The 57,304-nt window shown below is 57.8% G+C and carries 52 protein-coding genes, 1 pseudogene and 1 riboswitch (2 of these 54 running past the window's edge); of the genes and pseudogenes, 24 read left to right on the forward strand and 29 right to left on the reverse strand.

The features are described from left to right. Both ACOYW0_RS05685 and ACOYW0_RS05690 read left to right on the forward strand, forming a co-directional pair. Positions 1 to 16, forward strand: the 3' end of a protein-coding gene (locus tag ACOYW0_RS05685) for a pyridoxamine 5'-phosphate oxidase family protein (RefSeq protein ID WP_482417587.1). 467 nt of this gene lie to the left of the window's left edge; only the last 16 of its 483 coding nucleotides appear in the window; its start codon lies off the left edge, out of view; it ends in the stop codon at positions 14 to 16. A 295-nt stretch (positions 17 to 311) separates the two neighbouring features. Next, positions 312 to 1,094: a hypothetical protein gene (locus ACOYW0_RS05690; RefSeq protein ID WP_482417588.1), complete on the forward strand. Its 783-nt coding sequence runs from the start codon at positions 312 to 314 to the stop codon at positions 1,092 to 1,094. A gap of 380 nt (positions 1,095 to 1,474) precedes the next feature. On the opposite strand, the gene ACOYW0_RS05695 is transcribed toward ACOYW0_RS05690, so the two are convergent. The 4 genes from ACOYW0_RS05695 to ACOYW0_RS05710 all read right to left on the reverse strand — a co-directional run bounded on the left by ACOYW0_RS05695 (position 1,475) and on the right by ACOYW0_RS05710 (position 4,617). After that, positions 1,475 to 1,978, reverse strand: a complete 504-nt coding sequence (locus ACOYW0_RS05695) for a PEP-CTERM sorting domain-containing protein (RefSeq protein ID WP_482417589.1) — start codon at positions 1,976 to 1,978, stop codon at positions 1,475 to 1,477. Positions 1,979 to 2,022: 44 nt separating this feature from the next. Continuing rightward, positions 2,023 to 2,100: riboswitch (cyclic di-GMP riboswitch) on the reverse strand. 166 nt (positions 2,101 to 2,266) lie between these two features. Then, the gene (locus tag ACOYW0_RS05700) at positions 2,267 to 3,334 is read right to left on the reverse strand and encodes a GTP pyrophosphokinase (RefSeq protein WP_180140116.1); all 1,068 of its coding nucleotides are present in this window, start codon (positions 3,332 to 3,334) and stop codon (positions 2,267 to 2,269) included. Between the two features lie 410 nt (positions 3,335 to 3,744). Further along, positions 3,745 to 3,954: a DUF1737 domain-containing protein gene (locus ACOYW0_RS05705; RefSeq protein WP_482417590.1), complete on the reverse strand. Its 210-nt coding sequence runs from the start codon at positions 3,952 to 3,954 to the stop codon at positions 3,745 to 3,747. A 342-nt stretch (positions 3,955 to 4,296) separates the two neighbouring features. Then, the gene (locus ACOYW0_RS05710) at positions 4,297 to 4,617 is read right to left on the reverse strand and encodes a hypothetical protein (RefSeq protein ID WP_482417591.1); all 321 of its coding nucleotides are present in this window, start codon (positions 4,615 to 4,617) and stop codon (positions 4,297 to 4,299) included. 861 nt (positions 4,618 to 5,478) lie between these two features. On the opposite strand from ACOYW0_RS05710, the gene ACOYW0_RS05715 reads away from it, so the two are divergent. Together ACOYW0_RS05715 and ACOYW0_RS05720 are read left to right on the forward strand one after the other, a co-directional pair. Next, on the forward strand, positions 5,479 to 6,720 hold the full coding sequence (locus ACOYW0_RS05715) for an OmpP1/FadL family transporter (protein WP_482417592.1): 1,242 nt from the start codon (positions 5,479 to 5,481) through the stop codon (positions 6,718 to 6,720). A gap of 195 nt (positions 6,721 to 6,915) precedes the next feature. Further along, positions 6,916 to 8,307 (forward strand): caspase family protein, encoded by a 1,392-nt coding sequence (locus ACOYW0_RS05720; RefSeq protein ID WP_482417593.1) that lies wholly within the window; start codon positions 6,916 to 6,918, stop codon positions 8,305 to 8,307. 137 nt (positions 8,308 to 8,444) lie between these two features. Here the strand turns inward: ACOYW0_RS05720 and ACOYW0_RS05725 are convergent, their stop codons facing one another. Then, complete coding sequence (locus tag ACOYW0_RS05725; protein ID WP_482417594.1) at positions 8,445 to 8,831, reverse strand: hypothetical protein; 387 nt, start codon at positions 8,829 to 8,831, stop codon at positions 8,445 to 8,447. A 79-nt stretch (positions 8,832 to 8,910) separates the two neighbouring features. Then, positions 8,911 to 9,351: a flavodoxin gene (locus tag ACOYW0_RS05730; protein ID WP_482417595.1), complete on the reverse strand. Its 441-nt coding sequence runs from the start codon at positions 9,349 to 9,351 to the stop codon at positions 8,911 to 8,913. 444 nt (positions 9,352 to 9,795) lie between these two features. Between ACOYW0_RS05730 and ACOYW0_RS05735 the strand changes: the two genes are divergently transcribed. After that, complete coding sequence (locus tag ACOYW0_RS05735) at positions 9,796 to 11,469, forward strand: long-chain-fatty-acid--CoA ligase (RefSeq protein ID WP_482417596.1); 1,674 nt, start codon at positions 9,796 to 9,798, stop codon at positions 11,467 to 11,469. Between the two features lie 156 nt (positions 11,470 to 11,625). Here ACOYW0_RS05735 and ACOYW0_RS05740 read toward each other — a convergent pair whose 3' ends face one another. From ACOYW0_RS05740 to ACOYW0_RS05755, 4 genes are read right to left on the reverse strand one after another with little or no spacing between them, the layout of a single operon-like run. Next, positions 11,626 to 12,408 (reverse strand): energy-coupling factor ABC transporter ATP-binding protein, encoded by a 783-nt coding sequence (locus ACOYW0_RS05740; protein WP_482417597.1) that lies wholly within the window; start codon positions 12,406 to 12,408, stop codon positions 11,626 to 11,628. After that, positions 12,405 to 13,175: an ABC transporter ATP-binding protein gene (locus ACOYW0_RS05745; protein ID WP_482417598.1), complete on the reverse strand. Its 771-nt coding sequence runs from the start codon at positions 13,173 to 13,175 to the stop codon at positions 12,405 to 12,407. Before ACOYW0_RS05745 ends, ACOYW0_RS05740 begins: the two co-directional genes overlap by 4 nt. Before the next feature lie 29 nt (positions 13,176 to 13,204). Continuing rightward, positions 13,205 to 13,948, reverse strand: a complete 744-nt coding sequence (locus ACOYW0_RS05750; RefSeq protein ID WP_482417599.1) for an energy-coupling factor transporter transmembrane component T family protein — start codon at positions 13,946 to 13,948, stop codon at positions 13,205 to 13,207. A gap of 9 nt (positions 13,949 to 13,957) precedes the next feature. Further along, positions 13,958 to 14,530 carry an ECF transporter S component gene (locus ACOYW0_RS05755; RefSeq protein ID WP_482417600.1) on the reverse strand — a complete coding sequence of 191 codons (573 nt, stop codon included), beginning with the start codon at positions 14,528 to 14,530 and terminating at the stop codon, positions 13,958 to 13,960. A gap of 503 nt (positions 14,531 to 15,033) precedes the next feature. Between ACOYW0_RS05755 and ACOYW0_RS05760 the strand changes: the two genes are divergently transcribed. The 3 genes from ACOYW0_RS05760 (at position 15,034) to ACOYW0_RS05770 (ending at position 19,461) form a co-directional block, all read left to right on the forward strand. Continuing rightward, complete coding sequence (locus tag ACOYW0_RS05760; RefSeq protein WP_482417601.1) at positions 15,034 to 15,609, forward strand: DUF3332 family protein; 576 nt, start codon at positions 15,034 to 15,036, stop codon at positions 15,607 to 15,609. A 110-nt stretch (positions 15,610 to 15,719) separates the two neighbouring features. Then, a complete protein-coding gene (gene hrpB, locus ACOYW0_RS05765) occupies positions 15,720 to 18,230 on the forward strand; it encodes an ATP-dependent helicase HrpB (protein ID WP_482417602.1) in 2,511 nt (836 codons plus the stop codon). Positions 18,231 to 19,155: 925 nt separating this feature from the next. Next, on the forward strand, positions 19,156 to 19,461 hold the full coding sequence (locus ACOYW0_RS05770) for a hypothetical protein (protein WP_482417603.1): 306 nt from the start codon (positions 19,156 to 19,158) through the stop codon (positions 19,459 to 19,461). Between the two features lie 172 nt (positions 19,462 to 19,633). Here ACOYW0_RS05770 and can read toward each other — a convergent pair whose 3' ends face one another. The 11 genes from can to ACOYW0_RS05825 all read right to left on the reverse strand — a co-directional run bounded on the left by can (position 19,634) and on the right by ACOYW0_RS05825 (position 29,163). Further along, complete coding sequence (gene can, locus ACOYW0_RS05775; RefSeq protein WP_482417604.1) at positions 19,634 to 20,302, reverse strand: carbonate dehydratase; 669 nt, start codon at positions 20,300 to 20,302, stop codon at positions 19,634 to 19,636. A gap of 158 nt (positions 20,303 to 20,460) precedes the next feature. Further along, positions 20,461 to 20,874, reverse strand: coding sequence for an ATP-binding protein (locus ACOYW0_RS05780; RefSeq protein WP_180140085.1), 414 nt, complete (start codon positions 20,872 to 20,874; stop codon positions 20,461 to 20,463). A 28-nt stretch (positions 20,875 to 20,902) separates the two neighbouring features. Next, positions 20,903 to 21,247, reverse strand: a complete 345-nt coding sequence (locus ACOYW0_RS05785; protein WP_180140083.1) for a DRTGG domain-containing protein — start codon at positions 21,245 to 21,247, stop codon at positions 20,903 to 20,905. Between the two features lie 10 nt (positions 21,248 to 21,257). Beyond that, entirely contained in the window at positions 21,258 to 21,839 is a 582-nt protein-coding gene (locus tag ACOYW0_RS05790; protein WP_482417605.1) for an ATP-binding protein, read from the reverse strand. Beyond that, positions 21,836 to 22,573, reverse strand: coding sequence for a PHP-associated domain-containing protein (locus ACOYW0_RS05795; protein ID WP_482417606.1), 738 nt, complete (start codon positions 22,571 to 22,573; stop codon positions 21,836 to 21,838). The genes ACOYW0_RS05790 and ACOYW0_RS05795 overlap by 4 nt, the downstream gene beginning before the upstream one ends. Further along, a complete protein-coding gene (locus tag ACOYW0_RS05800; RefSeq protein ID WP_482417607.1) occupies positions 22,554 to 22,907 on the reverse strand; it encodes a hypothetical protein in 354 nt (117 codons plus the stop codon). Before ACOYW0_RS05800 ends, ACOYW0_RS05795 begins: the two co-directional genes overlap by 20 nt. Continuing rightward, positions 22,904 to 24,283 (reverse strand): [Fe-Fe] hydrogenase large subunit C-terminal domain-containing protein, encoded by a 1,380-nt coding sequence (locus ACOYW0_RS05805; RefSeq protein ID WP_482417608.1) that lies wholly within the window; start codon positions 24,281 to 24,283, stop codon positions 22,904 to 22,906. The genes ACOYW0_RS05800 and ACOYW0_RS05805 overlap by 4 nt, the downstream gene beginning before the upstream one ends. A gap of 243 nt (positions 24,284 to 24,526) precedes the next feature. Beyond that, positions 24,527 to 25,015, reverse strand: coding sequence for an NADH-quinone oxidoreductase subunit NuoE (nuoE, locus tag ACOYW0_RS05810; protein ID WP_180140073.1), 489 nt, complete (start codon positions 25,013 to 25,015; stop codon positions 24,527 to 24,529). Positions 25,016 to 25,094: 79 nt separating this feature from the next. Beyond that, positions 25,095 to 26,864, reverse strand: a complete 1,770-nt coding sequence (locus tag ACOYW0_RS05815; RefSeq protein ID WP_482417609.1) for an NADH-dependent [FeFe] hydrogenase, group A6 — start codon at positions 26,862 to 26,864, stop codon at positions 25,095 to 25,097. A 12-nt stretch (positions 26,865 to 26,876) separates the two neighbouring features. Next, positions 26,877 to 28,670, reverse strand: coding sequence for an NADH-ubiquinone oxidoreductase-F iron-sulfur binding region domain-containing protein (locus ACOYW0_RS05820; RefSeq protein WP_482417610.1), 1,794 nt, complete (start codon positions 28,668 to 28,670; stop codon positions 26,877 to 26,879). A 94-nt stretch (positions 28,671 to 28,764) separates the two neighbouring features. Continuing rightward, the gene (locus tag ACOYW0_RS05825) at positions 28,765 to 29,163 is read right to left on the reverse strand and encodes a (2Fe-2S) ferredoxin domain-containing protein (RefSeq protein WP_482417611.1); all 399 of its coding nucleotides are present in this window, start codon (positions 29,161 to 29,163) and stop codon (positions 28,765 to 28,767) included. Between the two features lie 1,010 nt (positions 29,164 to 30,173). On the opposite strand from ACOYW0_RS05825, the gene rbsD reads away from it, so the two are divergent. From rbsD to ACOYW0_RS05855, 6 genes and pseudogenes are all read left to right on the forward strand, one after another. Continuing rightward, entirely contained in the window at positions 30,174 to 30,593 is a 420-nt protein-coding gene (gene rbsD, locus ACOYW0_RS05830; protein ID WP_482417612.1) for a D-ribose pyranase, read from the forward strand. A 253-nt stretch (positions 30,594 to 30,846) separates the two neighbouring features. Then, positions 30,847 to 32,352, forward strand: a complete 1,506-nt coding sequence (gene rbsA / locus ACOYW0_RS05835) for a ribose ABC transporter ATP-binding protein RbsA (protein WP_482417613.1) — start codon at positions 30,847 to 30,849, stop codon at positions 32,350 to 32,352. Beyond that, complete coding sequence (gene rbsC / locus ACOYW0_RS05840; protein WP_482417614.1) at positions 32,349 to 33,326, forward strand: ribose ABC transporter permease; 978 nt, start codon at positions 32,349 to 32,351, stop codon at positions 33,324 to 33,326. The genes rbsA and rbsC overlap by 4 nt, the downstream gene beginning before the upstream one ends. A gap of 250 nt (positions 33,327 to 33,576) precedes the next feature. Then, complete coding sequence (gene rbsB, locus ACOYW0_RS05845; RefSeq protein ID WP_482417615.1) at positions 33,577 to 34,458, forward strand: ribose ABC transporter substrate-binding protein RbsB; 882 nt, start codon at positions 33,577 to 33,579, stop codon at positions 34,456 to 34,458. A gap of 278 nt (positions 34,459 to 34,736) precedes the next feature. Further along, positions 34,737 to 35,663 (forward strand): ribokinase, encoded by a 927-nt coding sequence (gene rbsK / locus ACOYW0_RS05850; protein ID WP_482417616.1) that lies wholly within the window; start codon positions 34,737 to 34,739, stop codon positions 35,661 to 35,663. A gap of 512 nt (positions 35,664 to 36,175) precedes the next feature. Beyond that, positions 36,176 to 37,142 (forward strand): annotated as a pseudogene (locus ACOYW0_RS05855) (IS110 family RNA-guided transposase). 12 nt (positions 37,143 to 37,154) lie between these two features. On the opposite strand, the gene ACOYW0_RS05860 reads toward ACOYW0_RS05855, so the two are convergent. Then, positions 37,155 to 37,709 carry an REP-associated tyrosine transposase gene (locus ACOYW0_RS05860; RefSeq protein ID WP_482417617.1) on the reverse strand — a complete coding sequence of 185 codons (555 nt, stop codon included), beginning with the start codon at positions 37,707 to 37,709 and terminating at the stop codon, positions 37,155 to 37,157. Positions 37,710 to 37,947: 238 nt separating this feature from the next. Between ACOYW0_RS05860 and ACOYW0_RS05865 the strand changes: the two genes are divergently transcribed. From ACOYW0_RS05865 to ACOYW0_RS05875, 3 genes are all read left to right on the forward strand, one after another. After that, a complete protein-coding gene (locus tag ACOYW0_RS05865) occupies positions 37,948 to 38,337 on the forward strand; it encodes a hypothetical protein (RefSeq protein ID WP_482417618.1) in 390 nt (129 codons plus the stop codon). Between the two features lie 135 nt (positions 38,338 to 38,472). Further along, complete coding sequence (locus tag ACOYW0_RS05870) at positions 38,473 to 39,102, forward strand: hypothetical protein (RefSeq protein WP_482417619.1); 630 nt, start codon at positions 38,473 to 38,475, stop codon at positions 39,100 to 39,102. Between the two features lie 486 nt (positions 39,103 to 39,588). After that, a complete protein-coding gene (locus ACOYW0_RS05875) occupies positions 39,589 to 41,220 on the forward strand; it encodes a methyl-accepting chemotaxis protein (protein WP_482417620.1) in 1,632 nt (543 codons plus the stop codon). Positions 41,221 to 41,490: 270 nt separating this feature from the next. Here the strand turns inward: ACOYW0_RS05875 and ACOYW0_RS05880 are convergent, their stop codons facing one another. From ACOYW0_RS05880 to ACOYW0_RS05900, 5 genes are all read right to left on the reverse strand, one after another. Then, a complete protein-coding gene (locus tag ACOYW0_RS05880; RefSeq protein WP_482417621.1) occupies positions 41,491 to 43,080 on the reverse strand; it encodes an ABC transporter substrate-binding protein in 1,590 nt (529 codons plus the stop codon). A 449-nt stretch (positions 43,081 to 43,529) separates the two neighbouring features. Next, positions 43,530 to 45,161, reverse strand: coding sequence for an ABC transporter ATP-binding protein (locus ACOYW0_RS05885; protein WP_482417622.1), 1,632 nt, complete (start codon positions 45,159 to 45,161; stop codon positions 43,530 to 43,532). Between the two features lie 12 nt (positions 45,162 to 45,173). Then, positions 45,174 to 46,001, reverse strand: a complete 828-nt coding sequence (locus tag ACOYW0_RS05890) for an ABC transporter permease (RefSeq protein ID WP_482417623.1) — start codon at positions 45,999 to 46,001, stop codon at positions 45,174 to 45,176. A gap of 9 nt (positions 46,002 to 46,010) precedes the next feature. Further along, the gene (locus ACOYW0_RS05895; protein ID WP_482417624.1) at positions 46,011 to 46,982 is read right to left on the reverse strand and encodes an ABC transporter permease; all 972 of its coding nucleotides are present in this window, start codon (positions 46,980 to 46,982) and stop codon (positions 46,011 to 46,013) included. 433 nt (positions 46,983 to 47,415) lie between these two features. Beyond that, positions 47,416 to 48,780, reverse strand: coding sequence for an MFS transporter (locus ACOYW0_RS05900; RefSeq protein ID WP_482417625.1), 1,365 nt, complete (start codon positions 48,778 to 48,780; stop codon positions 47,416 to 47,418). A gap of 546 nt (positions 48,781 to 49,326) precedes the next feature. Here ACOYW0_RS05900 and ACOYW0_RS05905 point away from each other — a divergent pair. The 3 genes from ACOYW0_RS05905 to ACOYW0_RS05915 all read left to right on the forward strand — a co-directional run bounded on the left by ACOYW0_RS05905 (position 49,327) and on the right by ACOYW0_RS05915 (position 52,624). Continuing rightward, a complete protein-coding gene (locus ACOYW0_RS05905; RefSeq protein ID WP_482417626.1) occupies positions 49,327 to 51,057 on the forward strand; it encodes an aldehyde ferredoxin oxidoreductase family protein in 1,731 nt (576 codons plus the stop codon). Between the two features lie 101 nt (positions 51,058 to 51,158). Continuing rightward, positions 51,159 to 51,392 carry a MoaD/ThiS family protein gene (locus tag ACOYW0_RS05910; protein WP_482417627.1) on the forward strand — a complete coding sequence of 78 codons (234 nt, stop codon included), beginning with the start codon at positions 51,159 to 51,161 and terminating at the stop codon, positions 51,390 to 51,392. A gap of 239 nt (positions 51,393 to 51,631) precedes the next feature. Beyond that, positions 51,632 to 52,624 carry a sensor domain-containing diguanylate cyclase gene (locus ACOYW0_RS05915; RefSeq protein ID WP_482417628.1) on the forward strand — a complete coding sequence of 331 codons (993 nt, stop codon included), beginning with the start codon at positions 51,632 to 51,634 and terminating at the stop codon, positions 52,622 to 52,624. A 373-nt stretch (positions 52,625 to 52,997) separates the two neighbouring features. Here ACOYW0_RS05915 and ACOYW0_RS05920 read toward each other — a convergent pair whose 3' ends face one another. Beyond that, a complete protein-coding gene (locus ACOYW0_RS05920; RefSeq protein ID WP_482417629.1) occupies positions 52,998 to 53,795 on the reverse strand; it encodes a methyltransferase domain-containing protein in 798 nt (265 codons plus the stop codon). 452 nt (positions 53,796 to 54,247) lie between these two features. Between ACOYW0_RS05920 and ACOYW0_RS05925 the strand changes: the two genes are divergently transcribed. Then, positions 54,248 to 54,646 (forward strand): (deoxy)nucleoside triphosphate pyrophosphohydrolase, encoded by a 399-nt coding sequence (locus tag ACOYW0_RS05925; RefSeq protein ID WP_482417630.1) that lies wholly within the window; start codon positions 54,248 to 54,250, stop codon positions 54,644 to 54,646. Next, positions 54,643 to 55,230: a hypothetical protein gene (locus ACOYW0_RS05930; protein ID WP_482417631.1), complete on the forward strand. Its 588-nt coding sequence runs from the start codon at positions 54,643 to 54,645 to the stop codon at positions 55,228 to 55,230. Before ACOYW0_RS05925 ends, ACOYW0_RS05930 begins: the two co-directional genes overlap by 4 nt. Positions 55,231 to 55,338: 108 nt before the next feature. Here the strand turns inward: ACOYW0_RS05930 and ACOYW0_RS05935 are convergent, their stop codons facing one another. Further along, on the reverse strand, positions 55,339 to 55,818 hold the full coding sequence (locus ACOYW0_RS05935) for a hypothetical protein (RefSeq protein ID WP_482417632.1): 480 nt from the start codon (positions 55,816 to 55,818) through the stop codon (positions 55,339 to 55,341). 609 nt (positions 55,819 to 56,427) lie between these two features. Between ACOYW0_RS05935 and ACOYW0_RS05940 the strand changes: the two genes are divergently transcribed. Further along, positions 56,428 to 57,177, forward strand: coding sequence for an enoyl-CoA hydratase/isomerase family protein (locus ACOYW0_RS05940; RefSeq protein WP_482417633.1), 750 nt, complete (start codon positions 56,428 to 56,430; stop codon positions 57,175 to 57,177). An 18-nt stretch (positions 57,178 to 57,195) separates the two neighbouring features. After that, positions 57,196 to 57,304: the start of an enoyl-CoA hydratase-related protein gene (locus ACOYW0_RS05945; RefSeq protein ID WP_482417634.1), read on the forward strand. It continues 608 nt past the right edge of the window; the window shows 109 of its 717 coding nt (coding positions 1-109); its start codon is at positions 57,196 to 57,198; the stop codon falls past the right edge of the window.

The following is a 57,304-nucleotide window of genomic DNA, read 5'->3' on the forward strand; positions in this document are numbered from 1 at the left end:
CGGTGGTCGGGAATAAGCAGGCATTGGCGCTGCACAGTTGCTAAGCGCGTGCAAATTCCGTATACTTTGAGTCGATTACATTCACAGCCGCCGCCCGCCCCCACCCTTCTGCCACGCGGGAGAAGGGCGGCGCCCCCACCTTTTCCGCCCATCCCATCCTGAGACGCATCCAAGCAGGGCAGATATCCCGGCAGGAATCGCCCTGCCCAGCCTCTTCCATGCCATGTCAGCCTGCCCCAGGCATGCACAGGTTCTGTTGTTCCCCAAAGTTATTGTTGCGGATTCCCTAACCTTCAACAAAGGAAAGCGCCATGATGTCACTCAAAAAACGTTGTGTATGGGCCCTCCTGGTCCTGGTTGGTTTTCTGCTGTCAAGCACCTGCTCGACCCTCGCAGCCGAAAGCAAGCTGCTTCCCCTGGAAACCTTCGACCTCACCGCCGAGCAGATGGATCTCATAGGGGATACCATTGAAGAGTACATTGGCAAAGAAAACGAGATCATGACGGAGATCGAGTCCAAATTCTCCGAGCTCACCACCATACTTCGTCAGGAGGATCAGGTCACAACGAGCCGTGAGGAGAGAAAAACAGCCAGGAATGTCAACCGGCTGGTCACGGACATCAGCAAACTCTACGGAAAAATGATCCGGACCAAGGTGGAGTACATCCTCAAAATCAAAAACGTCCTGACCCAGGAACAGCGCTTCCGCCTCGTCCACAGCCTGGAATTCGAGGATGAATATGCGGAAAGGGCCCTTCCAACCTATGTTCACTTAGACGACCTCATCGACCTCTTGGGGCTCAGCGACAAACAGGTCAAAGAGATCATCAGCAACAGAACCCAGATGATGATCAATGAACTGAAAATCAAGCGAGATATCAAGTTCAAGGTCATCGACCTTGAAAACGAGCTGATCAACGAGGAAGTCGACAGCGACAAGGTGGACAAGCTCCTCCTGGCCATCACCGACCTGGGAACCAAGCTCATCGACAACAAGGTAAAATACAAGCTCAAGTCCAAGGATGTCCTCACCACGCCCCAGAAAAGAAAACTCCTGCACATGATCCTGCTGACACGCCCGTCATCACGATGAGGCTGACCAGGCCCCGAAAACCTGACCTAACCCGGATATTTCATGAGAAAACGACCCATCGGCAATAATAGAAAATTATTGCCGGTGGGTTATTATGAAGAAATTAGACATTTCAAAAGTACAAAATGTAATTCACGGTTTTCTCACCCTTCGGGCGAGCCGAGTGCCCCCGTCTTCTGCGTTATCAGAGCCTTTATAAAACCACGGCATCTGCAGCTCTGATGTATAGAATATGGGCGCACTCGACTCGTGAAATATCCGCTCTAAAAAAAGGGCGTTGACGCATGAGACTGCGTCAGCGCCCTTTTTTGCACTCTGCTGAAGACCAAACAGACAGGCAGCGATCGTGCTGCCTGCCCTTCGTACTCATGGGAATAAGATTAGCTGGCCATCTTCTTGCGCCTCAAGCCTGCAAACCCAAGCAACCCTGCCCCAAGCAGAAAAAACGTTGCGGGCTCGGGAACGGGCGCTGCAGCATCCACAGGAGAGAATTCTGCATAGGCGCCGCCTGAGGTAAAACCGTCAGCCAGTGCCGTCACGAAGAAGGTCAGGGTATGGGTACCGGCCGTGAGGAACAGGTCGTTGTACAGACCATGAAAATATCCGCTTCCGTCCACATAGGTTTCATCCCAGGCCATTTCGGCACCGTCCACGTAAAAGGCAAACTCGTCACCCACCGCAAAATCGTCCCAGGCCGTGGCAATCTCCATGACGGAATCTTCCCCAACGGTGATTTCCCACTCGTTCTGAGTCGAATCATTATTGATGCTGTCGATCTGGCCCAACCCATCGAACCATGAAAAGTACCCGGTCCAGCCATCGGTGGGGTCGATGGTTGTCGCCCCCAGAGGACCGGCCAAAGCAAACACCAAAAAGCATAACATACATAAAATCTTTCTCATTTTCTGCAGTCCTTTGCTTTTGCGGCAAGAGCAACCCGGCCATCTCCCCATGAGACCCGTGGGCTTTCCGTCCCCGACTCACATCGGGTTTGGCTTTTTCTTGTGTAGACCGCCAAAATCAGCAAAAAACATACCACCAACATGTAGTGAATCAAGCAAAACGCGAACACCACATATGGAACATCACGGGTAGATTTAGGGAATTCAGGTTATAGCATGGCAGGAATGATGTAATGAATTACATCATTTGGTGGGCAGGCCCTTTGCTCTTTATGGATTCGCGTCAAGCCATTCGTCAAAGGATTTCCTGGCAGCGTTTGCAAGGACCCTTCGAAAGGTTGTTCTGTTCCCCAGGTACAGGCAATGCCGAATGACTGAATAGGGGTTAAACCCCTCAGTCTGATTCTTTTTTATAGAATAATCATTGTAGGCCTTTACTTTGGTAATATTCTTATTTATCAGCTTATGAAATTTCGCCCGCGTTATGCCCGGGCACAGCTCATGGACATTTTGCACAAACCCATCCACTTTATGGGTTTCAAACTCGTAGTTACTGAAAAAATGCCCACCGATCCTAAGAAAGTTGAACGCATTGAGTTCATAGACATTTTTATTCTTTTTCGTTTTCTGTTCGGGTTCAGCATCAGATGTGGGGGAAGGGATGTCTTCCTTGCTGGCCTTTTCAATCTCGGCAAGGGTGGCGTCCCGTATCTCTCTAAATTCGCTATCTGCCAATTCGAACAGCGCAGAGAGAACATTGATTCTTCTTTTTAGATGCTGGGGAATTGATTTTTTGTATTTGATTTTGTGGTCAAGGGCACTCCAGGAATCCTGGATAATGGTTCGTATTTGAATTTCAAAATTAAATTCACTATACGGTTTGTATTCAGGAAGGTTTCTCCTGTCTTCATTTAATCGGAGATCCACGTGAAGCCCTTTGTAACCAAAGGAGTCTTCCGTACTCTCCAATTCAGAGATTTTATCTGTCACGTCAATCACATCGAAGTGTTCATTGAGCATGTCTGATAATTTTTCTATATCGTCCTGATACAGGCACACCACCCTTAACCCTATCAAATCCGTGATGTATTCTTTTATTTCATAGTGTGTCTCTGTTTCTTCAAGCTTCGAGCGATATTTACGCGAAAATTTCTTAATGCACTCTTCTTTCTGTTTCACACGCCCGTAGACAGTGGAACCCGTAAGGGAAGAATCGTTTGTTATCAGTGCCTTTACCAACGTGACAAAGGATTTTCTTGCCTCATCGAGTATCTGAAAATTCTGATCGTAATATGCTCTGAAAGTTTTTTTTTCTTTTTCAAAATCGAGTGAAGGCATTGAACAGTCCTTGTGCTTATACAGCCCGGATGTTTCATAAAAAAACCACCCGAAAGGAAAATGATATCATTTCGGAAGGCTACAATAAAATGTCAGCTATTTTGAAAATGTAAATCAGCGTTTGCTGTTTGATTATCTCACCCATCGAGTGAGCCGGGTTAGACACGGCAAACTGAGTAGCCAGAGATCCCTTTGGATCCACCGCCCCTCTCAAACTAAATGCCGATCCAATTGTGATCCCACAGAGTCCTATCAAACCATAAAATGCGAAACAAGAATAGCCGGTATTTTATAGGGAACACGTCGGCCCACATCTACCCGGCCACGCGGACATGTGGGCACCATGGCAGCAGAGCCCTGGTAACGGGATGCAGCATGTAAAAAAGAAAGGAGGGAGACACACGCCCATGTCAGGACGAAGCCCTCTCACGACGTATTTCCGGCAAAACAACCGCTTGAGCAACAATGACAACTTTGCCGTTGTATGTGGCTGACGGAGAGCCATACAGCATGTATCCCTCGTCAATGAGAGCTGAAATCCTCTTACAGAAACCGGCATCATCCTTTCCGGTAATCAGGCGGTAACTTAACTTCTTGTCCGTTGGAGAAATACCTCCCACTCGCTGATGAGACGAGATTAATCGTGCCTCGCCCGGTTGTACTGATCATATGTAGGGATCTCTTGCCCGGGTGAAGGCGCATGACACCGGTCCGTTTCCTGTATTTGCCTGGAGCTTTCGTACATACCGCGCATCACATTATCACCGGTATTCTCGCTTGTCGCACAGGCACACACAAACCCCATAAGGCCCACCACAACAAAACATCGCAATGCAAGTTTCAAGGTCCTCTCCTCACAGTCCAAATTGTCAGAAAATAACGACAGCATCAAATATCAATGACTAAGGGGAACACGCTGTTGAGACGTGCGTCGGATTTTTGAAATCCTGGTTCGTCGAGGGTCAGGTCGTGTCCCCTGCGTCCTCCTCCGTGGTCTGGATGTACGTTCCGTTAACCAGATCGCTTGTGTGACTCTTCAATTCCATGCCCTTATACAGGGTCAAGGCAATGATGGCGGCACCGAACAGGGCGAAGAAAGTCCCTGGGGCTGCTTTCTTTACAACCAGTTTGGTATCCCCAAATTCCGTTTCAAGCTCGCCCGCGTTTCCCCAAATATTGGCCATAAACAGGCGAAACCCCAGAAGGGCGAAGAGGCTTCCCACCGAAAGAGAAGCCAGTTTGTAGAGAGTAACAGAAAGAATAATAAGTGAATTTGAACTCATACCTGCTCCATGGTTTTCACATAGACCCCGCGACCTGTGAATGCAAAAGGCGGCACCACCTTTTCTCGAACGATCAAAAGCAACATCGAAAAATCGACTCGAAAGCTGGCAATTACAATTTACGCTTTTGAACCACCTGATTTTCATCAGTAATCTGATGTAATAAAGGTCTTATTGATTTGTCCCGGTCGTTTTATCCCGAAATATCCAGTTCAAACGGATGTGTCAGCTATACGAGAGATACCACCCGATGATCAAGGAAGAAATAGCAATATTTACTGACCAACAACACAAGTCATCCCCACGATTGAAGAGCAGGTGCAGGACCGGGGATGATCCCGGACGTTTCTCGCACCTGCTTTCAAGGGCCTCTCCCTGCCGTCCCCTTGCCTTGAAACCGAAGAGCCCCAGGCATCTGCAACAACTGCTTTCCCGTTACCGTTTTTCCGAAAGCACACCCTAACCCACCGCATTTTTGGTCCTCCTTTCGCCTGCTCTGGGAAACAAGATTCGTCCTTGCCCGGGAACAGTTGAAAATTCATTGCTTCCGGCAAGCAGGCAAGATATGAACTATTCGCCCTGCATAGAGAGTTCTTTATTCCTACAGGCATTGATAACTGATTTTATCGCGTGGGCGTATCAAGAGAATAAAAGCGGAAAGCACCAGCCACCGCTGATTTCGCATTTTAATTTTGAGGGATTTATGTGTGAGTATTTCTTAAGAAATAACTCAATTGGTGTTTTGAGATCCCATAGAAAAACACTGATCATAGCTCTCAACATCACCACAGAACGGGTAGCCGGGTTCGCAGACGAGTGGTCTGTACCCCGGGCCTTTTTTGACTGTCAGAAGGGGAAAAAGTGAAGCGTCAGTTCCTGAGTTTTTTTGTGTCGTGTCTTTTGGTAATGGCGGCTGCGAGCTCCGCATCCGCCGCCGGTTTTGCACTGTATGAATGGAGCGCACGGGGCAACGCCCTGGGCGGTACCCTGGTTGGACGTGCCGACGATCCGTCTGCGGTGGCCTTCAACCCTGCGGGTCTGACCCAGCTTGAGGGCACCCAGGTCTCCATGGGAGCCACCTTCGCTCACCCCATCTGCGAAGTGGAAACAGAAGATTCGGGTGTCGTCACCACCTCCAAAAGCGACAACAGCGTCTTTGTCATCCCCCATTTTTACCTGACCCACCGCATCAACGACAGATGGGCCGCAGGCATCGGCGAATTCTCCCGGTTCGGCCTGGGTTTCGAATATCACAACGACTGGCCCGGAGCCTTTAACGTCTTTGAGGCCACCATCAAGAGCGCCTCCCTGAACCCGAACATCGCTTACAAAGTGACGGACCGACTCTCCGTGGCCGTGGGTGTGGAGTATGTCTATGTTGATCTGGACATCAAAAAAAGGGTTGATATGCGCGATGGTAATAGCCCTGCAGCCTCTCCCATCTCCGCCCTAACCGCCGACGGAGACGGCACCGCCCTCACCGCCGGGATCCACTACAAACTGGACAACTGGCGCTTCGGGTTCGGCTACCACAGCCAGGCCAAGATCGATGCCAGCGGGGATACAACCATTTCTGGCATGACTGGCCTTGCGGCCGCACGAAACGGTGCGCATAACACAACCGGTTCCGTGACCCTTCCGGACATGCTCAACTTCGGCATCGCCTGGTACCCCGCCAAAAACCTGAGCGTGGAGGTGGGCGCCATTCAAACCCGCTGGTCCACCTACACCGACCTGGACCTGGACATCGATGGCCAAGGCCATATACCCCAGCCCAAAAACTATGACGACGTCTGGCGCTACAATATCGGCGTGGAGTACGGCATCACCGACAACTGGGACCTTCGGGCCAGCTACTGCTTTGATGAAGCCCCTGAAGACGCCCAGTACGTGGATTACATGATCCCTGCCGATGACCGCCACCTCATCGGGGTGGGCACGGGCTGCACCTTCGGCAACTGGACCCTGGACCTGGCCTATACCTACATCAAAGCGGAAAAGGTCACGTACAAGGAAGCAAACAACGTCGACGGCATCCTTGACGGCTCCTCCAAAAACGGGGTGACCCACCTGGGTGCCGTCACCTTGGGGTATAAATTTTAATATAACGCAATAAGACAATAAAACGGCTCAAGGTATCCTTGAGCCGTTTTGTTGTTCTCCATCGAGTACATAAAAAAGCAGTTCTTCTGCTTCTTTTCCCCTTGCAAAACCTTGCCCGCCCCCTCGTTTTGACTCATCCGAATGGCCATGTTATACATACATTTTTATCAAAATACCGGGTTCAAGGACATATCAATGACCAAGACAAAATCAGTCAGCTGTTTATTATTCATTTCAATAATATTCCTATTATCGGGCTGCATGAAAGTAAACCTTGCATCCCTTCCCCCCATTCCGCCCGAGTCCAGCCTGCCCACAAGGAGTGATTTTTCCCTTTACGTTGATTCTGTTAAAGTCAACAGTGCCGATCCTGTAGACCAGGACAAAATCGAGACCAATTTTAAACACTACCTGAACCAAGCCCGCTATTTTTCCGATGTCCTTGACTACACTGAGGTGGACACATCCCGTGGGGAAAAGTCACTCATCATCAGGACGGTCATCACCCCCAAAGAGTCCCACCACTTCAACTGGTGGTTATCCTGGCCCGCAATCTACCCGATGCCATTATACTGGCCTTTTCAACCGAAAAAGGGGGAGGCCTATGTCTCAATATCCAGCCATGTGTATGATCACACAGGTAAACACGTAGCGCAGTTTGACGCGGATGACAGTCAGCCGTTTTCAGTTACTTTTTATGGCTTTTTCCGCAACGGAAAGGCCGTTTCAGCTCTGAGGAGTTGCTATAAATCCGCCTTCGAAAAGATCACGAACCAGCTCACAACGGACAAGCGGATCATTGCCTTGACCCAAGCTCCCCAACAGCCCCTCGCCCCCCTTAAGCCTGAGGCCAATGAACCGACCGTCGTCCCGGCCATCAACTTCGGGACCTACCACGCACTTGTCATTGGCATCGACAACTACCCGAACCTCACCCATCTGAAAACCGCAATCAATGACGCCCGGGTTGTCTCCGACATTCTCCGTCAAAAATATGGGTTTGATGTCACATTTCTTAAAAATCCGGGTCGGTCCGACATTATCACCGCCCTCGGGAACCTGAGAAATAAACTCACCAGCCAGGACAACCTCCTCATTTATTATGCCGGACACGGCTGGCTGGACAACAAAGCAGACGAGGGGTACTGGCTCCCCGCGGACGCAACCCTTAACGACGAGTCCAACTGGATCTCAAACTCAACCATCACCGCCTCCATACGTGCCAATGAAGCGAAGCATGTGCTTGTCGTCGCCGACAGCTGTTACTCGGGAAAACTTACCCGCGCAATCCATATCAACCGCAAAATACCGGACTATCTAAACCGGCTGTGCAAACAGAAAGCCCGTATTGCCATGGCATCGGGAGGCCTTGAGCCCGTAGAAGACAACGGCAGCAACGGCCACTCTGTCTTTGCGGCTGCCTTCATCAACGCGTTGAAGGCCAACAACACCGTCATCGAAGGCACGGAAGTATTCTCTCAACTCAGACGGACGGTGATTCTGAACGCGGACCAAACCCCGGAATACGGTGACATCCGAAAGGCAGGCCACGACGGCGGTGATTTCCTCTTTATATCACAGAACTAACCCGTATATTTCACAAGTCGAATCCGGCCAAAAGGAAGAAGCAGCCCCTTGAGGGGCTGCCTGTGTCAGGGGACAGCATCGTCACTGTCGGGGAACAATCGGGAAGGAAGGAGGTAAGGGAAGGGTACAGAATAAGGCTACGCTGCGTTGCGCTTCTCTTTACAGCATGAGCCGCCACAACATGAGCTGCCTCCGCCGCAGGAGCCATCGCCGCAACAGGAGTGAGACTCCTCTTCCGGGATGATTGAGCTGGGATCGGGGGATTCCGAAAGGACCGGCTCCTCGGCGTGAATGATACCGGTGCCGCTGCACAGGGGGCACAGCCCACCGGAGTGAAGGATACGGGTTACGCCACCGCCCAGGGGCACCAGCTTAAAGGGAACCCGGGATTCGGCAAGGAAGCCCACCAGCCACTTGACGAAGAGGTCGTTTTTCAAATCCACGGAGTCGAATTTTCCCTGGGCCAATTTTGTCATCATCTTAATCTGAAACGAACGCATGACCTTGGATTCTCTCTTCGTCATCGTACAGCTCCTCCGGCATATCGCCTTATCCATAAGTGGTAAAAATCACCCGGGGCCCCAAGGCCCCGGGCCGTGAACGTTATGCTGCGGCCACCTGCTCGGCCCAGGCGTCGATTTCTGCCTCGTAATCGTCGGGCTCCCCGTCGATTTTGAGGCCCTCGGCAACCAGCTTTCCACCGATCTGCCGGACTTTCTCTTCAATGGCGTCCACCGCACCGCAAAAATAGGTGTAGGCGCTGTCTCCACAACCGAAGACCCCCACCTTCTTGCCGCTCAAGGCCGCCTTGTCCATGGCTTCGTAATAATCGATGAAGTCGTCCTGAAGCTCAATCTCATCCTCGCCCCAGGTGGAACATCCGTAGAGGACCAGATCATAGTCGGCCTCGTTGCCCAAGGTGACGTCGCTCACATTTTCAACGGTTACCTCAAGACCTTTGGCGCTGAGGATTCCGCCGATGCGTTCTGCCGTGTTTTCCGTGTTTCCTGTGGTGGACCCAAAAATAATCAGTGCGCGTGCCATATGCCCTCCGCATGGTTGTATAATAGCTGTCATCGATACAGGGCATGTCCTTTCCCCCCGTGGGGCGAGAACATCACTCTCGAACCTGGGCTATACATAATCCCAAATATTTTTTGGGTCAACTAAAATTTTAGGCGCGCCTAATTCTTTTATCGTTCCAAAACACACCTCAATCCCCACCGGACCTTACCGGGCCCTCTTTCCACCGCCCCCCTGCCCTTCCCTTTCCCCCTTGTGTACCGCGCCCTGGGATCAAGCATACGGTAGCGATGAGCCCTTTCTGACCACACGGCCCCCGCACCCATTGCGGGAACAACCATCCATAATACTTCATTTATTCCGAGGTGTTATTGACAGATTTCTCAAGATCAACTATCCGTATCTTAAAACCGTCGTCATCGGGATGAACAGTGGTTAAACCTTTTATCTCCTGCGGAGAAAGACATGATCACCCTCACCTGCTCAGACAAGCCCTGGCTGGCTCACTATGACAAAGGCGTCCCCCCCGTCATCGATTATCGCCGCCTCACACTGCCTCAGATGTTCCAGACCACGGTGGGACGATACCCCCAGCACACGGCCCTCATCTATCAGGGACACCATATCTCCTACGCCGAACTCCAGGTCCTGGTAAGGACCTTCTCCATCACCCTCACCACCCTGGGCATCCGCAAAGGCGACGTGGTGGGGATCTGGCTTCCCAACACCGTGGCCACGGTGGTCTCCTACTATGCGGCCCTTACCATCGGTGCCATCGTGGTGATGGCCAACCCCCTGGCCAGCGACCGGGAGCTCACCCACCAGATGAATGATGCAGCTGCCAAGCTTCTCATCACCCTGGACGTTCTTGCCCAACGAGCCATTGCCCTTCGCGACAACACCCAGGTCGACGTCGTGATTTACGCATCCCTGGGCGACTTTCTTCCCACACACCTCAAATGGGTGTTTTCTTTCAAGTCCGGAAAACAGGGGCTTTCCGCTAAAGTGCCCTCAACAGAACGCGTCTACAGCTGGAAAGAGGCCATGGCCTTGCGGGGAACCCCCATCCCGGAGCCAGCCATCCACCCCGACGAGGTGGCGGTCTACCAATACACCGGGGGCACCACCGGACGCCCCAAGGCGGCCATGCTGACCCACACCAACCTCACCTGCATGACCCAGATGTATGAGGCATGGTTCCAGCTTGACAAGGCCGATGAACGGGTGTTGGCCGCGCCCCCCTTCTTCCATGTGCTGGGCATGTCCACGGCCATGAACCTCCCCGTCCACATGGGGTGGTCCGTGGTGCTGGAGCCCAGGCCCAAACCGGGCAAACTCCTTGATGCCATCCGCAAGTTCAAGCCCACCCTGGCCCCCATGGTTCCCACCATGCTCTCAGGCCTCCTGGAAGAAAAGGCCCTTGCCGGAACGGACATGACCTCCTTCAAGCTCATCACGTCCGGCGCATCCTCCCTTTCCGAAGAGATTTTCCACCGATTCAAGGAGCGCACCGGCATCACCATCAATGAAGGCTATGGCATGACCGAAACCTCCCCCCAGACCCACCTCAACCCCCTGAAAGGCAGAAACAAACCCGGAAGCATCGGCATCCCTTTCCCCGGAACCGAGGTGCGCATCATGGATCTGGAGACCGGTACCCGGGAACTCGCAATCGGCGAGGCAGGAGAAATGTGGTTCAAGGGCCCCCAGGTCACCTGTGGCTACCTGGGCCAGTACGGGGAAAACGAAACGGCATTCCAAAACGGATGGCTCATGTCCGGGGATATCGCCTGGATGGATGAAGACGGGTATTTTTACATCGTGGACCGTAAAAATGACGTCATTATCTCAAGCGGCTACAGCATCTACCCACGAGAGGTGGAGGAGGTGCTCCAGGCCCATGGAGACGTCCTCAAGGCCGCCGTCATCGGTGTTGCCGACACCCGGCGCGGAGAAAACGTCAAGGCCTTTGTCACCCCAAAGCCGGGCAGGACCCCGTCGGTGGAGTCCCTCATGGCCCACTGCCGCAAAGAGCTGGCCAAGTACAAATGGCCCGATGAAATCCACATCATCGACGCCATGCCCGAAACCTCCGTGGGCAAGGTCCTCAAAACCGACCTGAAGCGCATGTCGGCCTGAACCGGCAATAAAAGCCTCCGGCGGCCCTGCCGGGGGCTAAACTTTTAAAAAGTTTAACAAACAGGTTTAACAAAAACGGTTTGAATGAGTGCGATTTTAACGGACATGGCTTGTCCCGAGTGGACGAAGGGCAACATGCTTTTAAGGTGACTCACCTCAAACCGGTCTGAGGGCCTGAAGGAGCTCCCCCTCTGTCAGGCAGGTATCTTGAAAGCCAAGCTTGCGCCCCAGGGCCAGGGCATCGGGGAGGGGAAGATCAAGGGAAGGGTCGGTAAAAAGAGTGCGGGGGTCTCCCACGGCACAACCGCCGCCTGGCCCGAGGAGCAGCATGGAATCAAAGAACGCGGCAAGGTTCATGTCGTGGGTCACGGCCACCACCGAGCTGCCCCGGGCCCTTAAGGCATCCGTCACCTGCATCATCACCCGCCGCCCTGCCGCATCCTGGCCGGAAAGGGGCTCGTCCAGGAGCACCAGGGGGGTCTCCATCATGTAAACCGACGCCAGGCAAACCCTCTTGCGACGGGCCCGGGAAAGATCATGGGGGTTTCGATCAAGGTCTTCCCGGATGCCGCACAGCGCAGCCGCACGGTCCATGCGTTCGTCGATAACATGGGGCGGCACGCCCGCCTGCAACGGTGCAAACCGCAGCTCATCCCGTACACAGGTCGCAAATATCTGATCATCCGGATTCTGGAAAAGAATGGCCACATGGCGCGCCCGACGGGAAGGACGCAGGGTATCGATGGGAGAGCCTCCAATGAAAACGCTCCCCCGGCGGGGAGAGAGCAAGCCCGCAATAAGGCGCAGCAGGGTGCTCTTACCCGAACCGTTGGGCCCAACCATCGCAAGGGATGCCCCGGCCGCCAGGTCAAAGGAGACCCCGTCCACCACCGAAGGTCCGTCACCGTATCCATAGGTAAGGTTCTCAGAACGGATCACAGTCGCCACCCCCCTTCTGCGGCATCAATGTCCAGGGGCAAGGGGCCTGCGAAGAGCCCACGCGTCCGTGCAACCCGGGCAACACGGGTTACAAGGGGCAGGGTCAGCCCCCACCCTTCGGGGTCTCCGTCTTCGGTCAACGCCGCAAGAGGCCCATCATACACCAGCCCTCCCGCCTCAAGGACCACGGCCCGGTCCGCAAGGCCAGCCACGTCGCCCAGATCGCTGCCCGAAACCACCAGGGTTGCCCCTTGGGCCTTAAGGTCACGAAGCAGCTTTTTCACCTCATCACGGGACGTGGGATCCAGCTGGCCAAAGGGCTCGTCAAGCAACAGGAGGTCGGGAGCACCGGCCAGGAGCACGGCAAGGGCCACGCGCCTGGCTTCCCCGCCAGAGAGGGTAAAGGGGTTGCGATCCACAAGGTGGGCTGCTCTCACACGCGTCAGAAGCCGGTGGACTGCTTCCCCGCGCCTTCCCATGCCACCGTTCCCAAGGGCCAGAGCCACCTCCTCAAACACGGTGAAGGCCACCCCCGAGAACTGGGCGGTGGGGTCTTCCAGAGAGAGCCCCGTGCTTTTGGGACGCTGACCCACACAGCAGCCCCCATGCACGAGGCACTCTCCGGTAAGGCGCCCGGGATAGAACCGGACCATGAGCCCTGCAAGAAGGGACAACAGGGTCGTGCGCCCCGATCCGTCAGCCCCCAGCACCGCAAGGCACTCCCCTTCTTTCAGGGAAAAACTCACGTCCCCCAGGCTGGGGCTCAAGGCCCCCGCATATGTAAAGGAACACGATTTTAACCGAACAACATCCATACCCGATACCCCATCGCACCACCCACCATGGCGATTGAACCCAGTCGAAGGCCCCATTCACCCGACTGTTCACGAACATCCTCCACCGGATACCGCCTCAGCCCGCCACGAAGCTCCAGGGCCATGGCCCGCTTCTCCACATCGGCAAGGGCCCCCAGAATCAGCGGCCCCACCAGGGGCACCAGCCGCCGTGCCCGGACCAGAACGTGTCCATCAACATCAAGGCCCCGGGCCCTCTGGGCATCCAACACACAGGACGCGCGATGCCTGAGCAGGGGCACCAGGTTCAAGGTGGTAGCAAGCACATACACAAGAAACGGGGAGGCGCCGCGTCCACGCAAGTCGGTCAGGAGCTCAGCCCCTGTGGTGGAGACCGAAAAAAGGCACAAAGAGGAGAGCATCACCCCCACCCGGGAAAAAACGGATAAAGCCAGAAAAACATTTTCCCGGCCCACCTCAAAGGGGCCGCAGGCCCAGAGGACATCCCCGGAACGGGGCATGGCCACAAGGTACGTCAAGGCAAGGAGCACGGCAAAAGGCACCAGAAGGGCCAGGGTCCGAACCGCCCATTTTGCCGCGACACCGCTTGTGGCCCCCAGGGGCAGGACCACGGCCAGGGGCAACAGGCTCAAGGGCGGCTCAAAAAGCAGAAAGGTCACCGGCACCATGCCCGCCAGCAGGCAAAGGCGGGTCCAGGGAGCCCATGAGAAAAGAAGAGACGGCATAGGCAAAAGCTACGCTGAAAACCGGGGCAAACGGGCCAGCATCCGATCCGGCAGGGACCGAATCAGGGCAAAGGCCACCAGGGCCGTGGGAACCTTGTCCAGGGGCTCCACCATCAGGTTCTTGTAAAACGCGGCCGAGGTCACCTTGATGCCGGATTTCACCAGCACAGCGGTAATAAGGGACGCGCCGCTGCCCTCCACCCCGCCGTAGACAAAGACCACAATGGGCGTCGCCACAAAGGGGGTTGTCACGGCAACCACCACGCCGGACAGAGTAGCTTTCCACCAGGTATCGGCCAGGCCCCACCGGGCGCAAAAACCGGCGGCAAAACCGATCCAGGCCGCCACGGGAAAAAAGGGCAGCGCCGACGGAGAGAAAAGGCCCCAGGCCAGATTGGAAAGCCCCCCGGTCAGCGCCCCGGCAAAGGGTCCGCAGGCAAACCCCACCAGGAGGGTGCCGATGCAGTCCAGGTAGACCGGAAGTTTCAGCAGGGCCACGAGCTGGCCCACCGCGATATTGACAGCCATGGCCACGGGAATCAGGGCCACCGTAAAGGTCGTGAATTCGTCTTGGATCTTCATTGTTCCCCCTTCATATGCAACGCATCATCCATGCGGCCCAACGGGCCCCGCCTCAGGTTCCGCGATTCGTACCACCCGGAATCACAGGGGGTCAAAACGATAATTTCAATATTCTCCTCAAAGATCATTGATCACCCAAATATCCCATACCGGATCCAGACGCCTCCACGGCCAGGGCATTTTATCTTCGCCCCCGGGCCCCAGACTGCCAAGGGCCCCTATTGAAAAAGCACTTACAATAGTGATATATTTCATTAACTATTCCAGGCATCTCGCCACCGAATCCCAATCCACAACATCTGAAAATTACCCATCCCGAACGACACACACCTCAATGCGGTCACATCGGCAGAGAAAGCCTGCAAAAGCCTGAGGAACCGACACTCGTATTTTCCGTTATTTCGCATCACCCGCTAAAACCCGGTCACAAGGCCACACCCCGCATGATGCGCCCCGTCGGGAATGGGGGTGCATACACCCACCATCAACCAGGGAGAGATCACATGAAAAAGGCTACAGGACTTCTGATTGGTTTTCTGATCACCATGTACGGCATGGGCTGCATGGGACAGATGGGCCTGACCCAGAAAGCCATTGGCGTCAACCTCAAACTCGTTGACAACCGATACGGACGAGCCGGTATCTACATCCTCGGGACACCCGTCTATGCGGTCACCTCCGTCATCGACCTCTTCATCATCAACAGTATCGAGTTCTGGACAGGCACAAACCCCATCACCAAAAAAAAGCCGGCCATTGTCGATACCCCCGTGGATGCCTGGATGAAGGTCGACGATAATCTGGATCCTGCGGCAACGGAAGCCCCCCTCTCCTTTCTGGGGATGCCGGTGGAATCCATCGACATCACCACACCGGACAATGATTCCATAAAAATGGACCTCCGGTTTGAGGACGGCACGATGCAATCCGTTGTGGGGCTCCGGTCGCCTGAAGGGTACGTCAACATTTTCGTGGATGACCGCCTTGTTGCCTATGCAACCCATGAAGCCCTTGAAACGTATGTTGCGGAGATTCGCCGCACTCAACCGGTACCCATTGCGGCACAAAGCTATAGATAAGCCTGTGGCTTCAGGGAGCAGGCGGAAGATTTTTCGAAAAGCGACCCGCCGGAGCATAGCCCGGCAGATACGTTTTGCATTTACCGGGGCTCGTAGTATACAACCCACCCATGAGCCCGACACTACCCATACATGATGTTCTGGACGACATTCGCGATGCCCTTGAAGCAGGGCCTTCGGCCGTAATACAAGCCCCGCCCGGCGCGGGAAAGACCACCGGGGTCCCCCTGGCCCTGTTGGAGGCTCCGTTCCTGGCCGGACAAAAAATCGTAATGCTGGAGCCCAGGCGCCTTGCGGCCCGAGCCTCAGCAACACGCATGGCAGAGATGCTCGGCGAACAGGTCGGAAAAACCGTGGGGTATCGCATCCGCATGGAGAGAAAAACCTCGGAGGCCACACGTATCGAGGTGGTCACCGAAGGGATCCTCACGCGGATGATCCAGTCGGACCCGGAACTCTCGGGCATCGGCCTGGTGATCTTCGACGAATTCCATGAGCGGAACCTGAACAGCGACCTGGGTCTGGCACTCACCCTGGAGTGCCAGGGGGTCCTGCGGGACGATCTGCGCATCCTCATCATGAGCGCCACCCTGGACGCTGCTCCTGCGGCCGCGCTTCTTGGAGACGCCCCCGTCATCACCTCCGAAGGTCGGGCCTTTCCCGTTACCACCTGTCACCTGCCCTTAAAAGAGCCCACCCCCACACGCCGGGACATTGAAGCGGCCTGCGCCCGAGCCGTGGCCAGGGGCCTTGCCGAAGAAGAGGGCGACATGCTCGTCTTCCTGCCCGGGGCAGGGGAGATCCGGCGGGTGGAAGAGCGGCTTCGAAAAATAGACCTTCCGCCCCATACGGACCTCTATCCCCTGTTCGGTGCCCTCACCAAGGCCGACCAGGACAAAGCCATCAAGCCGTCCCCCGCCGGACGCCGCAAGGTGGTGCTTGCAACGGCCATTGCCGAGACCTCCCTCACCATCGACGGCGTCACCCTGGTGGTGGATGCCGGGCTCATGCGGGTCTCCCGGTTTTCACCGGGATCGGGCATGGACCGCCTGGTGACCCTGCCCGTCTCCAAGGCCTCGGCAGACCAGCGGCGGGGACGTGCCGGGCGAACCGCCCCGGGCACCTGCTACCGCCTCTGGAGCGAGGCCCGCACAAACACCCTCACGCCCTTTACCGCACCGGAAATCCTTAGCGCTGACCTGGCCCCCCTGGTGCTGGAGCTTGCCCTCTGGGGAGTCACCGACCCTGCAGAACTCACCTGGCTCGACGTGCCCCCCCAGGGGTCCTGTGCTCAGGCCCGGGACGTGCTCCAAAAGCTGGGCGCCCTTGATGAGGAAGGCCGCATCACGGCCCACGGCAAGGCCATGACGCGCCTCGGCGTCCACCCCAGGCTGGCCCACATGATCCTTATGGCAAAGGAGAAAAACGCGGGCCCCGAGGCCTGCCTCCTGGCCGCCCTGCTCACGGAACGGGATCCCCTCACCGGGGGCCGAAACGAAACAGACATCCGCCTGCGCATGGAAGCCATGATGCAAAAAGGGTCTCGGGCTCAAACGCTCAACCCCGGGGCTGCTGCCCGCATCCGGGAAACGGCCCGCCAGCTCGGCGCGCGCCTGGGCGTCAAAGGGGCTCCAAAGGATCCCGCCCTTGCCGGGCGCCTTGTTTCCCTTGCTTTTCCAGACCGCATCGCCATGGCACGGTCGGGACGGCCCGGTCACTTCCAGATGGTCTCAGGGGGCGGCGCTGTCATCCATGAGTCCGACCCCCTTGCCTTTGAGCCCTTTGTGGCCGTGGCAGACCTGGACGGCAACCGTCAGAACGCCCGCGTTTACCTGGCCGCGCCCCTGGCCATGGAAGCCCTTGAGGCAGACCACGGCCATCGCATCACCGAAGAAGAGGCGGTGTTCTGGAACGAGAAAAAAGGGCGGGTGGAGGCGGTGACACGCCGCAGCCTGGGCGCCGTGGTCCTGTCTGAAAAACCATTGAAAAAGCCGGATGCCGGTGCCGTCACCGACGCGCTGATCCAGGGTATCCAGTCCCGGGGCCTGTCGGTTCTCCCCTGGAACAAAACAACCCGAAGCCTCCAGGCCCGGGTTCTTTTTCTTCGCAACCAAGCAGGGTTTGAGGAGCTACCCGACCTTTCGGACGCCGCCTTGGAAACCTCCGCCCAAACGTGGCTGGCACCCTTTCTCATCGGTATCACCAGCATGGGGGCCTTAAGCAAAATGGACCTGGCCGGTGCCCTCACCGCCCTCATCCCCTTTACCTGGCACCGAAAAATAGATCGCCTCGCCCCCACCCACATGGCCATCCCCAGCGGCACCCGCATCCCCCTGGACTACGGCACCGGTGAGCCCCCGGTCCTTGCCGCCCGCATCCAGCAGCTCTTCGGCCTCACCGAAACGCCAAAGGTGGCAGACGGCAGGGTCCCCGTGACCTGTCACCTCCTCTCTCCTGCCTCACGTCCCATGCAGGTCACCCGGGATCTTTCCAGCTTCTGGGCCAACACCTACCCCGAGGTGAAAAAAGAGCTCAAAGCCCGCTACCCCAAACACCCCTGGCCCGACGATCCCCTCACCGCCGTGGCCACCAACTGGGCCAAGCCCAAAGGCAGGGGATAAATCCCCTGGTTCTCGAGTGCTCCAACCCTCGCTTGTCGCGCCGTAGCCCAACGACATGGTGCACGTGGTGGTACACAGACAAGGGCGTAGGCGGATGCCTCGGGTTGTCACATTCGCTGACGGGCTTCGCCCGTGGTCAACGGCCGGAGCGTACCATTCGTTCCCAGGCTCCGCCTGGGAATGCTGCCCGGAGGCTCTGCCCCACGGCTGATAACCCACAGCCATCCCATATTTACCTTTACCATGGAGTGCGACCAGGCAAGGCGGAGCCTTGCACCCCTCACTTCCAGGCAGAGCCTGGGAGCGATGTGAAAACGCACCTTGATGCATAGTTCACGTCCCCTGCCCCCCTCAACGGCCATACCCAGGGGCAGGAACGTTTCAAGCTCAAACCGCTCCTTTCGTTCCCAGGCTCCGCCTGGGTATGCTGTCTGGAGGCTCTGCCTCCACGGCTGCTAACCCACAGCCATCCCATGTTTGCCTCCACCATGGAGTGCGACCAGGCAAGGCGGAGCCTTGCACCCCTCACTCCCAGGCAGAGCCTGGGAGCGAAGTAAAAACGAACCCTGGTGCATAAAATGCACCCTACGGCAATCACCTTCCACCCACTCCCTTTCCTTCCTATCAACCTTCTCTCCCCCCATTCACTATTCACTATTCACCATCCCCCCCGCCCAACTCACGATGACCTGCACCCCATGACCTACCCCCTATCCCCTATCACCTTTCACGGCCCTCCCCTTCCCCCTTGAAACAAACCCGAAACCCCTGTATTTTAATACAAGTCCATACCACCGCAGCCGCCCCTCCTTGTGCCGTCGCCCACCCCTCGCCTCAGCGCCTTTCTTCCGAGCCCGGGCCATTGATCCGTCGCCGCACGGCTGCCGACACGCACCACCCACCCGTCAACCCAAGGAGGGCCATCATGAAGATGCTCATGCATGTCACGTTTCCCCACGAGCCGTTTAACACCCTGGTGAAAAAAGGGACCGCCGTCATCCTGCTGGATGAAATCCTTGAAGAGATAAAGCCGTTTTCCGTCTGGTTCACCGAGGAGAACGGCATGCGGGCCGCCGTCCTGATCATCAACGCCACCAACGCCTCGGGCCTGCCTTTCTACTCGGAGCCCTTTCACCTGAACTTTGACGCAGATGTCCATTTCCGCATTGTCATGTCCCCTGAGGACCTGTCCAATGCAGGCTTGGAAGAGTTGGGAAAAAAATGGAGCTGATGCCGGAACCGGCGGATAAAAAAAGAGGAAGAAAAAAATCGTGCGGAAGAGAAGATGGGATGAACGCCGACGTCATGACACCAGATCGCCGAACGTCCATCACAGTTAGCCCTTGGCCCTGAGCCTTTAGCCTTTCGCCTTTAAGCCCTTAGCCTTTAACCTTTAGCCCCTTTTACGCCCTGATCCTCTCAGTGCGCCCATACACCTTCTTCAGGGCCGCCTCGGTGACGGGCCGAATGCTATCGGCACTGCTCACCGACACATCCAGGTCCTGGAGAAGCCCGTTGCCGATGTTGTAGATCCAGCCGTGGACGGTGAGGGGTTTGCCCTCCTGCCAGGCCTGCTCGGCGGTGGTGGTGCGGCAGACGTTCCTCACCTGCTCGATGATGTTGAGCTCGCAGAGGCGGTCGCTGCGCTCTTTGGGGTCGGTGATGGCGTCCAGAAAGTCACCGTGGGTGAACTGGATGTCCCGGAGATGACGGAGCCAGTTGTTGACCAGGCCGCTGGAAGAGTTTGCAAGGGCCTCTTTGACCCCGCCGCAGTCGTAATGGCCGCACACAATGATGTCCTTGATGTTCAGCACCTCCACGGCATACTGGATCACGGACAGGCCGTTGAAATCGGTGTGGATGACCATGTTGGCCACGTTGCGGTGCACAAAGACCTCGCCGGGCATGAGGCCCACCAGTTCGTTGGCGGGCACCCGGCTGTCCGAACAGCCAATCCAGAGGTAGTCCGGGCTCTGCTGGTCGGCAAGTTTTTTAAAAAAATCGGGCTGCTCGCAAGTCACCTGAGCAGACCACTGTCTGTTGTTTTGAAACAGCTTTTTCAACTCTCCCATAACGTCGTCCCTGATCCTGATCTATACGTAACGTTTCAGCCTGCACGGACCGCTTCCCGAACGTTTCCCCACGTTCGCGCGTTTCGGAAGAGGCCCGAGGGCCCGATTCACTCTATTAAGCATACCCATAATTGAACCAACACACCAGCTCTACCGGATTAGATGTAGTTGGTGATAACCACACGGGTCCCCTCGCCCACCCCGCTGGTGATCTCCAGCTTGTCGGCGTTTTTCCGCATGTTCGGAAGGCCCATGCCCGCACCAAAACCCATGGAGATCACCTCGGGCGATGCCGTGGAAAACCCCTCGGTCATGGCCTGGGGGATGTCCGCGATGCCGGGGCCCTGGTCCACCACCTCCACCACGATCCTCTCCAGGTTGATGTCCGCCGTGAGCGTACCGCCCCCCACGGCGTGGGCCACCACATTGACCTCGGCTTCATAAATGGCCACGGTGGTCTTCTTGATGATCTTGGTGTCCACGTTGAGCTGCTTGAGGATGTGCTTCACCTGGCTGGAGGCGGTTCCCGCCTTTGCAAAATCCCCGTCTTCAATCTCAAATTCAAACTTCATAACACCCCTTCATGTTGGGAGGCCCTGGTTAAAAAACGGGTTCGAGACCGGCATCAAACAGCATTGCGCTTGCCCTGAACACCGAGCATTCCACCTCGATGAGGATCAGGCCGGTGCGTTCTGCCAGGTCCTTCATGGCCGGGCTCACCTTCTTGCCCCGGGCGATAACCACACACTCGATCTCGGCCATCTCCGCGGTGCGGATGGTCTGGAGCGTACACAGCCCGGTGATGAGGAGAACGCCCTCCACCTCCAGGGTCAGGACGTCGCTCAAAAGGTCGGCGGCAAACCCATAGGAGACGCGGGTTTCAACCCTCTCCTTGCCGGTGACAATGTTCCCCCCCAAAAGGGTCGCAATATTGGTTATTTTCATTGGTTTCATTTTATATCATGTCATTATGGAGCACGGTGCGCTCATCCAGCCCGGCGCCGATCTCATCCAGATTTTCCCGAATCATTTCCTGAACGGCCCGCATGATGGATGGGTTGGTCAAGGACACCCCGTTCAGGGCCTCTTCCACCTCCACCGTGCTGAACCGGTAGGTTCCCTTGTCCGTGGTGTGGGTGTACAAGAAGACAATATCAGGGGCCGAAGCCGCCGTCATGACGACGCTTCCCGCAATATCCCCGGCCACAGGCCGGTCCAGGTGCGCGTACTCGAACGCCACGGTCACCGTGGTGCCCACGCCGGGGGTGGAATCCACCACAAGGTCCCCGCCGCACTGCTGGGCGCCCTGCTTCAAAAGGGGCAGGCCCATGCCGATACGGCGCTCCTTGCGGGTGGTCATCCAGGGGCTGAAGACCTCTTCCAAAAGCTCCGGACTCATCCCTTTGCCGTCGTCTTCAAACACCATCCTGTAGATATTTTCCCTGGGACTCTCGGTGATGGTCAGCCTCACCACGCGGGCACCGGCCCGCACCGAGTTACCTAAAATATCAAGCACATAATGAGAAATCTCGTTCACACCATCACCTTCCGCCCCCCGCACCCTGAGAAGGCCAGGCGGATCTCACTCAAACCGGGTGTTTCCAATGTAAATTCCGTGGTCACCTTCCCGATGTCTTCGGCGTAATGGGCGTCGGACCCGCACACAAAAGGAAGGGTCGACACCTCGGGAAACCGCGTGCACACCTGTGCCCTGTGGTCCCTTCGGGCCACCTCCAGGGCGTCCGGGCAGAAGCCTTTGGGCATGATTCCCAGCTGGCTGAAGAGGCTGTTCTTCCCCTTGGCCACGTGGGCGCAGACCACCAGGCCTCCCCCCGCCCTTACGGCCTCGGCGGTCTCGTGGATGTCGGTGGTGAGAGACGCGATAAGGAGACGCTCCTCCTGGTAGACCACCTGCTCGTCACGGTCCACCACCACCTGGTAACCAAAGAGCTCCGGCCGGTTTCGGATCACCGTCAGGTGGTCGTCAATCCACCCCTGGAACGCCTCGGCCTCGTCCAGGCTGCCGAAATAGGCCAGAAGGTGCACCTCTTCCCGGGTGGTGAGTTCCACGCCGGGGAGGACAAAAAGCCCCTGTTCCTCGGCCAGCTCCGTAACGATGCGGCACTGCCGGGTGGAGTTGTGGTCCGTGATCCCCAGAAGGGTAATCCCCTGGGCCGCGCAGGAAGAGACAATGCCCGCAGGGCTCATGGAGACGTCCCCGCAGGGCGAGAGCACGGTGTGGAGGTGAAGATCAGCCCGGAAAGTCTGCATCGCCCGCCAGCATCCGGTGGAGGCGTCCCGCCACCTCGAAGGTCTCGGCCGTGGCCCCCAGAAGGGGCATGCCCTCGCGGTTGCTGTCCTCAATGGTGTCGGCATCCGGGGTGAACCCCTTGACCACAATAACACCGGCCAGGTCCTTGAGGGCGGCGATGCCCACCACGTTGCGGTGGGACTGAAGGGTCACCCAGAGGTCTCCCTCGTCGGAACACCCCATGACGTCCGAAAGAAGATCGGACACATAGCCCCCACGGATCTCACGATCCAGGCCAGCTTCCCCGCCGAACACGGTGAGGTTCATTTTTTCAACAAGCTCTTTAACCTTCATTCTTCCTCCAGATCGACGGACGCGCCGTCGAGTCTATTGTCACCCCACACATCGGCCAGGATATTCCCGGCGTCGGTGAGGGTCATCTGTCCCCTCTCCACCTGCTTTTTCTGCAGGAACACACACTGCCTTAACACCGCGTCTCCGTTAACCACATCTTCGGCCAGGGCCTGGCAGTTGGGAGACCCGCAGAGCCCGCAATCCACACCGGGCAAAAACGCGAGAATCTTGCGGAGCCGCTCCATCTTCACCATGGCCCGGCCCATGTCCTCATCGAGCTTCATGGCCGGCCTGGGGTTGATCTTGCCCAGCATGATGTGGTCCACCAGGTACTCCGTGTCGTCGTCGATGTCGTCCCACCGATCCGGGTCTTTCAAAGGGGCGGCCTTTCGCGATCGCTCCGCCCGGTTCCGTAAACGCTCCACGGTGAGAAACCGGTTGCAGCTGGTAAGCACGCCCCCGGCACAGCTCTGGTCGCAGGACCGGAGCTCCAGAAAATCGATATCCGAGATCTCCTCGTTTTCCATGTTCTCCAGAAACTCGAAAACATTGGCAATGCCGTCGATGGCAAGGCTTCGCCCGCGGGCGTATTCGGACTCCCCTGCCGTAAGGAACCAGAGCACCCCCTTCTCGCACAGGGTCTCGGCAAGGGGCTCCGGCGGCATGGCCTTCTCTTCGCCACGGATGCGTTTCCACACCCGGTTGTAGATGTAGTCCATGTTGATGACCCCGTTCAAAATCTTGCGTTCATGGGGATTGGGGGTCTTCACCGCCGAGATCTTGGCGGCGCACGGGGTCACGTAAAAGGTGCCGATTTCGTCGTCGGGCACGCCCTGGGCCAGAAGCTGGCGTCTGTAGAACAGGGCAGCAATGTCCACGGGGGCCTTCATGGGAATCACGTGGTCGAGAAGGGAGGGAAAACGCGTCTGGATCAGGCGCAGGACCGCCGGGCAAAAGGAGGAGATAAAGGGTTTTTTGACCTGGTTGTTCTTGATGTACCGGGCCGTGGCCAGGTGGAATACCCGCCACATCATCCCCACCTCGAACACGTCGGTAAAGCCCATCTCCAGAAGCTCGGCATAGATCCGCTGCTTGGGAATGGTCTCGGGAAACTGCCCCTTGAGGATGGAGGGCAACAGGGCCACCCGACGCGTGTACTTGTAGATCTCGTTGAAGTCGTCCTGCTCCACCCGGATGGCGGACTCCGGGCAGGCCCGGTAGCACTTACCGCAGTCGATGCACCGGTTCTGGAAGATCAGCGGCTTGCCGTTGCGGATCCGGATGGCATCGGTGGGGCACACCGACATGCATCGGCAGCACCCCCTGCACTTCTCCTCATCCACCCGCAGTGCATGATGTATGGCATTGTTGCTCATGGCATCTTCCACGCTATTTCAGTTTTTTTTATGCCCTGCCGTTCGGCATCGCCCGGAACCCGAAACCAACGGCATCGCATACGCAGAACGGGTCGCTAAAAACAAACCCGCCGTCCTGCCTACCTGTCAGGGACCGGCACCGCCCCATCATGGGATGCGGCGGTGCCGGTCTATGTTGAACCGTTCCCCGATGCGGCTCATGCCATGGCACCGGGGAACAAGGGGTGGGACTAGCCGCGCCCCTTATTTGTCTTTGTAGTCGTCCAGGATGTTGATGACATCATCCGGGGTCACCCTGCCGTAGATCTTGTCCCCGACCATGACCACAGGGGCCAGGCCGCAGGCGCCGATACAGCGCAGGCTGTCCATGGAGAACTTCCCGTCCGGGGTGGTCTCCCCCAGGTCGATGCCCAGAAGGAGCTTGAATTCATCCATCACGTCCATGGCACCCTTAACAAAACAGGCCGTTCCTGTACAGATGGAGATGTGATGCTTGCCCCTGGGCTCCATGACGAACAGGGAGTAGAAGGTCACCACACCGTAGACGGTGGAGACCGGAATGTCGAGCTCTTCGGCGATCACCTCCTGCACGTCCGGCGGAAGGTAGCCGCAGAAGTCCTGGGCCTTATGAAGGATATTGATGAGTTCGCCCTTGTCGTTGCCGTAGCTTTGACAGATGGACTGAATCTCTTTTACCGCGTTGCGGGACAACTTGCCTTGTACTAAAGTCATGGCGATTCATTCCTGTATCATGAGATCGTTAGGATGGGCGCCGAAACCTTGCCCGGCGCTTTTTCCGTTCAATCGAATCCTACTTGGTTTTCCTGCCGCTTCTGTCCACGTAATGGGTGTGGAGCAGTTTGTGGGGCTTTTCTCCCAGGGGCTCGCCCAGGTACTCTTCGTAGAGCTTCTTGATATGGGGGTTCTCATGGGATTTTCGGATCACCTTGGCCTCGTCTTCGGTGTACAGGGCCTGCTGACGGGCGCGGAGTACCGACTCGTCACCCTGGTGAAAGGGCTGGCCGCCGCCGCCGATGCATCCCCCGGGACAGGCCATCACCTCGATGGCGTGGTACGGGGAGGTCCCTTTGCGGATTTCCTCCATAAGGACGCGGGCGTTGGCCAGGCCGTGGGCGATGCCGATCTTGATATCGATACCGGCAAAATCCACGGTGGCAGACCGGATGCCGTCAACCCCTCGCAGGGCAGTGAAATCCACGTTTTCCAGGGTCTCCCCGGTGTGGAACTCGTAGGCGGTACGGGCCGCAGCTTCGATGACCCCGCCGGTGGTGCCGAAGATCACGGCCGCGCCGGTGGACTCGCCCAGGGGAGAGTCGAAGTCGTCGTCTTCCAGGCGATGGAAATCGATGTTGGCCCGCTTGATCAGGGAGGCCAGCTCACGGGTGGTGAGGGTGATGTCCACATCACGGTTGCCGTCCACGGCAAACTCTTCCCGGGCGCACTCGGCCTTCTTAGCCACACAGGGCATCACCGAGACCACCACCATGTCCTGGCGCTTCACGCCGATCTTCTCAGCCAGGTAGCTCTTGGCAATGGAGCCGAACATCTGCATGGGGGACCGGGCCGTGGAGGGGTAGTCCAGAAGGTCCGGGAACCGTTTTTCCAGATGGTTTACCCAGGCCGGACAGCAGGAGGTGACAATGGGAAGCTTCACCGAAGTGTCCCCTGCCAGGTGGCGGGTGAGGCGGTCCAGAAGCTCGGAGGCCTCTTCCATGATGGTGAGGTCGGCGGCAAAATCGGTGTCAAAGACGTAGTCGAACTCCAGGCGTCTCAGGGCCGCTGCCATCTTGCCCGTCACCAGGGTGCCCGGGGCCATGCCGAACTCTTCCCCCAGGGCGGTGCGCACCGCAGGGGCCACCTGGACCACCACGGTCTTGTCCGGGTCGGCAATGGCGCGAAGCACGGAAGCGGTCTCGTCCTTTTCGGAGAGGGCGCCCGTGGGGCACACGGCCACGCACTGGCCGCAGTAGGTGCACTTGGTGACGTCCAGGTTCTGATCAAAGGCCGTAACAACAACGGACTCAAAGCCTCGGTTAACGGCCGTTAAAACGCCCACGCCCTGGACCTCGCGGCAGACGTTTTCACACCTGCGGCACATGACGCACTTGTCCGGGTCCCGCACGATGGCAGGGGACGAAGTGTCCTTCACGTGGTGGGACATCTCCCCTTCGTAGGAGATCTCGCGGATGCCGAAGGTCTGGGCCAGGTCCTGGAGCTCACAGCAGCCCGCTTTGGAGCAGCTCAGGCAGTCTTTGGGGTGGTCGGAGAGGATCAGCTCCAGGTTGATGCGGCGGGCGTTCAAGACCCTCTGGGTACGGGTCTTCACCACCATGCCGGGGGCAGCCAGGGTGGTGCAGGCGGGAGCCAGGTTGCGGCGCCCCTCCACCTCCACCACGCAGAGCCTGCAGGAGGCGTTGCTGCTGTGAAAACCAATGCCGGAAAGATCCATATGGCACAGGGCCGGTACGGTGATGCCCTGCTCCCTGGCCGCCTCGAGGACGGTGGTCCCTTCGGGCACCTCAACGGGTTGATCGTCTATGGTCAGTTTGATGGATTCCATGGTTTTTCGTCCTTAGCTTTTGGTGATGGCACCGAATTTACAGTTTTCGTAGCAGACCCCGCACTTGATGCAGTGGAAGCTGTCGATGGTATGGGGCTGCTTGCGCACCCCTTCCACGGCATTCACCGGGCACTTCCGTGCACACAGGGTACAGCCCACGCACTTGTCGTGGTCGATGGCGTAGGTCACCAGGGCCTTACACTGCCCGGCCGGGCAGGTGTGGTCGGTGACGTGGGCCAGGTACTCATCGTAAAAGTTGTCCAGGGTGGAGAGGACCGGGTTGGGCGAGGTCTGGCCCAGGCCGCAGAGGGCCGTGTCCTTGATGGCTTCCCCCAGCTCCCGGAGCTTCACCAGGTCGTCCAGGGTGCCCTTGCCCTCGGTGATCTTCTCCAGGGTCTCGTAGAGGCGCTTGTTGCCGATTCGGCAGGGGGTGCACTTGCCGCAGGACTCCTCCACGGTAAAGTCGAGATAGAACTTGGCGATGGAGACCATGCAGTCGTCCTCGTCCATGATGATCATCCCGCCCGAGCCCATCATGGATCCGTTGGCCACGAGGTTGTCGTAGTCGATGGGCACGTCCAGGTGCTCTTCGGTGAGGCAGCCGCCGGAAGGCCCGCCGGTCTGCACCGCCTTGAACTTCTTGCCGCTGGAAATGCCGCCGCCGATGTCGTAGATCACCTCCCGCAGGGTGGTGCCCATGGGTACCTCGATGAGGCCCACGTTGCGGATCTTACCTGCCAGGGCAAACACCTTGGTGCCCTTGGAGTTCTCCGTGCCGATGGAGGAGAACCAGTCGGCCCCGCGGGTGATGATCACCGGGATGTTGGCCAGGGTCTCCACGTTGTTCACGTTGGTGGGCTTGCCGTAGTAGCCGGACTCCGCAGGGAAGGGAGGCTTCACCGTGGGCTCGCCGCGGTGGCCCTCCATGGAGTGGATCAGGGCGGTCTCCTCGCCGCAGACAAAGGCGCCTGCACCGTACTTCAGCTCAATGTCGAAGTTGAACCCGCTGCCCATGATGTCCCTGCCCAGAAGGCCCAGCTCGCGCGCCTGCTCAATGGCGATGAGGAGCCGCTGGATGGCCAGGGGATACTCGGCGCGAATGTAGATCAGGCCGGTCTCGGCGCCCATGGCATAGCCGCAGATGGCCATGGCCTCCAGCACCGAGTGGGGGTCGCCCTCCAGGATGGAGCGGTCCATGAACGCCCCTGGGTCCCCTTCGTCGGCGTTGCAGACCACAAACTTTTCGTCCCCTTCGGCGGCCCGGGCGTACTGCCACTTCAGCCCCGTGGGGAAACCGCCGCCGCCCCTGCCGCGCAGGCCCGAAGATTTCACCTCTTCAATGACCTTGTCCGGGCTCATCTCCAAAAGGGCCTTTCCCAGGGCCTGGTAGCCGTCCCGGGCGATGTACTCGTCAATGTTTTCGGGGTCGATGAACCCGCTGTTGCGCAGGGCAATACGGATCTGCTTGCGGTAAAAGCCCATGTGCTTGGAATCGGAAATACGATCCCCGCTCTTGGGGTCGGTGTAGAGAAGCCGCTCCACCCGGCGCCCCTTGACCACGTGCTCCTCGATGAGGATGTCGGCGTCTGAGGGGCTGACCTCCACATAGAACGTGTTGTCCGGCATGAATTTGACGATGGGGCCCTTCTCGCAGAAGCCGAAGCACCCAGTCTTCACCACCTGGACATCACGCTGGAGATTGCGTTTCTTGATGCCCTGGTCGAGTTTTTGAAAAATCAGATCGCTTTCCGAAGCCCGGCAACCGGTACCGGCGCAGACCAGAATGTGCGTTTTGTATCGTCCCATCTCGTGTGTGCTCCTTCATGTATTTCAAGGACCGGGAAAACCGGCTCGCGCCGATCCGGCGCCATGCGGGCAATCCCTTTGGTGGCCCCGGGCGTTAGTCTTTGTCCACCACTTCGTAATTCACAGGGATGATGCCCGGCAGGAGTTCGCCGTTGGCCACATAGCGGTCCACGATCTCGGCGGCTTTCTCCGTGGTTACTTCGCCGAAGACAACGGGATCGCTTCCAGGAAGCGTCACCTCGATGGTGGGCTCGGCGTAACAGTACCCCATGCACCCGGTCTGGGTGACCACCGCTTCGATGTTGCGGCGATCCAACTGGTCCAACAGGGCCCCGTAGACCTCCTTGCCTCCCGCTGCGATCCCGCAGGTTGCCATGGCAACCCGAATCTGGACCAACTGGTCGCAGCGCTCTCCGTTCTCCCTTAAATGGACACTGGACTGGAGCTTCTCTTTCATTTTCCGTAAATCATCCAGGGACTTGATCTTTGTCATGACTACCCTCCGGTCATTGCGTCTGGCCGAACAGCCGGTGCAAATCAAACTAACGTTTTTGGATAATGGGAATGCAAACAAGCCGAAACTACAGGGTGACGGGGCGAACTGAGCGAAAGGGGGCGCATGGGCGCCCGTGGGAAGGGCGTACGTCGACAAAGCGGGAGAAACCGGGAGGTCCCCCCGGCACGGGGCAAGCCTGTGGAACATGCTGCGGGATGAGAGTGTGCCTGACAAAAACCCGAAACGACGTTTTCCTTTTTTTACTCACTTCACCCAACAGCAAAAGCAAATGCGATTACTTACTGAAAAGCGATGTGTTATCACCACCATAGATTCCGACGAAGAACCATCAATGTAAAAATCAGGCCATTAGTCAAGGGCAAACCCGATAAATTCCGCTGATGCCATAGATAAATGAAAAACACTTTACATTGCCTTAATTTTCGAATATGAACATCCACCCCACAAAAACGCCGATACAATTTTCCCTTCTGATCACCGATGGTTGACAAGAAACCCCGCACCGCTCACAAAGAGGAACCAAACCTTTTCGGTTTGCAACATTCCGGCCCCAAAAAGCCCCGCCATATGATGCTCTGCGAAACCAATCCGGGCCGTGAAAATTGTTTACGAACGCATCGGACACCCCACCGGGTGACAGCACAGGGATCAATGGAAAAATGTCATGGCTCCAGCCGGTATCCCCCTTTGTTGAAAAGGAGATCTCAAATCGTGTGTAAGGAAAATCCAAGCAAGAAAACGCAAGGCATCCCATCGCCCTCCAGAAGCAGGTACACAGGGAACCGTTTGCGCAAAAGGTTCCCTGTCTGATACATTGAACTAAAATCAGTGATCAGGGCGTTGTTGCAATCAACGTTCGGGCCGTGCGGACACCCCGCGCGCCCTCGCCCGCCATGGCAAAATCGCCCGGTGCCTTTTTTGAGGCTCAAAAGCCCCGACAAAGGCACAGACGCAGACATAAAACGGAATAGACTGGGATTTTTTTCATGAAAAAAGGCACACTCATCAACTCGGAACTCAGCCACGCCGTGGCACGACTCGGACACCTGGACGGACTCTGTGTCTGCGACGCAGGGCTGCCCATCCCCGCCGAGACCCGGCGCATCGACCTGGCCTTAAGCCGCGGCATCCCCTCGTTCATCGACACCGTCAAGGCCGTACTCTCGGAAATGACCCTGGACTCGGTGGAGATGGCCGAAGAGTTCCCCGAAAAAAGCCCGGAGCTCCACGACGCCTTCATGGCCCTCCTCAAAGAGGAAGAAGAGGCCCAGGGCAGGGAAATCCCCATCCTTGCCGTTCGCCACGAGGCCTTCAAGCTTGCCACCAAACGGTGCCGGGCCGTGGTGCGCACCGGGGAGTTTACCCCATACGCCAACGTGATCCTCAAGGCCGGGGTCCGATTTTAAAATCAACGGAACACGCCACAGTCCTTGACGCAAGCCCCGGTGACCTTGTCTCGGATCCGCAGCAGCGGACGGTACCCGGGGCTTGCGTTCCTTTAAAACAAGCCGAAATGTGGTATGCTCGAATCATACTGTAATTGACGCCTGACCTGATACGCATCCCCCCCCTTGCTCCCATACCCTGATCCCGGTGTTCCCACACGAAGGCCAGGTGTATCCCATGTGTTCAACCCGATGACATGTTTGGAGCGATCCCATGCCCCAACCCATCCTGCACCTTTCGGGTATCGAAAAGAGCTTTCCCGGCGTCAAGGCCCTGGACGGCGTGAACCTCTCCGTCACCCCCGGCCGCGTCATGGCCCTGGTGGGGGAAAACGGCGCGGGAAAATCAACCCTCATGAAGGTGCTCACCGGCATCTACCGGGCCGAGGCCGGGACGATCACCTACGACGGCAAAGAGGTCTGCTTCCCCGGCCCCAGGCACTCCCAGGAAGCGGGCATCGGCATCATCCACCAGGAACTCAACCTCCTGCCGGAACTCACCATCGCGGAAAACATCTTTCTGGGAAGGGAAAAAACATCCCGCTTCGGCCGGATTCTCTGGCGCGAGATGTTCGCCGAGGCAGACCGCCTACTGGCAAAACTCGGGGTGCCCCACAACGCCAAAACCCGCCTGGGTAACCTGGGCATCGGGGCCCAGCAGATGGTGGAGATCGCCAAGGCCCTCTCCTTTGAGTCCAGGGTCATCATTATGGACGAACCCACCGACGCCCTCACCGACACGGAGACCGAGGCCCTCTTTGCAGTCATCGAAGAACTCAAGGCCGGAGGCCGGTGCATCGTCTACATCTCCCACCGCCTGGCCGAGATTTTCGCAATCTGCGACGACGTCACCGTGCTCCGGGACGGAAAATTCATCGCAGAGCGCCCCGTGTCGGACATCGACGAAGAGACCCTCATCGAGATGATGGTGGGCCGCCGCCTGGACGAGCAGTACCCCAGGGTCCAAACAACCCCGGAGGAAACAAGCCTTACGGTCACCGACCTTGCAGCCCATGGTGTCAACGGGGCCTCTTTTTCCGTAAAACGCGGCGAAATCCTGGGGGTGGCAGGGCTCATGGGCTCGGGCCGCACCGAGCTCATGCGGGCCGTCATCGGTGCCAACCCCGTCACCCGGGGCACCATCCGCCTCTTTGGTGCACCCCTTAAAATCAAAAGCCCCAAGGATGCCATCGACGCGGGCATCGCCTACATCAGCGAAGACCGGAAAGCCGACGGCCTGGTGGCCATGCTCAGCGTCAAAGAGAACATGACCCTGGCCGCCCTCCAGACCTTCAGCACCCCCATGGGAAACCTCGACCACGACGAAGAGCGCCGGGCCGTGGACGACTTCATCCATAGCTTTGCCGTCAAAACCCCGAGCCGGAACCAGGCCGTGGGCAACCTCTCCGGCGGCAACCAGCAGAAGGTGGCCATCGCCAAAGGCCTCATGACGCGCCCCAAGGTGCTCATCCTGGACGAGCCCACCCGGGGCGTGGACGTGGGCGCAAAAAAAGAGATCTACCAGCTCATCAACACCTTTAAAGAGAAGGGAATGAGCATCCTCCTCATCTCCTCGGAGATGCCCGAAATCCTCGGCATGAGTGATCGCATCATCGTGATGCACCAGGGCCGCGTCACCGGCGAGTTCAGCGCGGAAGACGCCACCCAGGAACACATCATGGCCTGCGCCGTGGGCCGCATGGAGACCGATGCCCCATGACCACCAACGAATCAAAGGCCCCCACAGGCGGGCGAGCGACCCTGAAGGACCGGATCATCGAACAGAAGTCCCTCATCGCCCTGCTGGTGATGATCGTCATCGTCTCCTTTTTAAGCCCCAACTTCTTTACCGCGGCAAACCTCCTCAACATCCTGCGCCAGACCGCCGTCAACGCCATCATGGCCGTGGGCATGACCCTGGTGATCCTCACCGCCGGCATCGACCTGTCCGTGGGCTCCATCCTGGCCCTGTCAGGGGCCGTAGGAGCAAGTCTCATCGCCATGGAACTTCCCGTGGCACTCTGCGTGGCAGCCGCCCTTGCCACAGGAACCGCCGTGGGAGCCGTGAGCGGCATCATCATCGCAAAAGGCCGGGTCCAGGCCTTCATCGCCACCCTCGTGGCCATGACCCTGGTCCGGGGCCTCACCCTCGTCTACACCGACGGGCGCCCCATCTCCACCGGCTTCACAGACACGGCCGACGCCTTTGCCGTCATCGGCACCGGCTACCTAATAGGCATCCCGGTTCCCGTCTGGATCATGGCCGCCACCTTCGGCCTGGCCTGGTACCTCCTCAACCACACACGCCTGGGCCGCTACATCTACGCCCTGGGCGGAAACGAAGAAGCCACGCGCCTCTCCGGCATCAACACCGACCGCGTCAAGATCACGGTCTACGCCATCTGCGGCTTCCTCGCCGCCCTGGCAGGGCTCATCATCACCTCCCGCCTCTCCTCGGCACAACCCACCGCAGGAGCAGGCTACGAACTGGACGCCATCGCCGCCGTTGTCCTGGGCGGCACCAGCCTCATGGGAGGCAAAGGCACCATCATGGGAACCCTCATCGGTGCTCTTATCATCGGATTTTTAAACAACGCCCTCAACCTGCTGGATGTCTCCTCCTACTACCAGATGATCGCCAAAGCCGTGGTGATCCTCCTAGCCGTGCTGGTGGATACCCGCAGCAAGACATAGAAAAGACGCCTCCGGAGGCGAGGTGAGCCACCTCGAAAGCTGATTGCCCTTGCGCTTTGTCCCTCGTTCCTCGGGCCAAAGCGCAAGGGCCTTCGACGCGGGCATCGCCCGACATAAATGCTGATGGTTTGTGCGGGATGGCTCACAAGCTTCGATGTAACAGGATACGTTGTCGCTGCTTGTCCATTGTCGATTTAACCTATTGCCTCCGGCCGCCTGGAAACGAAAAAAATCATTACCAAGGAGTTTCATGATGAAAAAAACAACCGGTTTGCTCACAGCCCTTATCGTGGTGCTGGGGATCTCTGGCCCGGTCATGGCCAAAGACACCCTGGCCCTGGTGGTCTCCACCCTCAACAACCCGTTTTTCGTCACCATGAAAGACGGGGCAGAGACAAAAGCCGCCGAGCTGGGCGTCTCCCTCATCGTGCTGGATTCCCAGAACGACCCCAGCAAAGAGCTGGCCAACGTGGAGGACCTCACTGTTCGCGGCGTCAAGGCCATCCTCATCAACCCCACGGACTCCGATGCGGTCTCCAACGCCATCCGCATGATCAACAGGACCAAGACCCCTGTCCTCACCCTTGACCGGGGCGCCAGCCGGGGCAAGGTGGCCAGCCACATCGCCTCTGACAACGTCCAGGGAGGCGCCATGGCAGGTGATTTCATCGCAGCCAGGCTGGGCAAAGGGGCCAAGGTGATCCAGCTTGAAGGCCTGGCAGGCACCTCCGCCGCCCGGGACCGTGGCAAAGGGTTCCTCACATCCGCCAAGGCCAACGGACTCACCATCATCGCCAGCCAGCCCGCTGACTTCGACCGTACCAAAGGCCTCAACGTCATGGAGAACCTCCTGGCCGCCCACGGCGATGTCCAGGCCGTCTTCGCCCAGAACGATGAAATGGCCTTAGGCGCCATCCGCGCCCTGCAAGCAGCCAATAAAAAAGCCCTGGTCGTGGGCTTTGACGGCACCGAAGACGGCATCAAAGCCGTCCAGCGCGGCGACATGGCCGCCACCATCGCCCAGCAACCCGCCCTTATCGGCGCCCTGGGCGTGGAAACCGCTGTGGGCGTCCTCAAAGGCAACGCCGTGGATCCGTATATTCCCGTGCCGTTGAAGGTCATTACAGAGTAAAAAGCTAAACGCATGCCTCCGGCGGCCCTGCCGGGGGCCAAACTTTTGAAAAGTTTGACAAACAGGTTTTGTGAATGAAATGGGCCTCTCCGGCAGAAACGGCCGCCACATGTCACACACCACGCGAATGCCCCGAAAGCCTTCGCATGGTGTCTGCCTCCATGCATTCGCCACAGGGTTTCCAGGTGCCCCCACCTGGCCGCCGGAGGCTGGCTTTTTGAGCCGACGTTAACCATAGAAAGCCAGCTTTTAAGTTAAATACTTGGGAGAGATATGGGATGAGAGATAAGCCGTTGGTTGTGTTGGGCAGTGTCAACGCCGACCATATATTGCAGGTAAAGGAGCTTCCCCGGCCCGGGGAAACGGTGACGGGCCACGGGTATCGGGTGGTGCCCGGGGGCAAGGGGGCGAACCAGGCGGTGGCGGCCGTGAGGCTCGGGGCAAGGACCGCCTTTATCGCCTGTGTGGGGGAAGACGACTTTGGTCGCCGCATGAAGGATGCCTTTCAGGCCAAGGGCATGGACATCCAAGGGGTGATGACCGAGGAGGCCATGCCCACGGGCATGGCCATGATCTTTGTGGCGGAGAGCGGGGAAAACTGCATCGGCATCTCGCCCGAGGCCAACGCCTGCCTGACGCCCGAACGCCTGGCCCCGCACCTGGGGCTCATCCGAAGGGCCTCGGCCCTTCTCATGCAACTGGAAACCCCCATGGAGACGGTGATCATGGCCGCAGAAGAGGCAAAAAAAGCAGGGGTGCCCGTGGCCCTGAACCCGGCCCCGGCCCGCCCCCTTTCCAAAGAGCTCCTAAAACACCTTACCATGATCACCCCCAACGAAACCGAAGCCGCTTCCCTCACCGGCATCACTATCCACGACGCCGCCAGCGCCATGGAAGCCGCCGCCTGCCTCCACGACATGGGGGTGGACACGGCCATCATCACCTTAGGCTCCAAAGGCGCCTTTGTGAGTGCCAAGGGCAGGGGTGCCGTGGTCCCCGGATTCCACGTCACCCCCGTGGACACCACCGCCGCCGGGGACACCTTCAACGGCGCCCTCATGGCGGCCCTCCAGCGGGGCGAACAACTCGCCGAAGCCGTCACCTTTGCCCACGCCGCAGCCGCCCTCTCGGTCACGCGCATGGGGGCCCAGACCTCCATCCCCACGCGCAAGGAGGCCGAGGATTTTCTCCGAAAGCAAAGGTAGTTACCACCCAGCCGTCGGCCACGCGGCTCATGTAGGGTGTGCTTGCGCACCATGCCCGGGAAACCTACCCCTTTGCCATGCCTATGAGATGCAAGGGGCTCACACGCGCATCGGCTTCCACGGTCGATTCGGCCCTTCGGCGGTGCGCAAGCGCACCCTTGTGTTAGCGTTTATGTCATTCTATGCTTCAGAGGCAATTCGGCCAGGGCCTTTCAGCGTCACCCCATGGTGCCAACGAAAGGAGCCCGAAGGGCGACTGGAGTTGGCACCATGGGGTGACGCTGAGCACCTCCGGTGCAGCCAGGCCCCCAAGCAACTTATGGCAATGTATGTCGTGCCACATTTAACTCGGTAATAATCCAGAAAATCGCATGCCGTGCGCACCCTTGGGCACAAGCCCGTGACGTAGATTATGCAGCGATTTTCTTCTCCAGCGAAAGATCGAACAGTATCTTTGGCTCGGTATAACCGACAGCCCGCACTCACAAGGTTGATCACGCAGGGAGGATTCTTTGAAAACAGCTATAGGTATTGACGTTTCCAAGGCCAAGTTGGATGTTGCCCTACGCCTTTCCAACGGTAAATTTCGAAGTAAAGTTGTCAAAAATGATGCCAGTGGTTTCAAACAACTCAGCACATGGATAGCTCGTCAAAAATCTGAGCCATTGCCACATGTTTGCATGGAGGCCACCGGCGTTTACTGGGAGGATCTTGCTGATTACCTACACCAGAAGGGGCATCCTGTCTCTGTCATGAATCCGTTGCAAATTAAATCATATGCAACTTCAATGTTGATTCGGACAAAGACTGATGCTGTGGATTCTCGAATTATTGCCGAGTTTTGCGCCAATCAAAACCCAGCATTATGGACGCCTCCTCCCCTTTCCGTCAAAAAAGTACGTGCTCTCATTGCAAGGCGTGAGGCCCTTATCTCTATGATCTCACAGGAAAACAACCGATTGCATGTTGCTAACGATGCCGTAAAAAGCAGCATTGAGTCTGTTATTCTCCATCTCAAGACTGAGCTTAAAGAGATTGAAAAGAAAATAAAACAGGTCATTGATGATGATCCAGATCTCAAGGCAAAAAAAGACCTTTTTGGATTCAATACCGGGACTTGGGAAAGTCACAGTGCCTGTTCTCCTCTCCATTCTTGCTGGTGCACACAACTTCAAAACAGCTCGCCAAGTTGCTGCTTTTGTTGGGTTAGACCCACGTCACCATGAATCTGGTTCCAGTGTTAAGATGAAGCAACGGATTTCGAAAGTTGGCCATAAATCAATTAGAAAAGCCTTATATATGCCTGCAATGGTTACCATTTACAGAACAGAGTGGGGTGGCCGATTCAAAGAGCGACTCCTTGCATCTGGCAAGGCACCAAAGGTAATCATCACTGCTATGATGAGAAAGTTAATCCATGTTGCATTTGGTGTTTTAAAAAAACAAACGCCTTTTGACCATTCACTACATAATGCGTGACTTTGACAGTATCTACCCCGATTCCCCGAAATTTCCCGCATGACATGGCATATCGGCCCCACCCCAATCATGGGGATACACCCCTTGTGCAACGTACCGATGATAAGTCGACCACGGCCACTTCGAAACCACCTCAACCACGCCATGCTTCACCGGGTTGTAATGGATATAATCCATGTGCGTTTCAAAATCACGGTCGTCGCGGATCCGATGCTCCCAGAACCGCCGTTGCCAGATCGTTCCTTCACCCCGGCGCGACCGCGATTCGGACATCATCTCATCCCGATAAAAGCACGTTTCGCAAGAAGCCGTCACATGCTGCTTGATCTTTGCCCACCGGAGGCTGAAATCCCCGTCTCCCATCGGCAGGGTCCAGATGCAATGCAAATGGTCGGGAAGAAGCACCCACGCGTCGATGGTAAACGGAGAAACAGTCCTCACCCTCTCGATCCCTTCCCTCAAAGCCGTCCGGACAGGTTCCTCACACAAAATCGGCCGACGCATGTGGGTGACCACGGTGAAAAAAAGTGTGGCGCCAGCAATCTTCTCGCGTCGATAATTTGGCATTCTCCCTCCTTTTTTAATACCCACACAAGATACCAGTTTACATGACCGTTTCGGCGCTTCGGCGGTGCGCAAGCGCACCCTACCCACCACACCGTCGGTCACGCACCCTACCCTTCACCTCATTCCCCTTGCCCAACGCCACGCATCATGTTACCTCTTTCATCACAACACATTCCCCCCAATCCCCCCCTTTTTTGACAACATCCCCCTGCCCTTTTCCCACATCAAAGGAGACACCATGAAACGCGCCCTGTCCGTTCTGGCCCTCTGCCTTGTCATCGGCCTGATCCATGCGTCCCCTACCGCAGCTTTTTTTACCCGGGGCACCATCAACCGGGACCTGGCTTACGACCGCCTGGCCCTCACCCCGCCACCTTCGGGGGCGGCAACCTACCGGTCCAAGGCATCAGGGGTTATTGAAAACACCACCCGACAGAAAATTTCTCTCACCGCCGAGGTCTCGTTCTGCAACGTCTTTGGTGAGCCCCTGGGCACCGCCAAGGTTCGATGCACCATCCCTCCCATGAAAAAAAAGGCCTTCAAGGCCACCCTCAAGGGCAAGGTCCCGGTGGACATCAAGGACGCCCATCACGTGGAGTGGACCCTGCTTCGCATGACAAAAGACTGAAACCAAAAGCACGACAAATGAACATTTTATCATTTTGTTCATTTTTTCATTGACACCCAACCCTGAACACCGATAACCATGGAATATCTTATATCCATTCTCACATAGCGAAGTAAACCAAAGGAGGACCAGCCTATGACACCGGCCGCTCAGCAGGGGCTTGCCGCCCTGAGGGACACATCTCATTTTCAATGGACCCTTATTCCAATCCTTCTTCTCGTGATCTATGTCTACTCCGTGGAGATGGGCAAGGAAAACTGGAAGGTGGTCCTGGCGGGCCTTGCGTTCATCGGCATGGATTTCTTTAACGAACTCTGGAACGCCCTGGTCTTTCACTTCACCGGATACGCCCCGGTGTGGGGTGCCCCGGCAGACTCCAGCTACATCATCCTCATCGGCTGGAACATCGAAATTCTCTTTATGTTCATGGTGATGGGCGTGGCCGCGGTCAAGAGCCTTCCCGCCGACAAGGACAAAAAAATCCTGGGAGTCCCTAACCGCTCCTTCTACATCATCCTCTTCACAACGGCCTGCGTGGTGGTGGAATGCGTGCTCAACGCCATCGGGGCCCTCACCTGGGACTGGGCCTGGTGGAGCATCAAGTTTCCCATTTTTATCTTCCTCATCGGCTACCTCCCCTTCTTCGTCGTCTCCTTCTGGGTCCACGACATGGAAACCGACCGGCAGCGTGTCAAGGTGGTCTCCTCCATCCTTGCCTTTGATTTTGCCTGTGCAGCGGTCTTCGGAGGCCTGGGCTGGATTTAAAAAAACCTGCCTCCGGCGGCGAGGTGAGCCACCTCGAAAGCATATTGCCCTTGCGCTTTGTCCCGGGTATCGCCCGACAGAAACGCTGATGGTTTGTGCGGGCTGGCTTACACGCTTCGAAGAAACAGGATACGTTGTCGCTACTTGCCCATTGGCGATTTAACCTCACGGTCTCCTGCATCACGGGTTGATGCCCCAGCTCGGGTCTGGCCTCACCCCTCGATCTCGGGGTGAGGCCAGTCACATGAGTTCATAAATTGTGTCCGGCGTTCGTCTACCAGCTGTGCCGCTCTTCTTTACACCCTGCCAATCCTCCTGACAGATAAATCCCACCGTCACCGAAGCCACAGGCCCTACGCCTCGATTAGCCCCTTATTTCACGTCACTTCCCTCCGCAGAAGCCATGCCCGCCCTTGGTATGCAACTTGCTCACTGGTCAGTCGTAAGACTTGAACGAAATGATGATTGACCATGGTGGAGATACACATGCCAAAGCAGCTTACCATCAGGCAAAAAGCGGTCGTCCTGCTCATCGGTATAACGGTGGGCGTTTCCATTATCTGCATCCATTCCAACCTGGCCATGGGTGGGATCGTTGCCATCGATCAAACCCTGGGACTCCTGGAGGGAATGAACACCCGCATCCTGGAGTGCAGGCGGCAGGAAAAAAACTTTCAACTTCGCGGGTTCAAAGCCCATGGCAAGGACACAAGAAACTCCCTGGAAAAATGGGAAGCCCACTGCAAGATCATCCTGGAGTTGCTGGACCGTGCAGGCCGCGCGGTGCCTGCGGTGTACCGGGAACCCCTTGCCCGGGCCACAGGGGAGATTCATGCCTACATCACCGATTTCCGCCATTTGACCACCCTTTACGGCACCCCGGATTACCAGGTGCGAAAAACCGAGCTGGAACCGGTCATGGTCGCCCATGCCCGGTCCTGCCAGACCATCACAGCCGATATCGCAGCACGGGAAAAAAACAGAAAACAAACCCTTATCACGCGGTCCAGGCGCTTGAACCTGGGCGTAGGAATCGTGGTCATCTCCAGCCTGGTGCTTTTGGGTAGCGTTCTCATCAAAAAACTGGTGCAGCCGGTGCGGGTGCTCTCCGGGGCACTGGAAGACATCGCCTCAAAGGACGGCAACCTCACCGTCCGCCTCCCCGTGAAAAACCGGGATGAGATCGGCAAGCTGGCCCACTGGTTCAACGTCTTTGTGGGCAACATCCACGCCATTGTCGGGGAGGTGTCCAGGGAGACAGACGCTCTGGTCTCTGCCTCGGCCAATTTGGACGCCATCTCCGGTATCATGACTCGCAGCGCCGAAAGCACCGCCAACCGCTCCGGCACCGTTGCTGCGGCAGGGGCCCAGATGAGCGCCACCTTAAGCGCCATCGTCACGGCCTCCGAAGAGGCCACCGCCAACCTCACACGGGTGGCTGCGGCCACCGAAGAGATGCAGGCTGCAATGGACAACATCGCCTCCAAAACAAAAAAGGCGAGATCCATTTCGGAGCGCGCCGTATCCACCGCCGGAGCCTCTTCCTCAAGGATCCGGGAACTCACCCAATCGGCCACGGACATTAGCCACGTGGCCGAAACCATCACCGAAATATCCAACCAGACCAACCTCCTGGCCTTAAACGCCACCATCGAAGCCTCCAGGGCCGGTGCCGCAGGCAAAGGATTTGCCGTGGTGGCCAACGAAATCAAAGCCCTGTCCAAACAGACCGCCGAAGCCACCCTGGGCATCCACGATCACCTGTCGGGCATGCAGAAAACCACCCGGATCACGGCAGAGGGCATCGAAGACATCGCTCAAATTATCCACGACATCGACACCATCATCTCCGACATCGCCACAGCCGTGGACCAGCAATCCGCCGCCACCCGGGAGGTTGTGGGGCGCCTGGCCCGAACCTCCGGACGCATTGAGGGAGTCAACGGCAACCTGGCCGAAGGCACCATCGCCGCCCAGGAGATCGCAGGGGATATCTCGGAAATCGACGGAGCCTCCCGGGATATCCTTCAAACCGCCGTCTCCGTGGGACGGGACGCCGATGCCCTGGCAGACATCGGCTCCCGCCTCAAAAAAAGAATCGCCACATTCAGCATATAAAAAACGGTAACTATTCAGTTTGCCTCCGGCGGGTCGCTTTTTTGAAAAAAAGCTCCGCAAAAAACTTTCCAAATACACCCGCCCTTTGTTTTGATCGCCCCGAAGGGCGATCAAAACAAAGGGCGGGTGCAAAAATAACGAATGTCTTTCGGCGAAGCCTGGAATGATTTTTTTTAAGGCCTGTTTGTCAAGCTTTTCAAAAGCTTGGCCCCCGGCAGGGCCGCCGGAGGCATGCTTTTTCCAGAAACATTGACCATAGACGGCACATCATTACGCCTTGAACCACCAGCGCTGGGCACATCGGAACCCGTCCAGCTCCCAGTTCACCGCCGGCTTGTTGAGCCCGATCTTGCTGCTTGCAGCGGCAATGTCCATGCCGAAGACCGGGATGATGACCCCGCCTTCGTCCCTGACCAGGCGCTGCATCTCTCCGTACTGCTGCTTTCGCCTGGCCTCGTCGAGTTCGCCCCTGGCCGACACCAGGAGTTCGTTGAACCGCTTGTGCTTCCAGTTGGTGTCGTTCCACGCGGCGTTGTCGGCATAGGCGGTGGAGAACATCATGTCCTCGGTGACACGCCCGCCCCAGAAGACGGCGCAAAAGGGCTTCTTGAGCCAGACATTGCTCCAGTAACCGTCGTTGGGCTCACGCACCACGTTCAGATCGATGCCTGCCTTTGCCGCGCTCTCTTTGAAGAGAACCCCGGCATCCACGGCACCAGGAAAAGCGGCATCGGCCACGTGAAGGCCTACCTTCAGGTTGTCCATCCCCGCTTTCTTCAGGTAGTGTTTTGCCTTGTCCGGATCGTACACCCGCTGGGGCAGGTCCCCTGCGTGATACCGGTTGCCGGTGCTGATGGGGTGGTCGTTACCCACCACGGCGTACCCGCGGAACACGGTCTTTACCAGTTGCTCACGATCCACGGCGTGCTTCAGGGCCATGCGTACGTTGTTGTCGGCATAGGGCGCCACGTCCGTGTGCATGGCAAAGGTGTAGTGCCTGTAGCCCGTCTGCTTGATGAGCTGAAGGCCGGGCGTGCGCTCCAGGAAGCGAAGGGTCTTGAGCTCACACCGGTTGATCAGATCCACCTGACCGGTTTTCAGGGCGTTGGTGCGTGCATTGATGTCGTTGATGGCAAGGGTCTCCACTTCGTCGAACCAGCCCCTGTCGTCCCGGAAGTAATCGGCATTTCGCACGGTGAGGCTGCGGACCCCGGGTTCAAAGGCCTTGAGGCGATACACGCCGGTGAAGATCCCGTCGGTGCCGTCGTGGCCTTCGGGGACGATGACCAGGTGGTAGTCCGTGAGGATGTAGGGGAAATCGGCGTTGGGGGAGGCAAGCTCCATGCGCACGGTGTAGGCATCCTCTTTGACGATCTCCTTGATGGGCTTCACAATGGCCTTGGCCGCTGAGGTGCTCTTCTCGCCCCGATGCAGGTTGATGGAGTGGATTACGTCATCGGCGGTCATGGTCTTGCCGTTGTGGAAGGTCACCCCTTTGCGCAGGCGGAACACCCAGGTGGCGGCATCGGCCGAGGCTTCATAACTCTCGGCAAGCTCGGGAACGGCACGCCCTTCGTTGTCGATCTCCATGAGGCTGTTGCCCAGCTGCCCGTAGACAAGGGTCTGGATCATCATGTCCGTCATCACCGCGGGTGAAAGCGTATCCGTGGTGGAGGCGCCCCCCATGCCCACGCGCAGGCGACCTCCCCGCGTAGGTCCCTGTGCGGCCTGTGCCCCCAGGGGAAAGATGGACGGAGCAACGGCCAGGGCAAGCCCCAGTGTTGCTGTGCGTCGCATGAACTCTCGGCGCGAGATGCGCCCCTTCTCCAACTGTGTTTCCAACTCCTTTAATGCATGCATACGTCTTTACAGATTCCTTTCTCCGGTGCGTATCGCACCGGGGTTGACGGCGCTGCCGAAAGCCAACGCCTGAAACATGAGTAAAGGTAACGGTTCAGCTCAATCTGCCTCAGACAGCCGGAAGGACCTTCACAGCGTGTGATGTGATATCCCGTAGTGCGCTTGCGCACCATTTTATCCGAAAACCAAGGTCTTTTGCCTTTTCTGTTCTGCGTGACCCCGGATATGGCTTTACATAACCGTTGCGGTCCTTCGGCGGTGCGCAAGCGCACCCTACCTCTGTTCTGCGTGACCCCGGGTTAGGGTGCGGGCAAAAACAATTGCACAAGAAAACGCTTCAGGCCGAATCCGCGTTCATGCGTATCGAGCCATCGTTTGTGATAAGGGCTATGCCCTAAAATATTTCTGCACCCACCGGAGGCAGGCTGAATAGTTACGTTTATTTTGTCCTAAGCCACGCTCCCTTCGAGGTAGTTATCGAGCCAGTCGGTGTCCATCTCCGGCACGGAAGCAAGAAGTTTTTCAGTGTAGGCATGGTGGGGCGGACTGAGGACGTCAGCCCGCGGGCCCTGCTCCACGATGCGCCCCTTGAGCATCACCACCACCTCGTCGGCGATGGCTTTCACGGTGTTGAGGTCGTGGGTGATGAACAGGTAAGCGACGCCAAGCTCCTTTTGCAGGCGCCGAAGGAGTGTCAGCACGGACTCGGCCACGAGCTGGTCCAGGGCCGAGGTCACCTCGTCGCAGATGATGAGATCGGGCTCGGCCGCCAGGGCCCGGGCGATGCAGACCCGCTGTTTTTCCCCGCCCGAAAGCTCGGAAGGGTAGCGTTGCAGGTAGACCTCGGGAAGCTCCACCATGGAAAGCAACTCACAGACGCGATCCCGCACCGCCTCTTTGTCCATACCGAAATAGAAGACAAGGGGCCGTCCGATGATTTCAAGGAGTGTCTGGCGCGGGTTTAAGGCCACATCGGGCATCTGGTAGATCATCTGGAGACGCCGTAAGGTCTCCCGGTCCCGTTGGGCTGTTTTGGGCTTGAGCAGGTCCCCCCCGAACCGGATCCGCCCCTTGGACGGGGGCAAAAGGCCGGTGATGACCCGGGCCAGGGTACTCTTGCCGCTGCCCGACTCCCCCACCACGGCCACGGTTTTTTGCCGCTCCACGTGAAGGGAAATCTCCTTGAGTACCCGCTCCCCTTTTTTGTACCCGGCGGTGATGCCGTCAACCTTCAAGAGCGTCTCACCTGCCTTCTTTCCTTTTCGATTTTTTCCTTTGTCCAGGCGCACGGAAATGAGATCCCGGGTGTAACTCTCTTTGGGGTCGTCCAAAAGGGCTTCGGCCTCCCCCTCCTCCACGAGGTTCCCATCTTTAAGTACCATGATCCGGTCCGCCATCTGGGCCACCACGGCCAGGTCGTGGCTGATGTAGATGGCGGCCGTGTTCTTATCGCGGATCACGTCCCGGATGGCGGCCAGCACCTCGATCTGGGTGGTCACATCCAGGGCGGTGGTGGGCTCGTCAAAGATGATGATGTCCGGGTCTGCGGCCATGGCCATGGCCACCATGGCCCGCTGGAGCTGGCCCCCGGAGACCTGGTGGGGATACCGGTACCCGATCTGGTCCGGCTGGGGAAGGTTGAGGCGATCGTAGAGCTTCACCGCCTTCTCCTCGGCCCGGGATTTTCCTGCGATGCCGTGCTGAAGGGGCACCTCGGTGAACTGACGGATCAGGGTATGGGCCGGGTTAAAGGAAGCTGCGGAACTCTGGGCCACATAAGCAATACGGGGCCCCCAGAGTTTTCGCCGCTTCGACGGGGACATGGTCATGAGGTCCATGCCGTCAAAGACGATGGAGCCTTTCGTCACTTCGCACCCGGAGCGAATGTACCCCATGGCCGCCAGGCCCAGCGTGGATTTTCCCGCCCCGGACTCGCCGATGAGCCCCAGCACCTCCCCCCGCTTGAGGGTAAGGTCGATGCCGTGGATGATCTCCTCCCGGCGCTCCCCCTGGCCCCCTGAAATATGGATATCGGTCATGGTAAGCATACCATTTTTCTTCTCTTTCTTCTGTGTTGCCATGCGTTGTCTCCTTTACTGCGCTGATTTGCCCTGCCTGTTGAGAAACCAGTCCACCACCAGGTTCACCCCGATGGTCAGGACGGCGATCACCGAAGCGGGCCAGAGGGCTACGGGGATCCCGAAGGTGATGGCTCCGGCGTTTTCCCGTACCATGCTCCCCCAGTCCGCGGCCGGTGGCTGAAAGCCAAGGCCCAGGAAACTCAAGGCGCTGATAAAAAGAAACACAAAGCAAAACCGCATGCCGAACTCGGCGATGAGGGGCGGCAGGGTGTTGGGCAGTATCTCCCGGCGCATGACCCACCAGAGCCCTTCGCCGCGCAGGCGGGCGGCCTCCACATAGGGCATCACCTCCACGTCCATGGCAACGGCCCGGGCCAGGCGAAACACCCGGGTGCAGTCCAGCAGGGAGAGGACCACCACCAGCACGGTCACCGAAGTGCCCATGACAGACAGCACCATAAGGGCGAAAATAAGGGGAGGAAAGGCCATGACGATATCCACGAGTCGCCCCAGGACCTGGTCCACCCACCCTTTCAAGGTGGCGGCGGCAAGGCCCAGAAACGTACCGGAGACAAAAGCAATGAAAGTGATCAGAAGGGCGATGCCGATGGTGTTTCTCGCGCCATAGATCAGGCGCGTCAGCATGTCCCGACCAATATGGTCGGTGCCCAGGAGATGGCCGGGCCCCATGGAGAGCCACACATCCCCCACCACCTCCGTCTCACCGTAAGGGGCCACATAAGGCCCCACCAAAAAGACAAAAAGATTCAGCGCGATGACCACCACCCCGAACAGGGCACTCGGCGGCATGCTCTTCAATGTATTTAAAACCTGTTTCATATCCCCCCCCTATTTCGGATGCCGCAGGCGCGGGTTGCTCACCATGGACAACACGTCCGCCGTCAGGTTCAGGCCCACGTAGGTCACGGCAAAAATCAGGCCGCTGGCCTGCACCACGGGCAAATCACGCTTGGAGACAGAGTCCACCAGGAGTTGTCCCAGCCCCGGATAGACAAAGACAACTTCCACCACCACCACCCCCACCACCAGGTAGGCAAGGTTCAGGGCGATGACGTTGATGATGGGAGCCAGGGCGTTGGGCAGGGCGTGGGCAAAGACAATCCGTCGCCGCGAGATGCCCTTGAGGCGGGCCATCTCGATGAAGGGAAGGTCCATCACATTGATGATGGCAGCGCGGGTCATGCGCATCATGTGGGCCAGGACCACCAAGGTCAGCGTGATGCAGGGAAGGGTAATGGTGTGCAGCTTCACCGCCAGGGACATGTCGCGGGTCAGGGTGGAGATGCTGGGAAAAAGAGCCAGGTTAACTGAAAATAGCGTAATGAGAATGTAGGCCACGAAAAACTCAGGAAAGGAGATGGCGCTCAACGTGGAGATGGAGAGAAACCGGTCCATCCAGGTGTCCCGGTACAATGCGGCGAGCATGCCGAGGCAGAGCGCCAGGGGAACGGCAATGAGGGCCGTGGTCGCCGCAAGGAACAGGGTGTTCTTGAACCGCCACCCGATGAGATCGGCGATGGGTTTTCCGCTGGCAAGGGAGTTTCCGAAGTCTCCCCTGACCACCTCAGACAGCCAGGTCCCGTACCGGACATGGGCCGGAAGGTCGAGGTTCAGTTCGGCGCGAAAGGCCGCTACGGTTTCCGGCAGGGCGTTCTGGCCCAGGACCGATTCGGCGAGATCCCCGGGAAGGGCCTCCACACCGACAAAAATAAGAACCGAGATCACCAGAAGGGTCCCGATACCGATGGCCAGTCGCCGGGCCACCATGCTTACCATTGGATTGTTGATAATACCATTCATAACACGCGCCATACGACCACCACGATCCATCACCCTTTTTTTCATAACAAAGTGGTCGATGCATGACACAAGACCCGGAATCCACCGGACCTCCTCTCTCCTTTCTTTTATGGTTTCCAAAGGAAAGTCAGGGACTTCTCCTTATCGCTTATCTGTAGCCCGGATCCTGGAACAGACACCTCAAAGGCCCAAAAACCATCCACGCAAGCCGCCCCAGAAACAGGACGCAGGAAAACCGGAGGGACCCAACACCGCAGCGATGGTTCCCAGGCTTTCGTGGAGATTTTGTCGCCTCCATAACTATAAACATTGATTTTTAAAATCTACTTAGCATACATAAAAGTTTATTCATTCACAAGGCAGGAACAAACACGCTCAAAAAGAAACCACTTGAACACATCTCCACCAAGGACGACCTTCTCCACCCAAAAACTCACGACGGCACACCCGGCGACAAATCGTTTTTGTCTTTTTTAACAACAACAAAAAGAAGGAAAAAAATCATGAGGAGGACAAAGGTGAGGGGAAAAACGAAGAAGGTATCCATGAAGAGGCGGTCTTGGAGGCCCTGGCCGGAAAGCCCGGGGGCGACAGAGACAAGGGAACGCCGCTCCATGGCGACGATCACGGCGTAAAGCAGGCCCAGGAAGCCGTAGGAGAGATTGTACGCCAGGCCTTTGAAGCTGAGCACCGTGGCCCGGGTTTCAGATGGGGCCAGGCGGTTCAGGTAATGGCTGACGAAAAAAGCCACCATGCTCATGGCCCCGAAGAGAACCAGGGCGGGAACAATCCCCAGGTAAGGGGGAAAAAAGGCCATCCAGGCAAGGCTGGCAAGGGTAAGGACTCCCAGCACCATCAGGTTGTAGCGTGGGGATCGGGTCTCGGCCAGCTGACGGGAGATCCTGGGCACCACGATGCCCAGGGCCGCCACCAGGGCACCGATAAGGCCGAAACTCGCTTCGGGGATGCCGATGACCCGGTAGTACTGGCTTGCCAGGGTGATCACCATGCGCATCACCCCGTCGAAGATCAGGCCCGCCAGGATCACCGTAAGGGCAAAGGAGGTGGTCAGGATCCAGCGCCCGGCTTCCAGGGTCTTTGCAAAAGCCTCCGCCGTGGAGGGCTGCTCTGTGTGATCCGGGTTGGCCGGTTCGGACATGGCCAGGGCACACCCAAGGGTCAGGATCCCGAAGACAAAAGTCAGCACAAGGGGAATGCGCAGGGTCAGGTCCTGGGTCACGGAGATCGCAAGGCCCAGAAAAGAGAAAACCCGCCCCATCACCTCAGGGTCGTACACCAGGCCGCCTAAGACCATGGCCACCACAAAGGCCACGGACTGAACCCGCATCTGGACCTCAAGCACCCGGCCCCAGTCTTCTTCCATCCCCTCTCGCTTGAGGGCATCATAGGCAAGGGCTTCGTCTGCTCCGCTGGCCGAGGCCTCGGCCAGACCGCTCAGGACCCGGTTCACCAGAAAAAGAGAAAAGAGGAGCCCTCCGCCGCGGATGGGGGCCACGCACAGGAGAAAAAGTTCCACCACCATCATGGCCCCGGTGGCCACCAGCAGGCGTTTGCGGCCGAGGGTGTCGGCAAGGGCCCCGGAGGGCACCTCCGACACCACGATAACGCCGGCCCACACGGCGTTGAGCAGGGCAAACTGTGAAACGGTGAGGCCGAAGTCAAGGAAGAGAATCGAAAACACGGGGTAGTAAAAACGGGCGGTAAAAAAAACACGAAAGGCGATGAAAAGACGAACGTTTCTGACGGAAAATGGTGACCTGACCGGCACATCATGCATGGCACATCCCCCTTGCCCGGGCATTTCATAAAAGCGATTAAAAAAAGTTAATACGCCGCCACAACAACCACTTACCCAAACATTTCAAGACATTCAAAAGCCCAAAATACAATTCACCGTTTTAGGTCTGTAAAATACCAGGAATTGGGCGACCCATCGGCAATCCCCGGTTAACAAAGAAAAAAACAACCCGAAAGCCTTAGCCGGGGGAACCCACCCCCTCATACGCAGGCAGATGCTCCACTGAAATCCCGGGGATCCCTTTTCTTCCCAAGACGTTACAACGGATCGCAAATTCAGGAATCGAAAGCCTCATTGCGAGCATGCTCTTCCCTGTAAGAGCACAACCCGCTTTTTCCTTTTCAGGCACCCGGTCAAACCCTGGGTGTCAAGCCGTTGTCATTCCAGACAATACACATAAATACCTTTTAAAATCAAGCAGATTAGCTTTTTGTTATTTATCCCGTGTTCCGGCTGTGGTATGCATGAAGAGATGATAATTTCATCATTTTTTTCATTGTGTTTTACTTTGGAGAGGAACGCATCATGAACAAAATTCTCAGAATCGACACCAAGAGGAAAGAATTTTCCTATTCTGACCCGGACGACCGGTATGCCCTCCTGGGGGGGCGTGCCCTGACGTCCCGCATGGTCATGGACGAGGTCCCGCCGACGTGCCATCCCTTGAGTGCCGACAACAAAATCGTTATCGCACCCGGCCTGCTCTCAGGCACCACCGCCGCCAACTCCGGCAGGCTGTCTGTGGGCTCCAAGTCTCCGCTCACCGGCGGAATCAAAGAGAGCAACGCCGGCGGTCTGGTGTCCCAGAAACTGGCCCGCATGGGCATTCAGGCCATTGTCATCGAGGACAAACCCGAGGAAGCGGACTACAGCCTGATCCATATCACCAAAGAGGGGGTCTCCTTCCTCCCCGCCGATGACTTGGTGGGCATGACCAACTCCGAGGTGATCACCACCCTCTGGCAACGGTTCGGCGAAAAGGTGGGCGTGGCCTGCATCGGCCCCGCCGGGGAACAGCGCCTCACCGGCGCCTCCATCCAGCTGGCCGACCCCAAGGGAAATCCCGGACGTGCCGCAGGGCGCGGAGGCCTGGGCGCGGTGATGGGATCGAAAAAAATCAAGGCCATGGTCATCGACGATACCGGCTGCGAGCGCGTAAAGCCCGCCAACAAGGAGGCCTTCTCCCAGGTGGCAAAAAAATGGGCCAAGCTCCTCACCAGCCACCCCGTCTCCGGTGAAGGCCTTCCCGGATTCGGCACCGCCATTCTCGTCAACGTGGTCAACGAAGCCGGGGCCATGCCCACCAAGAACTTCCGAAGCGGCCGGTTTGACAAGGCAGACAAAATCAGCGGTGAGATGATGGCCGAGCTCATTGAAAAACGCGGCGGCATCATCAAGGAAGGCTGCCACCCGGGCTGCGTCATCAAGTGCTCCCAGGCCTACCACGACAAGAACGGGGACTACCTCACCTCCGGGTTCGAGTATGAAACCGTATGGGCCTTCGGCGCACACTGCCTCATCGACGACCTGGACGCCATCGCCGAGATGGACCGCCTCTGTGACGACATCGGCCTGGACACCATCGACGCGGGCGTGGCCATCGGCATGGCCATGGAGGGTGGCCTCATTGAGTGGGGAGACAAGGCCGCGGCCATCGACCTTCTCAACAAGGTGAAAACCGGCGACCCCGTGGGCAAGATCATCGGCAACGGCGCAGCCTTCACCGGCCAGGCCCTGGGCGTGGACCGCATCCCCGTGGTCAAGAAACAGGCCCTGCCCGCCTACGACCCCCGAGCCGTCAAAGGCGTGGGCGTCACTTACGCTACCACCCCCATGGGCGCTGACCACACCGCAGGATACGGTGTCTGCCAGAACATCCTCAAGGTTGGCGGAGACGTGGACGCCCTGAAAAAAGAGGGCAACATCGACGTGTCCAAAAACCTCCAGGTGGCAACCGCCGTCCTGGACGCCGCAGGCCTCTGCATCTTTGTGGCCTTCCCCGTTCTGGACAGCGAAGAGGGATTCGGCATGATCGTGGACATGATCAACGCCCGCTACGACACCAACCTGACTGCCGACGACGTGCTGGCCATTGGCATCAACACCCTGGAGACGGAAAAAGCCTTCAACCGTGCCGCTGGATTCACCAAGCACGATGATCGCCTGCCCGCCATGTTCAAGGAGAACCTGGAGCCCCACAACGTGACCTGGGACTTCACCGACGACGAACTCGACGGAACCCTCTCCTTCGGGTAGCCGAGGCACCCCTGACAACCGGAGAGCCGCGTCCTTCATCCATAAGGCGCGGCTCTTTGTGTCAGGGCCCCATGGAACCACACCACAAACACGATGAGCCTATGAAACTTGAACTCAAACTCTTTGCCACGCTCCGGCCTTACCTGAAGGGCATCTGTGAAGACGGCACCCTGGAGGTGCCGGACAACACCACGGTGGCCGATGTCATCAAGCTCCTGAAGCTCCCGGAGGAGCAGGTCCGGCTGATCTTTGTCAACGGCAGGCACGCGGACCGAAACCGGGAGCTATGCGCCGGCGACCGGCTTGGCATCTTCCCCCCGGTGGGTGGCGGGTAAGCCCAGGGGGCTTCCTTGCCAGGTATGCCAGGGAGAGCTGTATTTCTTTGTTCACGTCCCCGGGATGCCGTCCTGCCTGTTTGCTCATTCATATCAACACCATGCACGCGCCCGATTCCAGTCTGACCCGATCATTTTTACGCGAATGTTTATACGCCGCCGTAAAAATAGGGTATACTGCCCTGAATTGGTATGTCTTTTCAGCAACGTCCGTTTGACCCGCACCCGGAGATTCTGTTATGCCCAAGTCCCCCTTTGATCAGCCGTCGTTTTTCCAACACATGCCCCCGGAGATCCCTCTGGATAAGTGGCAGCGCCTCGTGGACCTCATCGCCGTCATCTACAAAGCCCCCGGTGCCTGGTTGATACAAGCCAATGAAGCGGGCATGGAAACCCTGCTGGCGGACAAGGGGCCTGAAAATCCTCTGAAACCCGGTGATGCAGTGGCACAGGACGTCAATATCTACTGCCGCCATGTCATCACCCGGAACAAAGCCCTGTATGTAAAAAACGCCGTCCACGACGACTGCTGGGCAGACAACCCGGAGTTCACAGAATACGGGTTCAAATCCTACCTCGGGGTTCCCATCCAGTGGCCCGACGGTACGGTCTTCGGCACCCTCTGCACCATGGACACCGTGGAGACAGACCATCCCCATGAGTATATCGAGCTCATGCACCAGCTGAAGTATGTCATCGACGGAGACCTCAGCCAGCTGGTCACGACGCGCAAACTCCATGAACTGAGCCTGAAGGATGAGCTGACCCAGCTCAACAACCGCCGCGGCTTCATGGACCTGGCCCGAAAAATGGTCCAGCTGGCGCGCCGCAACGGTTTCTCCATCGCCATGACCTTCTTTGACCTCAACGGCCTCAAAAACATCAACGACACCGCCGGGCACCAGGCTGGCGATCGCCTCATCCGGGCCTTTGCCCGGGCCCTCATGGAGGCCACCCGCATCGAAGACTGCGCAGCCCGCATGGGAGGCGATGAATTCGTGCTCCTGGCCCTCCAGAAAACCCTGCCGGAAACCGACATGCTGGTCAACCGGATCCGCCGGTCCTTTGAGGCCATCCTGGAAGGTGACCCCGACATCAAGGCCCCCTCCTTCTGCTTCGGGACCCGGACCTGCACGCCTTCAGAGCCTTACACCATCGACTCCCTGCTTTTGGAATCCGATGCCCTCATGTTTGAAGACAAGAAGCGGTTCAAAGAAGAAAACAGGGAATAGGGAATTAGGGAATAGGGAATAGGGAATAGGGAATAGGGAATAGGGAATAGGGAATAGGGAATAGGGAATAGGGAATAGGGAATAGGGAATAGGGAATAGGGAATAGGGAATAGGGAATAGGGAATAGGGAATAGGGAATAGGGAATAGGGAATAGGGAATAGGGAATAGGGAATTTTAGCCAGAAACAGGATGGATGCCAGAAAAAACCGACCCGTTGGGCCGGTTTTTTTATGCTCACCGACGAAATCGGTGACCCGATTCCAGAGGCCACGCGAGTACGCCGAAAACATGTGTGTGATGACGGCCGCCATGCATTCGCCACAAGGTTTCAAGGTGCCCCATCTTACGCCGGAGATGATGCGTGTCGTTCCTTTATTCCACCTCTTTGCGACAAAGCAGATGCACATAGCGTCCCATGGAGGCAAAGGGCTCTTTGCGGCAGTGGGCCCGTTCAATCTCCAGGGTGTCTTCGTAGCTCCGATCCTTCAGGACATCCTTTCGCATGTATTCGGTGAACACCCTTACCCCGGTTTTCCGAAGCACGGTGAGCCCCATCCCGGCCACCCACGTCTCCACCTCTGAAGGGTCCAGGGGGTGAAGGGGGGTAAAGCTCCGGGAAAATCCGCCGAACTCACCGGACATCACCTTGCGGAAGTTGCCGAGGATGGCGTTGCGATGGATAAGGCAGTTGACGTTGTAGAACATCAGGGAAAGGGATCCCCCCGGCGCCAGAGCTTTCACAAGCGCTTCCAGGGAGGTTTGAGGCTCCACCAGCCACTCCAGGACGGCATGGAAGAGAATCACATCAAAGGCCCCGTTCTTTCCGTTGATGAACTCCTGAAACGGCCCGTGGTGGAAAGTGCAACGCTCGGTCACCCCTGCCTCCGAGGCCATGGTGCCCGCAAGCTCCAGCATCCGCTCAGACAGATCACAAAAATGCACCCGATGCCCCTTTGCAGCCAGCTCGCAACCCATCTGGGCCATGCCGCAGCCCGCATCCAGAATCTCCAGGGGCCGTTCTCCCTCGTAGAGGCCGGGCAGGTTCTCCTGCAGGTCTTCGGTGAGAAGGGCCAGACGGATGCGCCCCTTGGTGGTGCCGTAGATGTTCTTTGCAAAGCGATCGGCCAGGTCGTCAAAATTTCGGTCTTCTCTGGGGTGGCTGTCGTCCATGGGTCCTGTCCTGTGGGTTGGGGTCTATCCTTTCCGGTTATCCTGCTTCCAGATACACCCATTCCCCCCCAAAGTCGAGGCGAGGGCCCCAAAAAAACGCAGGGGCCCCAGGAAGCGCCGGGGGCCAACGCATGTAACAATCCAGTTGCCTTCTATGGTTAAAGTGGGCAAGAAAAGCCTGCCTCCGGCGGCCAGGGGATGATCCCCTGGACCCCAGGTTGCGAATGCCCTCTCCCTTCGTTCCTCAGGGTGAGGACATTCGCGAAGGTTTCTGGATAAGTGAGCAAGACCTGTTTATCAAACTTTTTAAAAGTTTGGCCCCCGACAGGACCGCCGGATGCAAAAATCTAAGTGCGTTGGCCCTGAGGAAGCACCCGGGAGGACTTGCGCGCCGTTGGTTGAGCTGATAGGGTACATTTCTTTTTTTTACCCGAACCCACAAGGAACATCCCATGCTCACCGTCGTTGCAGCCCTTATCCGCAAAAAAGGAACCATTCTTGTTGCGCGGCACCGATCCGGCACCCGCCATGGGGGCCGCTGGGAATTTCCCGGGGGAAAGGTTGAGGACGGAGAGACCCCGGAGGAGGCCGTTGTCCGGGAGATCCGTGAGGAACTGGGCATCCGTACATCGGTCTTAACCTACGTCGGGGAGAGCATCGCCCACACCGGCACCGCCGCCATCCGCCTGCTGGGCTACGAGCTGGAGTGGGAGTCCGGGGACCTTGCCCCCACAGACCATGACCGCATCGACTGGGTATGCCCCCGGGACCTTCTCTCCTACGACCTCCTTGAGCCCGACCTGCCCCTTGCCAGACGATACATGCAGCGCGAGGAATCCCAGGCCAGGTGAAGAAAAGCCCCCCTATTCCGTATCGCCTGTTCTGTGCAAGCCAGCGCACCCTGTTGTGTGAGGTGGCCTTCTCCTTTTCCATGCCCTCCGAGGGCCACGGCCGCGTCACCATCACCCTCACTTACCCGGATCCGTCTTCAGGCGGTGCCACCCGACGCCACGCCCAATCCCAGAGCTGGTTCACAAACAGCCGGGATGAGCTCCTCATGTGTGTGGGGCGATTTTCCCTGCCCGATGCTTTAAAACGACGCGGCATCGGCTCCTGGATCTGGTCGCGCCTCCACGGACACCTTCCCGCCGACGTGCGGGAGCGATTGATCCTCACCGGAGCCCTCTCCTCCACCGACGCCCTGGTCCCGAAGACCGATGGCAACGGCCGCCCCCTCTTGGGCTCCGAGGGGCCCCTTTTCATGAACCAGGTGGCCCTTCGCAATCGGTTCTGGAGCCGGATGATTGCCCCGTTGAGCCCCGGCAAACCGGCTCTCTGGTGCGACCCTGAAGGCAACGGTGCCTTCAGGGGCCGGTTCAAAGATCCCCATGGGGGGCGGGCCTGCCCACGGATCGTCTCCTCTCCCCGCGCATAAAAAAAGGGTGCATGAACGTCATGCACCCTTTTGACCAGACCGGGGCAGCGCCATGGAAACGAGCTGTCACGGCGTCCGCCCAGCCTATCTGTTATCAATTGTCTGTCATCACTTGTCCGAGACGTGGTTCCTGTTGAACTCGGTCTCCACCATTACGCCAAACTTGTAGGCTTCATAGCCCTCGTTCTGGGGCAGCAACGCATACCCACCGACCCAGGGGCTTTCCTCGGCCAGTTCCTCAAGACGGCTGTAAGTCTGCTCGGCCTCAAGGGTTTGGTCATGGTTTTTTGCTACGTAATTCTTGGGGATAAAAACCCGCCGCTTGGTGACGCGCAAATCCCCGCTCGCCATCTTCTTGGCCCGAACTTCCACCACACGGCCCTCGCCGTTGGTAAAATAGGCTGTCCCCCCGAGACCCCGTTCAAGGGCTTCGTTGCCCAGGGCATACAGGTCGCTGCCCGGTTCGGCGACCCGTCCGTACGTAAAATCAAACAACCCGGCAGAAACCGGTCCGGCCACCAGGGTGGCCGCCGTCACCACCAGGGCCACAGCAAGAAAACGGGTCACACATCGTTTGAGAGCTTTCATTTTTTTGCCTCCATTTGGCTCGCTTGTGCCGACATGCATGCCGACGAGATCATTGAACGACCCAGGCCGGATGCGCAGGTCGTTGGGGTTGCCGACCTCGAAAACAGAAGGAAGCCCGCACCATTACGAATGACCACTGTTGCAAGAACAGCTCAATCGGGGAGAAGTCTGGTAAGTATGACCGAAAAGAAGAAAGATTTGGAATGAATGGAATAAAGAGAAGGATATCAACAGGGCATCATCAGATGGACTCCCTGGATTGAATTTTAGTTTACTATACCATGCCGTGAACTGGTGGTTCAAGCCCATTGAAATCAATCTATTACAAAAAAACAAACCCGCGTCGCAAAAGCCCTGCCGACGTTGCGAAAGCCACTGTACCGCGCCGGGCGCCCCAAGGGCTATAAGGTGAAAAATGCCCCTGCGACCCGCACTTTTTTCCATGGGCACCACTCTTTTCGTTTGACGAACAAAGAGCAATCCCATTAGCATTTCCGGGACAACACACCGCGCCGTCCCATGCCGTGTAGCTCCCCCTGTAAGCATCCAGGACAGCGCACCTTTTCAATGCCACACCCCACCCAACCACCGACGGATACGGAGACCGCCATGGAACGACTCACGTTTAGCTGCGACGGACGCATCGGCCGACTCACCCTCAACCGGCCGGACAAGTACAATGCCTTTGACGAACAGATGGTCCGCGAAATGGAGACCCTTTTCGCAGAGCTCATGTACAACGAAGAGGTGGGGGTCCTCATCCTCGACGGAGGTGAGGCCAAGGGTTTCTGTGCAGGCCTGGACATGCAGGGATACGGCCCGGAGATCTTTGCCATGCGCCCTGTCGACGCCTACAACGCCCAGGCACGCATGAGCCGCCTGATGCTGGCCATGCGCCGCATCCCCCAGCCTGTGATCTGCTGTGTCCACGGTGCCGCCGCAGGCATCGGCTTTTCCCTGACCATGGCCTCGGACATCCGCATCCTCGCCGACAATGCCCGCTTCTCCGCCGCCTACATCAATATCGGCTTGGGGGGTGCGGACATGGCCTCCAGCTACTTCCTGCCCAGGCTCATCGGCTCGGGCCGGGCCAACGAGTACCTCCTCACCGGCAACTGGATGGGCGCAGAAGAGGCCATGGCCTTAGGCTTTGCGAGCCGCCTGGTCCCCAGGGAGACCATGATCCCCACCGCAACGGAGCTGGCCACCATCATGCTCTCCAAAAACCCATTGGGCATCCGCATGACCAAGGAGGCCATCAACGCCAACATCGATGCGGGAGGCCTGGAGGCCTGCCTCCAGATGGAGGACCGCAACCAGATGCTCATGGCCTTTGCCATGCACAACCCGAACCAGTAGCCACAGGAGACACCCGCCATGACCTCGGTTGTAATGTACGAAAAAAAAGGAGCCGTGGGGCTCATCACCCTCAACCGCCCCGAACGCCGCAACGCCATCACCCAGCAACTGCTCACGGAGTTGTTCG

It is taken from the genome of Desulfoluna sp. HI9BLuna (assembly GCF_056829775.1).

Excerpts from the sequence above, each read along its gene's own strand:
- ACOYW0_RS05690 (WP_482417588.1), top strand. The coding sequence starts at position 312 with ATGATGTCACTCAAAAAACGTTGTGTATGGGCCCTCCTGGTCCTGGTT.
- nuoE (WP_180140073.1), bottom strand. The coding sequence starts at position 25,015 with ATGACTTTAGTACAAGGCAAGTTGTCCCGCAACGCGGTAAAAGAGATT.
- ACOYW0_RS05915 (WP_482417628.1), top strand. The coding sequence starts at position 51,632 with ATGCCCAAGTCCCCCTTTGATCAGCCGTCGTTTTTCCAACACATGCCC.
- ACOYW0_RS05760 (WP_482417601.1), top strand. The coding sequence starts at position 15,034 with ATGAAAAAGGCTACAGGACTTCTGATTGGTTTTCTGATCACCATGTAC.
- ACOYW0_RS05865 (WP_482417618.1), top strand. The coding sequence starts at position 37,948 with ATGAAACGCGCCCTGTCCGTTCTGGCCCTCTGCCTTGTCATCGGCCTG.
- ACOYW0_RS05755 (WP_482417600.1), bottom strand. The coding sequence starts at position 14,530 with ATGAAGATCCAAGACGAATTCACGACCTTTACGGTGGCCCTGATTCCC.
- ACOYW0_RS05785 (WP_180140083.1), bottom strand. The coding sequence starts at position 21,247 with ATGAAAATAACCAATATTGCGACCCTTTTGGGGGGGAACATTGTCACC.
- ACOYW0_RS05825 (WP_482417611.1), bottom strand. The coding sequence starts at position 29,163 with ATGACAAAGATCAAGTCCCTGGATGATTTACGGAAAATGAAAGAGAAG.
- ACOYW0_RS05895 (WP_482417624.1), bottom strand. The coding sequence starts at position 46,982 with ATGAATGGTATTATCAACAATCCAATGGTAAGCATGGTGGCCCGGCGA.
- ACOYW0_RS05735 (WP_482417596.1), top strand. The coding sequence starts at position 9,796 with ATGATCACCCTCACCTGCTCAGACAAGCCCTGGCTGGCTCACTATGAC.
- ACOYW0_RS05815 (WP_482417609.1), bottom strand. The coding sequence starts at position 26,864 with ATGGAATCCATCAAACTGACCATAGACGATCAACCCGTTGAGGTGCCC.
- ACOYW0_RS05890 (WP_482417623.1), bottom strand. The coding sequence starts at position 46,001 with ATGAAACAGGTTTTAAATACATTGAAGAGCATGCCGCCGAGTGCCCTG.
- ACOYW0_RS05725 (WP_482417594.1), bottom strand. The coding sequence starts at position 8,831 with ATGACGAAGAGAGAATCCAAGGTCATGCGTTCGTTTCAGATTAAGATG.
- ACOYW0_RS05900 (WP_482417625.1), bottom strand. The coding sequence starts at position 48,780 with ATGCATGATGTGCCGGTCAGGTCACCATTTTCCGTCAGAAACGTTCGT.
- ACOYW0_RS05800 (WP_482417607.1), bottom strand. The coding sequence starts at position 22,907 with ATGAAGGTTAAAGAGCTTGTTGAAAAAATGAACCTCACCGTGTTCGGC.
- ACOYW0_RS05700 (WP_180140116.1), bottom strand. The coding sequence starts at position 3,334 with ATGCCTTCACTCGATTTTGAAAAAGAAAAAAAAACTTTCAGAGCATAT.
- ACOYW0_RS05920 (WP_482417629.1), bottom strand. The coding sequence starts at position 53,795 with ATGGACGACAGCCACCCCAGAGAAGACCGAAATTTTGACGACCTGGCC.
- ACOYW0_RS05780 (WP_180140085.1), bottom strand. The coding sequence starts at position 20,874 with ATGAAGTTTGAATTTGAGATTGAAGACGGGGATTTTGCAAAGGCGGGA.
- rbsK (WP_482417616.1), top strand. The coding sequence starts at position 34,737 with ATGAGAGATAAGCCGTTGGTTGTGTTGGGCAGTGTCAACGCCGACCAT.
- ACOYW0_RS05910 (WP_482417627.1), top strand. The coding sequence starts at position 51,159 with ATGAAACTTGAACTCAAACTCTTTGCCACGCTCCGGCCTTACCTGAAG.
- ACOYW0_RS05820 (WP_482417610.1), bottom strand. The coding sequence starts at position 28,670 with ATGGGACGATACAAAACGCACATTCTGGTCTGCGCCGGTACCGGTTGC.
- ACOYW0_RS05730 (WP_482417595.1), bottom strand. The coding sequence starts at position 9,351 with ATGGCACGCGCACTGATTATTTTTGGGTCCACCACAGGAAACACGGAA.
- ACOYW0_RS05940 (WP_482417633.1), top strand. The coding sequence starts at position 56,428 with ATGGAACGACTCACGTTTAGCTGCGACGGACGCATCGGCCGACTCACC.
- ACOYW0_RS05720 (WP_482417593.1), top strand. The coding sequence starts at position 6,916 with ATGACCAAGACAAAATCAGTCAGCTGTTTATTATTCATTTCAATAATA.
- ACOYW0_RS05925 (WP_482417630.1), top strand. The coding sequence starts at position 54,248 with ATGCTCACCGTCGTTGCAGCCCTTATCCGCAAAAAAGGAACCATTCTT.
- ACOYW0_RS05805 (WP_482417608.1), bottom strand. The coding sequence starts at position 24,283 with ATGAGCAACAATGCCATACATCATGCACTGCGGGTGGATGAGGAGAAG.
- ACOYW0_RS05935 (WP_482417632.1), bottom strand. The coding sequence starts at position 55,818 with ATGAAAGCTCTCAAACGATGTGTGACCCGTTTTCTTGCTGTGGCCCTG.
- ACOYW0_RS05860 (WP_482417617.1), bottom strand. The coding sequence starts at position 37,709 with ATGCCAAATTATCGACGCGAGAAGATTGCTGGCGCCACACTTTTTTTC.
- ACOYW0_RS05770 (WP_482417603.1), top strand. The coding sequence starts at position 19,156 with ATGAAGATGCTCATGCATGTCACGTTTCCCCACGAGCCGTTTAACACC.
- rbsC (WP_482417614.1), top strand. The coding sequence starts at position 32,349 with ATGACCACCAACGAATCAAAGGCCCCCACAGGCGGGCGAGCGACCCTG.
- ACOYW0_RS05880 (WP_482417621.1), bottom strand. The coding sequence starts at position 43,080 with ATGCATGCATTAAAGGAGTTGGAAACACAGTTGGAGAAGGGGCGCATC.
- ACOYW0_RS05695 (WP_482417589.1), bottom strand. The coding sequence starts at position 1,978 with ATGTTATGCTTTTTGGTGTTTGCTTTGGCCGGTCCTCTGGGGGCGACA.
- hrpB (WP_482417602.1), top strand. The coding sequence starts at position 15,720 with ATGAGCCCGACACTACCCATACATGATGTTCTGGACGACATTCGCGAT.
- ACOYW0_RS05870 (WP_482417619.1), top strand. The coding sequence starts at position 38,473 with ATGACACCGGCCGCTCAGCAGGGGCTTGCCGCCCTGAGGGACACATCT.
- ACOYW0_RS05905 (WP_482417626.1), top strand. The coding sequence starts at position 49,327 with ATGAACAAAATTCTCAGAATCGACACCAAGAGGAAAGAATTTTCCTAT.
- ACOYW0_RS05885 (WP_482417622.1), bottom strand. The coding sequence starts at position 45,161 with ATGGCAACACAGAAGAAAGAGAAGAAAAATGGTATGCTTACCATGACC.
- ACOYW0_RS05795 (WP_482417606.1), bottom strand. The coding sequence starts at position 22,573 with ATGCAGACTTTCCGGGCTGATCTTCACCTCCACACCGTGCTCTCGCCC.
- ACOYW0_RS05710 (WP_482417591.1), bottom strand. The coding sequence starts at position 4,617 with ATGAGTTCAAATTCACTTATTATTCTTTCTGTTACTCTCTACAAACTG.
- ACOYW0_RS05875 (WP_482417620.1), top strand. The coding sequence starts at position 39,589 with ATGCCAAAGCAGCTTACCATCAGGCAAAAAGCGGTCGTCCTGCTCATC.
- can (WP_482417604.1), bottom strand. The coding sequence starts at position 20,302 with ATGGGAGAGTTGAAAAAGCTGTTTCAAAACAACAGACAGTGGTCTGCT.
- rbsB (WP_482417615.1), top strand. The coding sequence starts at position 33,577 with ATGATGAAAAAAACAACCGGTTTGCTCACAGCCCTTATCGTGGTGCTG.
- rbsD (WP_482417612.1), top strand. The coding sequence starts at position 30,174 with ATGAAAAAAGGCACACTCATCAACTCGGAACTCAGCCACGCCGTGGCA.
- rbsA (WP_482417613.1), top strand. The coding sequence starts at position 30,847 with ATGCCCCAACCCATCCTGCACCTTTCGGGTATCGAAAAGAGCTTTCCC.
- ACOYW0_RS05750 (WP_482417599.1), bottom strand. The coding sequence starts at position 13,948 with ATGCCGTCTCTTCTTTTCTCATGGGCTCCCTGGACCCGCCTTTGCCTG.